The organism is Lysinibacillus sp. BPa_S21, from assembly GCF_023337795.1.
Lineage (GTDB): Bacteria > Bacillota > Bacilli > Bacillales_A > Planococcaceae > Lysinibacillus.
This window is the reverse complement of record NZ_JALIRS010000019.1, coordinates 1-51,545: the sequence shown is the minus strand read 5'-3', so window position 1 is coordinate 51,545 and position 51,545 is coordinate 1. Positions and strand designations below refer to the sequence as shown.

Genomic DNA, 51,545 nt, shown 5'->3' with positions numbered 1-51,545 from the left:
AGTGGAGACTGGGCGACTCCTTGGGGATCAGCGATAGGGGAACGAAGGCTAAGAACATCACATCCTGTGATAACGCCTTCGTGACCAACATCCTGCTGCTGCCGCTGCGTTAACACTACGCTTTCGCGCAAAAAACATCTTTTGCCCCGAGACCCTGCAGCGAAGCGAAGCGGCTCATCGGACGCCCCCAGGAAGCTCTGCTCTGCGCGAAAGCGAAGCGTCAGCGGCAAAGCGCCCAGTCGGAACGGAAATCACCCCTACGTTATAATGACCCTACTATTGTTTATTTCACTGGAACTTTTACCGCTCGATCTGGGGTACCATATAAGAAATATTCATTAGGTAATGGAGAGCCATACCAAACAATCGCTTCTTCTAACTCATTTTCACGCCATGTTATTGGCTTCCAATCAGGATCGAAAATTAGGTAACCTGAATCGCCAAATAATTCTACTCGGTTGCCACCAGGCTCCATCACGTACATGAAGTACGCTTGACTCACTCCATGCTTTCCTGGCCCAGCTTCTATTTGAATACCGTTTTCCACAAAAATATCTGCTGTATCCATTAGATGCTGTGGATAGCCGTACCAAAATGCAATATGATGGAAGCGGCCACTATTGCCAGTTTGATCGTTCATTAACGCTACCTCATGTACAAGTGGGCTAACACTCATCCATGCGCCAATTTCTTCATCATTGTTTAAAACGATTTGCTCACGTAATTTGAAGCCTAAATGCTCGGACATAAACTCACGGTTTTTCGCCACGTCCCTACACATTAAGTTGATATGATCTAAACGACGCGCTGGAACACCCATTAATGGACGCTTTTGTGGACGACTTTTTAACAATGTTTTTTGATCTTCAGCTGGTTGGAAATAATCTACTTCCCATAAAATTTCTTGATTGTGTCCATCTGGTGTGACGAATTGGTAGGCACGACCATGACCCAAATCACCATCAATCCAGCCTTTTCCGTAACCACTTTTTTCTAAAGATGCGACACGGCGCTCTAATGCTTCAGGTGAACTTGCTCGCCATGCAGAATGGCCAAGCCCAGCCTCTTTTCCTTCCGTAAGCTTTAATGTATGATGATAAAAATCTTCATAGCCTCGTAAATAAACTGATTGCCCCTCGCGTGCAGTAATTTGTAATCCCATATAATCCGTAAAGAACTTTAAAGATTCCTCTGGCTTTGGTGTAAAAAGCTCCACATGCGCTAATTGTGCTACATCAAAATTTGACATCCAACATTCCCCCTAATTGTTTTCAGTATTTATTTGCAAAATAATTCACATCATCTGGGTTAACCCACGTAGGGTCTGTCCACCCCGTTAAATCGTAATCTGCCATACATTGCTCAGCAAACGCGATAAATTCATCTATTTTACCGCTACCTTGTGCACCGAATAATGTTTGTAATCGAATATCTTCATGATTTCCAGCATAATTACGTTCATATAATTCACTACGGCCGCCAAATTCAGTACCAATCGCATCCCAAAGTAGCTTAATTGTTTTAATTTTTTCAAGTGCTTCAATACCATTTGAACCACGGTAAAGCTTATCTAATGTCGGACGGAATTCTTCATTTAAAAAATCCCTTGCACTAGATGGTTGGACGATTAAATTCCCCGCTACAATCTGCTGAATGATACCTTTAATCTTTGGCCAACCTTCCTGTAAAAATACACGGTAGGCTAATCCGCCATTTAAATTCGGAACAACAGTGCCATTTTCTTTTTTCTCAGGATTCAGTGCCATAGCATCACTTAATGACCAGAACATATGACGCCAAGCTATAATTTCACCAATATGCACCTGTACACCACGGAATTGATCAGTGCCCGCTGTTTTCAATGCTTTCAATAAGACACCAATAATAAAATCTAATTTCACCGCTAAGCGTGTGACACCTTGGAAAGTAAAACGATTAATGAAACCGCTTTCTACAAAGAATGAAGTTGTTTTTTGCATATCTTCATAAATTAAAATATTTTCCCACGGGATAAGTGCTTGCTCAAACACAAGGACCGCATCATTTTCATCGAAACGACTACTTAGCGGGTAATCGAATGGACTCCCCATAACTGCAGACGTCATTTCATACGAAGCACGACTAATAAGCTTCACACCGGGTGCATCCATTGGTGCAATAAAGACAACAGCAAATTTTTTATCTTTAATCGGTAATCCATACGTACCAACAAAATTGTAATTAGTAATAGCTGATCCTGTAGCCACCATCTTTGAGCCACTAATAATCAGGCCTTCGTCAGTTTCACGCTCTACTTGGATAAAAACATCTCCTACTTCATGGACATCTTTATGTCGATCAACAGGTGGATTCACAATTGCATGATTAAAGAACCAATTTCGTTCTTGCGATTCTTTATACCAACGCTTTGCATTTTCCTGGTAAGGTGAATAATATTCAGGATTCCCTCCAAGTGTTGCAAGGAATGAAGCTTTATAGTCTGGTGTCCGCCCCATCTGCCCATATGTAAGACGGGCCCAAGCAACAATAGCATCTCGTCCTTTAATTAAATCATCCGCGCTACGTGCTGCCCGGAAATAACTATGCGTATAACCTCCACTACCCGTATCCGTTTCACAAGTTAAAATATCTTTGTACTTTGGGTCATGCATGGCATCATATAAACGCGAAATCGATCGTGCCGAATTTCGAAAAGCCGGATGGGTCGTGACATCCTTCACACGTTCACCATGTAACCAAATTTCCCGGCTATCCTTTAAACTTTCTAAATATTCCTGCCCTGTCAATGGCTTCGTACCTTGCTTTACAACCATTCGCTTCCCTCCTACAATTATTTTTTCTTGTTTGACATGTCTATTTAACTGTATTACTTTTTCAATTTTTAGATAATTTACAAAAAGTATAGTATTCTGTTTCTTTTCTTTAAAATTTGAAAGGAATTTACGCAGAAAATAGAAAAAAGCCAGCAGATCCGCTGACTTTCCCTATTTTTTATTTTCTAGCGCTTTCATTACATAAAAGATTTTCAAGGCTAACTGGCATCGGAAACGTCCATCTCCTGTCCGCAAATCTTCTTGCAATAAAGATTCAATTTTTTCCATTCGATAACGAAAGCCAGGAATTGATAGATTCAAAGCCTTCGCTGTTTTATTGACATTCCCACTGTGGTTTAGAAATACCTCTAACGTATAGACAAGTGTTGCATTATTTTGCTCATCATAACTTAATAGATGGCCAAGTATCTCTTCATAAAACTGTAAAAGCTCCTTTGGGTTTGTCGTCTTTAAAAATAACATAATGTGCTGAAAGTTTTCGTAAATAGCCGATTGAGTCTGACCAGGAGCTGCATATCGTAAAAATTGACAAATCAGTCTTGCCTCGTTGTGACTGTTGCCAATTTCCTCTAACTTCTCAGCATTTTTCCCTACACCAATTTGAAATATAGATTGTTTGAATCTCTCTTTTAAACGTTTCGATAATACGCTAATAAAGTCCGACATAAATTCGGTATTTTTCTCACAATCCTCTAGAATAAGGAGGACATCTTGATTTTTAATAAAGCACTCCACATTTAAATACTCTGTCATTAAAAAGCTGTGCAAAATCTCTGGGTCCTCATGCTCAGTTGTTATGACAATTACCCGATTGTTTTTACTCGGATCAAAATGGAAAATACTACGAGCCTTTTTAATGAGTTCCTCTGTGGAAGATTGTCTATTCATGATTTCATCTAAAAAATCAGACTTTCGTTGCCACTGTGATTGAGCAATTTGCATCTGTGTATATAAATAAATGGAGAAGACTGTTACAGCGCGCTCAATAATCATTTCCTGCTCGCGCGTTAGCTTATTATGGCTAAGAATCACTAAAGCCCCCAATTGTTTTTTCATGGTCATAATCTCATACTCATGTCGAAACTCTTTTCTCTTACGACTTCCCTCTATATAAAGTTGCTCATCATCCTTATGCATAAAATAGTAGCCAATAGGCTTCATTAAATATCTACGTTCTATTGTGACACTGCATTGCAAAGCATCACTTAAAAGATGTAAAAGTTGATTCAACGTATAGCCTTCTAGCATAGCATGTGTCATTTGTTTATGGATGGTGTCAGAATGGAGGATAGAATTATTCAATGTTTTTAACTCATTATACGTAGCATCTAATTCGTCAGCTAAGGAAGTTTCTTGAAAATATCGTAATATATCTAATTGCTTTGCTGTAGCATGCTCCTTTGTTCGAACGACAAATTTACAATAGTCATCGCATTTGCCACGACATTTTTCTTCAAATACGACAAGCTCCTTTGGATAGGTTTTTGCTAGAAAACCTGCTACATAGCCGATCAATGTCCAACATACACTTTCGTCGCTAAAGCCAAAATGGCGGACATGCTCCTCCGCCTCGTATGAATTGAACCACCTGCCTTCCATTTCAAATTTATCATCGCTTATTTCCAATACATCAATTTCTACACTAACAACACCCTCTAATGTATGGATCGCCGCGCCAGCTCTTATTAACTCTTTTAACTCTTTCCAATGGTACATCTTCTCAATCGAGCCACCAGCACTATAACCGCATGCCCAACCATAACGTAATAAAAAGCCTTTAGCTCGCTCCATATTCAAAGTTTGAATGATGTCACGCCTAAAAAACCCAAGTGCCTCAGCTGATTTTAAAATCATTCGATTCCCATTGAACTTGATGATGCCCGAACGAGGATTAATATCAATTGAATTTTCAAACACTAAACGATTTGCTTTCATCATATACACCCCTTAACATAAAGTCCTATATATTTTTCTTACAATAGCAAGGCTTGTACATTTTCTTCAAATCGAACTCACTAGATTGAAAGTATTTACTTTTATATTCAATAATAGTATAAATTATATTTTCTGATAATTCACTCAATCGAATAACAAAATGTTTCGACATTTCCCTTCGATAAAAACAAAAAATGTACTGATTCTTTGATGAATCAGTACATTTCAGACTATAGACAGACACCCTATTTAGCATTTCACGAAGAGCAGTAAGCCTGTCTCATATAGTATTTTAATTATAACTATCAACCAGCCTGTCTTCTCATAACTAATGATGTTTATTGTTACGCATTAAAATTTATTTTAGCTTATAGCTTATTTACAAGTTCTAATAATGCCGTTAAAGAATCGACCTCGTATGATGGCGTGACAACACCATTTGGTACATTGTTTTCACGATTGATCCAAACGTTGCGCATACCAACACGGGATGAGCCTAAAATATCCGTGTTTAAGTTATCTCCAACCATGATTGCATCGTCTGCAGTAATACCGGCTTTCTCCATTACATGTTCGAAAATAGAGGCATCTGGTTTCCCTTTGCCAAAGTCCCCAGAGATAATAATATGGTCAAAATAAGGCGCGATTTCTGGTGTAATTTCTAGCTTTAAATTTTGTAAACTTGGTGCTCCATTTGTTAGTAATACAAGTTGATACTTTCCTTTCAGCTTATCTAGCACCTCAAAAGTATCTTCATATAAGAATGGAGATACTTTACGCTCTGCCACAAAGCGCTCCCCAAGCTCCGCCCCTAGCTGAGTATCATCAATACCTAAAGCTGCTAAGCCTTTTGTCCATGCTTCTGTACGATAACTCGGTACAATATTTTTCATTTTTTGAAAAGAATCTGTTGGATCATCGAATGTTCCCCAAAGTCCTTCGAATGGGTTAATGCCAATTAACACCGTGTAATCATATGTTTCATAGCCTTCGTAAAGTGCACGTGCTTCTTTACGTACCGCTTCCTCTAGCTCAGCAGGATTTACATTATGTATCGTTGCTGCATATTCACACGTTTTCTCAAATGCTGTTTTAACGGATTTTTTGTCCCATAATAGCGTATCATCTAAATCAAAAATAATGGTATTAATTGACATTTTGTCAGCTCCTAGCTTCCTATTAGTATAATTATTTTAGCATATATTCAAAATATTTAGCATAGCGTTTCAGATATTTTCGTGTTCAATTTGGCCAGTAAAAAAAGGCTCATCACCACAGCGTAGGGTTGATTTCCGTTACGGCTGGGTGCTTTGCCGCTGACGCTTCGCTTTCGCGCAGAGCAGAGCTTCCTGGGGGCGTCCGATGAGCCTCTTCACTCGCTTTGCTCGCTCCAGGGTCTCGGGCCAACAGATGTCTTTTGCGCGAAAGCGTGAGTGCAACGTAGCGGCAGCAGCAGGAGGTTGGTCACGAAGGCGTTATCACAGGATGTGATGCTCTTAGCCTTCGTTCCCCTATCGCTGATCCCCAAGGAGTCACCCAGCCTCCACTCCAATCAACCTATATATGGCATACACTTTAGCAAATTCCGTCTCCACCTTCTAGTGATGAGCCTCTCCTTCATTCTAAAGCTATTGATTTTTCCTACGCAATCTATCCATTAAACTTTGTATTTCGGCTTTTTTCTGCTCAGTTTCTTCTTTTAAAATTTCTATTTGGTAGATGCCATCAATTTCTTCAATTAGCACGCGATCGCCTACCTGTACTGGTTTATTCATGGCAGACTGTAAAATGATTAGCTGTTCCTCTTCCTCTGGGTACTTCAAGAAAACTGCATATCCATCTTCAATACGGTCTAAGGTGTATTTAGTCGAGCTCACTTACAATGTCCCCTTTCGTATTACGTAATTGCGCAGCATCCCCATCATTCAGCCAAATTTGCTTATTTGTCCACTTTAAATAATTTTGACCTTCTCGAGCATTGGAGCCGCTTGTGACATAAATCGTTTTTCCTGGCTGCAATGTCACATTCGGAAAGTTAAAAACTTGATCTCCTTCAATCGAAATAAGCTGCCAACCTTTTAAGGACACTGCTTCATTACCATTATTTTTAATACCTACAATTTCGTCTATTAAGTCCTTACTAACAATCTCAACATTTGCACTAGTTGTTTTTGGTTTTGCGATATTCGTACTAGTTACTTGTGATGTTGAGGCATTTGTTCCTGACATTTCTTTCGAATTCACGTCATAGTTTACCCCATCTGTTGATACGATAACAGTTCCCGCTTCTGCCGTAGCGTAAATTTTACTGCCAATTGCCTGCAAACGCTCCACTACTTCAGCATGCGGATGGCCGTACTTATTTCCCTCTCCATAGCTTAAAATTGCTACCTCCGGATGGACTGCTTGAACGAACTCTACAGAGCTACTCGTGTTAGAGCCATGATGTCCTGCCTTTAAAATCGTTGCTTTCACATCGTACTTCATCATTTCTTTTTCTAACGCTATTCCTGCGTCAGCTGTTAATAAAAATGATACATTTCCATAGGCAATTTTTAAGACAATGGAAGCATCATTATTATCTCTTGCATTTTCATTAGCGTTTAACACCTTCACTTTAATATCATCATCAAACGCTATACTGTCACCTGTTTTTGGAACATTATAAGGGATATTCTTCGTGTCAATAAGTGTCAGCATTTCTTCAAAAGTTTGAGATGTATGTACCTTCCCTGAATCATAAAATTGTCCAATATCTATCGAATTTAACACAGGAATCAAACCACCAATATGATCTGCATCTGGATGGGTGGCGACCACTATATCGAGCTTGTTCACACCAAGCTCTTTCAAATAGGAAACAACCTGTTGTCCAGCTCCTTTAACGCCTCCATCAACAAGCATTGTCTTGCCATTTGGCGATTCAATAAAAATCGAATCTCCTTGTCCTACATCAATAAAATGTACGCGCATTTCATGTCCTGCAGTGACGGATACCTTCTCTGAATTTAATGCCTCCGTACAGCCTACTAATAAAAAAATACAAAGGAGCACTACTATTATTTTTTTCATTTACTAACTTCCTTTCTATTTTTCTATTATACAAAAAAGAGAGCTAACCATGGGCTGCTCTCGTTCTCTAATCAATTATGTCTCAGTGCAAGTGAAATACTGCTTTGTACTTGCACATTAGGACACCTGCTGAAGATTCACCCCATACCTACAGAGATGAGAAACTTCTGAAACTGACGCTATGCTTTCGCTCATAAACATCTGCTGAAAGAAGTTAAACTAAAATCCACCATAAGATCATTGTTATGACAATAGTGACTAGCCCTTGTAGTAAAGTTGCTACTGTTTGCGCTTTGTAGGCTTGCGTCACTTCCATTCCACTATACTGTGTAATGACCCAGAAGAAACTATCATTGACATGGCTAACTGTCATTGCCCCAGCTCCTATCGCCATGACAACTAATGCTAACGGTATCGCTCCCCCAATTCCAAGTGTGGCTAGCATTGGTGCTACAAGTGTAGATGTAATAACAAGCGCTGTCGTTGAAGACCCTTGAGCTGTTTTCAGTGCTGCAGCTACGATAAATGGTACAATGAGAAATAGGCTTCCTGAAGCAAACATACCTAAATCCATTTCCTGTAGTATTTCCCCAACACCAGCATTTTTTATTACTGTACCAAATGAACCACCTGCTCCAGTAATTAATAAAATAGGAGCTGCTTCTTTTAAGCTTTCACCAATCCAACCAGTTAACGTATTTTCACCAATTTCCGGTAATAATAAAAACGCTGCTAAAACACCTAAAAATAAAGCAACTGTTGGAGATCCTAGAAATCTGAAAATCACATTTAATGTTGACTCTGGATCACCTACTAATGCAGCAATCGAACCAATGCCAATTAATACGATAGGTAGTACAATAGGTAAAAATGCTTTAAACGTTGATGGCATTTTACCAAAGGATTTTACGACTTCCTCATAATCTAATGCTTCTAATTCATCTTCTGGTACGCGAATTTTTGTCGCTACTTTAACCGACCATAAATACCCTACAAATGTTGCTGGGATTGCTACTATCAACCCGATAACAATAACTGTTCCTAAATAATCTGTCGCACCAATATTTCCAGCTGCAGCAATTGGCCCTGGTGTTGGAGGTACTAATACATGTGTAGCGAAAAGTCCTGTCGCTAAAGCTACAGCCATCGAAGCGATTGTTACATTAGCACGCTTAGCTAAAGATTTCTGTAAGCTCGATAAAATAATAAAGCCTGAATCACAAAAGACTGGGATTGAGACGATATAACCGATTAATGACATTGCTAGTTGAGGACGCTTTGGACCAACAACTCGTAATACCACTTCTGCCATTCGATAAGCTGCCCCTGATTTTTCTAATATTAAACCAATTATTGTACCTGCTATAATAACTAAACCAATACTTGTCATTAACCCACCAAAGCCGGTGTTAATGCTTTCAACCACTACTAATAAAGGCATCCCCGAAACAATTCCAACAAAGAATGCGCTTATTAATAATGCCAAAAACGGATGAAGCTTTAACTTCGCTGTTCCCAATACAACAAACAGTACCCCAATTAAAATAATGATGAACAACATTTACTCATCCCCCATTTGTACGTAATCCTCAAAAATCTTTTTTGTTTTTAGACGAATAAATTCATACGGCTTTAGCATTGCCTGCTGAACACTAATCTTCTCATCTACTAATGACTCAACAACAGTAAAGTAGTTAAGTAGCACAGGTTTATCAATTTCATCAATAGCACCCGATAATAAAATGGCCTGTGTGTTTGCTAATTTTGCTGCCTTCGCTACCCCTAATGGCGCCTTTCCATGCAATGTTTGTCGATCTGATTTGCCTTCACCCGTAATAACAAACCTAGCACTTTCTAAATGCTTTTTTAGCTGTACTGCATCTATCACAATATCAATACCCGCATGAAAGCTACCGTTTAAAAAGGCTACTAATGCACCTCCCATTCCCCCTGCCGCACCCGCCCCTTTGAAGTCATGTAGTCGAATGCTAAACTGTTTTTCAACAATATCCGCAAACTGCTTTAAGCAGCTATCAAAACAAGCTATTTGGTGCTCTTTTACACCTTTTTGAGGCCCAAAAATAGCGGTTGCCCCGCAATCTCCAATAAGTGGATTATCTACATCACATGCAATAATAAATTGCGTTTCATTCAATCTAGCGTCTAGCTGGCTAACATCAATGAAAGACAATTCTAATAATGATGACACCCCCTCAGAAATTAAAGTGCCGTCTTCTTTTTTTAATTGGAGTCCAAGTGCCTTTAACATACCTACACCAGCATCATTTGTAGCACTGCCTCCAATTCCAATAATAAACTTTCTAAATCCTGCATCGAGCGCAGCCTTGATTAGCTGTCCTGTTCCATACGTCGATGCAAGCTCAGGATTTTTTTCTTCATCCTGTAAGAGCATAACACCGGATGCCTTAGCCATTTCAATTACACATGTTACATTATCACCAAGTACACCATATCTCGCTTCAATTTCTCTCCCCAATGGGTCAAGTACATATTGTGAAATATATCGTCCATCTGTTGAGGTAACAAGTGATTCGAGTGTTCCTTCTCCACCGTCTGCAACAGGAAGAATAATTGTTTCAATCGATTGATCAACATCCATGATTCCTGCCTGCATTGCATTAGCCACCTCAATAGCCGACAAAGTGCCCTTATAGGAATCTGGACTAATAACAACTTTCATTTTATACCTCCATAATTCTTTCTATAACCCTATTAAGTTAAGCGCTTACATTTATTATAATGACAATAAATTCAGAAAACATTATAATAAATGTATAAATTAACTGTCGTATAACAGACATTTTTTTATGTGAGGTGTATAAACATATTAACGAAAAAACTAGCAGAAGATATCGTCCATCAAACAATGTTACGATTACGTCGCAACATTAATGTCATTAGTCCAACTGGCGTCATTTTAGCTTCTGGCGATAAAATGAGAGTTGAAAATATTCATGAAGGAGCACTCTATGTTGCCAAAAGCAAGGAGACACTTATTATTAATGAGAAAAATATAGATCAATATCCAAACACTTTGCCCGGCATTAATATGCCTATCATGTATCAGGATGATGTCATTGGTGTTATTGGGATTACAGGGGATTCTGAGGATATACTTGAAATCGCAAACCTTGTCCAATTAACGACAGAAATCATGGCATATCAAGCTATTATCGAATCAAAAAGTGAGTGGCAACGAAAAAATAATGACTATATATTTGAAGCACTAGTTCATGGTAGCAAGCTAGATTTAGCATTACAGGAACGAATCCATAAGCTACCCTTTCCACTAGTAGCACCTTTTCAAATCCTATTAGTAAGCTTAGATGAACCCTTATACACAGAGAATAGCATCCCATTCTTTTTAGAAGATCTATTTTATAAGCAGCCTATACTTTCAGGTTACAGTCAACTACATGAATACTATATTCTACTAACAAATTGCGAGGACAAGACTCTGCAGCAAATAATGAAAGCATTGCGGAAAAAGCAACAAAAGCTTTATTCCTTACAAATTGGAGTTGGTCCAACCGTCCAACATTTATCCCAGCTCCCCTATAGCTATAATGGTGCTAAAACGGCATTAAAGTTTGCCTTGATTAATAAAGAAATTACTTATTTTGAAGATATAGAGTTATTCTCTCTTTTTAAAAATCAAGATTCGGAGGAGGTTCAAGCATTCCATCAACGTGTTCTCAAAAGCTTGAATTCAAAGCAACTTGAAACATTACAAGCTTTTTTTGACTGTAATTTACAGCTTAAGCTCTGTGCTCAGCGGTTAAATATTCATCGTCATACGCTCACCTATAGACTAAATAAAATCAGAGAGCTAACAAGCTACGATCCTCAATATTTTGAAGATGCTTTTATATTAAAAATGGCGAGTGACTTAAGAAAATTATAACGAGATTTTATCGGAACATTATCGAGATTTATCGGAATAAAAGAGGCAATCTGAACATCACGTCAGATTGCCATCATTTTTATGCCTTATATAATTCATCTAAAAACTCAATTTTTTTACCGATTGCCTCTTCAAATGTCATGATGTAGGCAGCAGGATCTTTTGGATTATGGAACTGTGTAATCTTCCCTGTTTCAGGATGAACAAATTTAGAGGATGCACCACAGCCAATCCCTAAAATTGTTTGTACTTCCTCCATGATGACAATATTATAAATACTTTCTTCTCCAGCTTTACTGTAGCCAACATTTTCTAAATTACCTAAAATATTTTTTTGACGATATAAATAGTACGGTACATACTCATTTTCCTTCGTCCAAACTTGTGCCATATGCATCATTTGTGCAACAGTGTCACGGTCTGCTACCTTGTACTTATCTTTATTGCGCGTCATTTCTGATGCACGCTTAAATGATAATGTGTGGACCGTTAGCGATTCTGGCTGCATTTTTGCAGATTCCTTTAATGAGTTCTGGAACTCCTCAATTCCTTCATTCGGTAAACCAATAATTAAGTCCATATTTATATTATTCATGCCTGATTCACGGGCTAACCAAAACTTATCGATTGTTTCTTGTACCGTATGATGACGACCAATTGCTTTAAGGGTCTCGTCTGTATACGATTGTGGATTAACACTGATTCGGTCAATGCCCCATTTTTTTAATACCTCTAGTTTTTCAGGCGTAATCGTATCCGGTCTGCCCGCTTCGACAGTTACTTCACGGATTGTTTCAGGATGCGGGAAGGAATCATACATCGTCTGATACAATGCATCCATCTCATGTGCCTCAATAGACGTCGGTGTACCACCACCCCAATAAATGGACGTGATTTTCATATCATTTTCCTTTAGCCATTTCCCCATCTCACGTAATTCAATATGCAATCCATCTAAAAATGTAGCGACACGCCCTTGCTTTCGATTGCTGCCAATCGCATAAGCTGGGAACGTGCAATAAGCACATTTAGTCGGGCAAAAAGGGATGCCGATATAAATACTTATTTCTTTACCGATTTTATCAATATCCGGAATCGTCACTAACTGACGCGCAACGATTTCTTTTAGTAACGCTACCTTTTCCTCTGACAGACGGAAATCACGAATTAGAATATCAGCAATCTCTTCCTCACTTTTCCCAGCTTTTCGGAATTTATGGTACAGCTTCGTTGGACGCACACCCGTCAAAATCCCCCATTGCTGATGCATTCCAGTATGTTGCTCAAGCACATCTAAAAAAACGTGAGACAAAGCACGCTTAATACGAATATTTTGTTCACGTCCTTCAGCCTCAGATTCGTATTGAATACGGTAATCATTCGTATAACGCTTATCGTCTACTTCTAGAACAGCTTTTGTAGAAATGGAGAAATCATCCCCTGCGTTGTACTCGAATGACACTCTCATATCTGTTCCTTCAGGCTCTACTTTTAGCTTTGAATCCTCAAAAAATAAATTCGCAATATGATTTAATACGCGAATCCAATCCTCAGGATATTTTTGATCTATGTGAATAAATTTCATTGTCTTCGCTCTTTTCTCTCAAAAATAACAGCACCAATAGTTTAACAAATTTATATAACTTTAAGCAAAGCTACAATTAATAACAGAACATTCCGTAATATAAAAAAATCCATTTTGAAAAAATTTATCAAAATGGATTCTTATCTTTTATCTCTCAATATCCGCGTTTGTTTTGAAATTTTCTTCTTTTAGTTGAAGGATTTTTCTTAATTCCGTACTGACCTTCTCTAAGCTTTCCATATCAGGAATAAAATAAGAAGTTTTTCCGATATACTGATCTTCGCCTTTTATTTCTAACGTTTTCGTAGATATGTTTTTTGCATTCAAATATTGCTTTTGGAGTGCGTAGATTTCTTTAGGATTTAAATCTGTTTCTATGTTTTTCCCTAAAATATCTGCAATTTGACCAATTTTAAATATTGTATTCGTCGATTTTGCTTGGTTAATGGTTGCAGTCAAAAATTGTCTTTGTCTCTCTTCGCGTGAATAGGAAGCATTAATAGGTCTGTATCTCATTCGTACAAATGCAAGTGCCTCTTCCCCGTTTAAATGTGCCTCTCCTTTTTGAAATTCTATCCTTTGTTTTCTATTGTAAATATTATCTTCCCAGAAACCCTCTTTTACATCTATTGATACCCCACCTAAAGCATCGACAATATCTCTAAAGCCGTCAAAGTTTACTGCAATAAAGTTATCTATCGGTATATTAAGGAGTTTTTCAACGGTTTCCAATTGAAGTTTAATTGCCCCATAGCCTGTAATGGAACCGTAATTATAAGCGGCATTGATTTTATGTACACCTGTATATTCTCCAGCATTTTCTATTTTAACCCTTGCATCTCGAGGTACTGTAACTAAGCTAATTTCAGATGAATCAGGATCTAAAGTAATGACCATTTGAGTGTCTGCTCGACCATCCTTCGACTTACTAGAATAATTTTCAATACCTAATAATAGAATGGAGATCGGATCTTTTGTAAATGAAACATCCTCTTCCCTAAGATCCGATTTATTTCCATCTCTTTTTAAATCGACCTTTGAACTATCATAGGCATTTTTAAATTTAACAAATGTATAAGCTCCATAACTTGTTACGGTTACTAATGAAATTAAAATTACTAGTAATGTTATTTTCATTACTTTATTTTTAGGTTTCATTTTTTTAGATCTTCTTGATTTTCTTTCCACATTAGATCCTCCTTCATTTCTCTCCATTGAATAAGACGTTGACAGCTCTTTCAAGTTTCCTGTAATGAATATATTTGGAAGTGGAAAGATCCATCTTCAGAACATGTGGTTAATTCTAAATCCGACTGGGTGCTTTCCCCACAAGAAGTAATCTTCCCAAAAACGCAAAAATCCCTATAAAGGTAAATCTACCTTTACAGGGATTTTTACATTATTTTAAGTTGATTTCCCGCGCTTTTTAAAGTTTGACTAGCTCTGTCATGGCCTCTTCGATTTTGGAGTCTCAACCATCTACTCCTTTATAATTTCCTTTAATCCTGTAATATCGATACCGTTTAACGCCTGGGTTGCAAGACGATCGGCTTCAGAATTTTCTTTACGTGATATAAGCTTGTACTCTGGCTGGATACTGAGTTCCTCTAGCTTTGCTTCTATTTTATCAGCCCAGCTTGATAAGTTCTTTTCAAGTGCTGGCCATTCTCCACTCAATTGATTGATAACGACTTGAGAATCACCAGTGAAACAAACGGGCAAATGGTGAACATTCAAAAGCTCAAGCTCAACTATTCCCAAATATAGCGCTGCGTATTCTGCCTCATTGTTGGATTTAAGCTCTGACGAAAAAGAATTTTGTCTTAATCGATATGGCTTGCCATTTTGCTCATAATAAATCGCACAGCCTAGCCCCGATTGATTTGTTGCACGATCAAAGCCCCCATCAAAATAAACAGTAATATTATGTGGCTCAGTGTCAATTTCCTTTAAGTATGCCTTGAGTTCTTTTAAAGACCAATTTGTATCCTGTCGATCGACACAATGCAGTGATTTTACTCTTCCTGTTCGCTCCATGTCCTCTGCAAGTAGTAATGCTTGAGCTGCTGGCATTTCTTCTGAACGCAAAACCGTTTCTGCACCCTTTTGCGCTTTATAGGTCCATTCAATAATTACATGCATCGTATAACCTCCAATGATTTGAGCCATAAATTGAAAACGTGCTCCGGCTTGCGGAAGCACGTTTTTCTTCTTACTTGTTATATGTGCAACTATTCGTATTTTTATGCCTTAGAAAGCTGTTTGGTCAGATGCTTCACTGCTAAATCACGTTTTTCTGCCGTTAGATGCTTTGCTTCGCCGCTAAATCGTGCTTTTCCGCCGCTTAGACGCTCTACTTCGCCGCTAAATCATGCTTTTCCGCCACTTAGATGCTTTGCTTAGCTGCTAAATCATGCTTTTTCGCCGCTTAGATGCTTTGCTTAGCTGCTAAAATCTACTGTTAAAATTCTTCATATAATGTTTGAATAGGTTTAATTAAAATACGATTTACTTCTTCAATTATCTTACTTAGCTTCATTTCTGCCTCAAGCATTGCAGAAATTTTTGTATTTTGCTGTGCTAGCTGCGCCGCTTTTTGTGCGTATACAAGCTCATCTTCTAATATATCTTCGCCAGTTAATTGCTTTTTCTGTAAGTCAATTTGAATCTTACGGAAATTTTTGAATAGATTTAATGCCTCTTCATCTTCCTTAACAACTGTTACTGCTTCTGTTAACGCTACAAATTCAGGTGTTTTACGGAAAGTTCCTTCTAACGCATTAATTTCATTGTAAATATTAATCATAAACATAATTCTCCTTTTTAAATAAAGTAAACAATTAACCCTTGCACAATCCCAATCAATCCACCAAGAACTGCCCCAAGTACTGTAATCATTTTAAACTCTCGCTTTGAAATACCTAGTACAAGCTCCTCTAATTTCGCTACAGGGAAAGAATCAACCTGTTCGCGTACTACTTCTTGTAAATTTAAGCGTTTTAACACATCTTCTAATTTATCTTCAGCTTTTACAAAAGCTTTTTCGATAGCTTGCGGGATTACTGTTTCCTTCATCCATGCATTACCTTCTGGCCAGTAATGTGAAATAGGATAATTTAGTCGTTCTTCAACTGCTAATTGTTCTTTTACATATGTTTTTAATTTCAATAATATAGGCTCAAAACGAATATCCTGTAAGAAATCCATTGCTGGGCGATCTTTTAATTTCTCCCATTCCTGAGTAAAAATTTTCGTTAGTAATGATGAAGTTCCTGGTGCTTGTAAAAATTTCACAAGCTCACGCTGAACCTTTCCCACCAGTGACGAAGAATCACCTAAAAACATATTAATCATTCCACCAAGTGATCCCTTTGACGATAAGAAGTCATCAATCATCGCCTTAATGGTCATTTCGCCCTCAGGTGATAAAAAATAATCCTCACCCTTTTCTAAAATATGATCAACCGCTACTGGAATCTTTGCATCAATTGTTTGTTGAATATCTGCTGATAACAGTGTACGAATTGATTTCGTTGATAGTGTATTCTTAACTGACTCAAATTGTCCCTCAACAATTGCATCTACTTTCTGTTCAATTGTTGCTGGCATATTGGAAAATCCAGCTATTGATAGCCAATCCTGAATAGTTTTATCATTTGTAAAAACCGTTTCTTCTACCTTTGTTTGTACAAACTTTTCAACCTTTTCTTGAATATCCTTTGAGAAAAATTTCTTTCTAAAGGTTTCAGGTGTTAATAAATAATTCACAACCGTTAGCCCAAGTTGTTTAGCTAATTCGTCACGTCGTTTTGGAATAAGACCTGGCGTAAAGGGTACTCGCCAATTTTTAATATATATAGCTTCATGTGGTCGGAAAAGCATTTTAATAGCTAGGTGATTCGTTACACCACCGATTGCTGCACCGATAATTGCCATAAATATTAATGTCACTAGAAAATTATCCATTAGTATCCTCTCATTTCAATTGTATTCACTATTGGCGTATTTTGTCGCCTGCTGCACTCATTATAGCAGAGCAATGATTTTCTAAGAAAGAAATACCCTCAATTAAGTAGGATGATTAACTATTTTGATCCTTCTTTATTAATTTTATTTCTACTACGGTTTACACGTTTTTCCACCATTTTCAGCAACTAGCTATCAAAAATAGGAATCACTATGTTATTGCCGCCTGAACTGAAATCACCACACGTGCACCGTCAAATCAGAATACACCCATAAAGTGAATAGTTGCAAAATTACCATTATCCTTGAATAATATTAACTATATATATTAAGAAATGGGGTTTGGTTATGATTCAGCATTTTAGCTTTAAGCCTTTATTTGAAAATTCTCAGCTTCCAGGTTGGTCTATTTCGTTCTTTTATCAACGTGAACGGTATTCAGCGGAGTACTTAAAAGATGGCGTTATACAATGGAATGGACCTATCCCTCCAAACGAAGAGGAAGTAAAAAAAATGATCCATGAACTTATGTTGTACCATGTTTACGACTGATCAAATTCACTTGGCGAAAATGTAGCTGCTTGCAAACGAGTATAGAAGTAGTATTTTCCTGTACGTCACTGCATAAAAACACCTATTTTTTACTAATTTTTGCACTGCTATTATCTTATAATTATTTAAGTATATTGAAATTCCCTTATTTTTCTTATACATTTATGTTATTAATGATTAAAGGTTTTTTGATGCAGGAGGCTATTTCAATGAGTAAAGTCACTCTTTTTGATGACTTAAACAGTTATAATTCAAAAGCATTAATTCGTGCAAAAGTAAAAGAAGTTTTTTCCGAGTTTTCTGCTAAAATCTTCGATTTAGCAAATGAGGCTGAAGCTATTGATAGTAAAAAATTTGAGGCACTTTCTGGCTATAAAAGTGATTTCTACAATGAATATTGCAGTCAATTAAGAGGATTTTTCGAGTCATCTACTAGTACTTTCGGAAAAAGACCTGCAAAAAATATGTTTTTAACATATAAGGGCAATAATTATGTTTTGACAAAACAAGGTATAGCAGAAAAAGCACCTGTAACAATTTCACTTTACTCAGGTGACATACCAGGTAAAGAAACGCTACACGATGTGGAAAAAGCTTGCTTGAATTACGCTTTCAATAAAAAATAAAGAGCAGAAGGAGCCATCTCATACGAAAATGGCTCCTTTTTTGTTGAAAACTATATTGAAATTTAGGTGTCATAGTATTGCTCTTCGGCAAAGCAAGGGGTTGATTTCCGTTCCGACTGGGCGCTTTCCTGGGGGCGTCCGATGAGCCGCTTCACTCGCGTTGCTCGCTCCAGGGTCTCATCTGTGACGCTGATCCCCAAGGAGTCGCCCAGTCTCCACTCCAATCAACCTCTGCACTAAACATGTATTTTCAGGCATGGCACTCTAGTTTATAATTATAAAACGAAGCAGCAACAATGTTTTATCTGTGCCAAAGGCAGTACTATCGTAGCGGTGGCAACAACAAATGTACAACCTCGTCACTTTTAAAAGTCTATTTCGCATTAACATCCACATAGATTTCCTTGACTATTTTTATTTTTCTACAATACAAAGGAGCCACCTCATATGCATGAGATGGCTCCTTTGTTGTTGCTATTAAAAATAATTCATTTAAAAAAATCAGCAAGCACTCTTGAGATTTTTGACGTGTCGTTTTATATGAGATGTAATTGCTTCTTTCTCTAAACAAACTATCTTCTTTGCTACATTTAAACTTAGCATAACAAATTTCTATTTTCAATCTTTTGGTGTTTGAAATTATTTAATTTTTTCAATTACGGTGTGAAAATCACGTAAAAAAAAAATGTTGTCAATATTTGTGTTTTGCCTGTAAATATTTTATGATTAAATCATTCAACAATTTTTTAAATCATAGGAGGTGTACACTTTGTTTACCTCCCTCATTCGGGCGGGGACAAAGGAATTATTTGGACGGAGACATAATGGAAATAACCATAAGGTTGGTGGCATTTGCCCTACTAATAATAATGACAGGATTTTTCGTTGCAACCGAATTTGCAATCGTTAAAGTAAGATCGACACGTATTGATCAATTGCTTGCTGAAGGTAATAAAAAAGCAAAAAATGCAAAACGTGTAATTTCAGATTTAGATGAATACCTATCTGCGTGTCAATTAGGTATTACAATCACTGCTTTAGGTCTAGGTTGGCTAGGTGAACCTACATTCAAAATTATCTTGAATCCAGTGTTTGAATTTCTAAATTTGAGTGAAAATTTTACGACTATCCTTTCATTTATACTTGCATTCTCAATTGTAACGTTTATGCATGTAGTTATGGGGGAATTGGCACCAAAAACACTTGCCATCCAAAAAGCAGAATTTGTAACATTAAACCTTTCTGGCCCATTAATTTTATTCCACAACATTACGTATCCAATCATTAAGCTATTGAATGGATCTGCACGTGGCTTAACTGGTCTTTTCGGCTTGAAAATGATGTCAGAATCAGACGTAGCCCATACTGAAGAAGAGTTACGAATGATTTTGTCGGATAGTTTAAAAGGTGGAGAAATTAATACTTCAGAATATGAATATGTGAACAGTATTTTTGAGTTCTCTGATCGTCTTGCGAAAGAAATCATGGTCCCACGAACTGAAATCGTCGGTATTGATAAAGAGCTAACGATTAAAGAAGTATTCGATTTAATGGGCGTTGAGCAATATACCCGTTACCCAATTATAGATGGTGATAAAGACCATATTATCGGCTTAGTCAATATGAAGCATTTATTAACTGCTTACATTAAAGACCCGGCAAATGGTGATAAGCAAGTAATTGACTATATGCAGCCAATTATTCGCGTAATGGAAACAACGCAAATTAACGATTTGTTACTAAAAATACAGCGTGAGCGCATTCATATGGCTATTTTAATGGATGAATATGGCGGAACATCTGGTCTAGTTACGATTGAAGATATTATTGAGGAAATTGTCGGTGACATTCAAGATGAATTCGATGAAGATGAAATTCCAGAGGTTCAGGAAATTGCAGAAGATCACTTTATTTTAGATGCGAAGATGCTAGTAGAAAATGTTAATGATATGCTAGGTACTGACATAGATGATGATGATATTGATACAATCGGTGGTTGGTTCATGACAATGCGCTTTGATGCGGTTGAAGGAGACAGTATTGAAGAACAAGGTTATGAATTTATCGCAAAAGAATTAGATGGTCACCATATTTTATACTTAGAAGTTCTGAAATTACCTGAACGTGATTTATCAAATGACAACGATTAGTAACTGCCTAAAAATCAATTATGTCTCGGCATAATTGCACCGGATTCAGCTTTGTACTTACACAAGGACAAGCGCTGAAAGCTTCTACTTGAAAAAATAAATATATGAAAAAAACGACTCCCTTACACGAGAAGGGGGTCGTTTTATAATGCCCGAAAGTTTTGCTAGGAGGAAACAAAATGGAGCTCTATACAAATTTACGTCAAGGGGAAAAAGGTGCCTGGTTATCCATCGGCACATATTTAATACTGAGCTCAATAAAATTAACGATTGGCTATATCGGAACATCGGAAGCACTCAAAGCAGATGGACTTAACAATACTACTGATATTGTCGCATCTATTGCGGTATTAATTGGTTTACGGATTGCCCAAATACCACCTGACTCTAATCACCAATACGGACATTTACGTGCTGAAACTGTTGCTTCACTTGTTGCATCGTTCATTATGCTAATTGTTGGCTTACAGGTACTCATCATTTCGATAAAAAGTCTATGGGAGCCAACTGGCACTGCACCATCATTATTAACAGCCTTTGTGGCAATCGGCAGCGCAGTCGTGATGTATATCGTGTACCGCTATAATCTGGCATTATCCAAAAAAATAAAAAGTGCTGCCGTTAAAGCTGCAGCCTACGATAATCGCTCAGATGCCCTTGTCAGTATCGGTACAGCCATCGGGATTTTTGGCGCTATTTTTGGCTTCCCTATTATCGATACAATAACTGCTCTACTCGTCGCACTTCTGATTATTAAAACAGCTGTAGAAATCTTTTGGGAGGCCGTTCAAAGCCTCACAGATGCCTTTGATGTTGATGAAGTTGAAACATTATCCGTTTTAATCCGCAATGTTGATGGCGTGATCAACCTTATAGACTTTAAAGGCCGTGCGCATGGCAATATGCATTTTATAGACGTAACAGTAACCGTTGATCCTTATTTAAATGTCTTTGAAAGTCATCGCATTACAGAGGAGATTGAAAAAACCATTACTCGTGAAAATTCCTTCTGCCAGGTACTCGTCCATATTGAGCCAGAAATAGAGGTTCCTCCAGAAAATGACGACAAGTCTCCTACCGATTGATTGGTAAGAGACTTGTTTTTAATGTTTAGGTTTTGAACTTCAACAGCAAGCATAGACCAAAACGTATACATTTGTCATTAAACTATTTAACTGCAATATAAATATCGACCTGCGCTTCTTGAGGGTTGGCACATCGTTCATCATACATTTCAAAGTCACCTGTGTATGTTCGCTCTACACCTGAGCTTGCGAACCAAGCCCAGACATCCTGCCATGCTTTTACAACAACTTCTTCAAATGGACCTTTGTCAGAAGTAAACACTAAGTATTTAGCAGCTGGCACCGTTTTAACGACCATACCCTCAGGAATTTCGTCAGTAGCTAATACTTCTAATCCAAGTGTAATGGCATACTCTCCGTTAACATCTGTTTCATAATCAGAATACAAGCCATACGTTACTTGATTTACTGCATTAGCTACCTGTCCTACAACATTTTGCTGATAAAAATTCGACCATAATTGTGGGATTTTTGCTTGAGCAGTCATTTCATTCGCATTGCTTGTTCGCGCTGAAATTCCTACGATTTGAAATGATTCTTTATTCATCACAACAGGTTCTGGTATATCATGCTTTCTCCATCTCTTTAAGCTTGGTAAAAAAGACGTCAACATTTGGCGTGCTTCCTCTTCCGCCATGCCATCTTCCTTTAAATGTGGTACACAAAAATCGATCATTTCTTCAACTGTTAGATTTGGCTGTTTGAACTCTCCTACTTCATAACAATACGTGCAATAGTCCTCACTTTTGTATCCTTCTTTTTCTGTACCAAGTAATGCCTCATCCACTAATGGCATTCCACAGCTTTGACAATAACTTTGCATCATTAAATCCACCCTTCGTCCTATTTGTTATGACTATAACAAAGGAAACCTGACATCTGTATGTCATCAATTGAAAGAAGTTACATTTCTTTATACAACTCTACAATTTCCTGGGCTCGCTTTACTACAATCTCACGTATATGGAGAGGTTCTAAAACTTTTAAACGATGACCAAAGCTAAGAAGAAAACCATAAAGCCATTCATCCTCAGGTAATGCAATGTTAATAGTTAAATTCTCATTATCTACATGCTCGGCCCCAAATGATTCTTCTACTAATGTCGTGATGGCAGAATCGAAAGATAACATAAGGTTTACTACATTTTGAGGGTGATGCCACTCTTTATCCCATGGGAGTTCAGATAAGTTGACTTCCCTGCGCTGAAACGTCATCATCTCTTCTTGTATATCCTTCATTCTTGAAATTTTAAATAAGCGAAAATCTCCCCTCAATGTGCAAAAGCCATAAACATACCAAACTTTCCCCTTTTGTACTAAAGTATGCGGCTCTAATAATCGTCTTGTTATATGACCATGTGTAGTAGAATACGTAAAGCTTACACACTGCTCGCGTTCAATTGCCTTCTTTAATAAAGTAATTTGTTCCTTGAAAATAACATTTGGCCCCCAAGGACTAAGGTCAATAAACAGTTGGTCAATCGATTGTTTTACTTCCTCACCCGCAACACCTGTTAATTTTTCAAGTACCGCTTCAGCATGTGAATCCTCGTATGTTGTTAATGCACTTTTAATGGCAATAGAAAGTGACGTAAGCTCGTCCTTCGTTAGCACCTGCTTATCCACACGGTAGCCATCAATCAAACTAATCCCACCATGAACCCCCTGCTGGCTAATAACAGGAACCCCTGCACAGCTCAACGTTTCAATATCTCGATAAATAGTACGAACGGATACATTAAATAAATCGGCAAGCTCCTGGGCTGTCACCTTTTTACGATTTATTAAAATCATTGTCATCGTTAAAAGACGCTCTAATTTCATAATTGTACTCCTTTACGATAAATTCTATTTGTCCTATGCAAATTGCGTATTAATTAATTCTCTTTCTATTTTAAGTATTTTTTGAGTTTTATTTAAGTCAATATATGCTATAAAACAAAAACTTCTGTAGCTGACGCTCCGCTTTCGCTACAAAAAAATCGCTGCAAGAAGTTAAAATAAATGAAAATATCATTCATTAAAAAACGACGGGCTACTACAATTTGTAGGAACTCGCCGTTTTACTTATTTTTTATATTTATACACTGCTACCCTCTGTCAGCCCGTGCTTCACTGCATAAAGAGCCGCCTGTGTTCGATCCTGTACTTGTAGCTTGGTGAAAATATTAGAAATATGAGTTTTCACTGTTTTTTCTGTAACGAATAAAGAGGATGCAATCTCTCGATTACTTTTCCCTTTTGTAAGCTCCGCAAGCACATCCTGTTCACGAGGTGTTAGTGGATTTAACACATGAGGTGCATTTTCTGATTCTTGACGGTCCATTTCAAGAGTCGTTGTTGCTTCTGGATGTAATGTATTTTCGCCTCTCATAATACGACGAATGGACAATACCAGCTCATCAGGTTCAATATCTTTCAACTGATAGCCTGCAGCTCCTGCCTCCATTGCAGGCACTACATGATCACGGTCTGAGAAGCTTGTCAGCATTAGAATTTCTATTTGCGGAAACTTCGCTTTAATGCGCTTCGTTGCCTGAATCCCGTCCATTTCAGGCATTACCAAGTCCATGAGTATAATATCTGGCTGTATACTTTCTGCTAAAGCTACTGCCTCAAGTCCATTTTTCGCTTCTCCTACAACTTCAATATCTTTCTGTGTTTTTAAGAAAAATAATAATCCACGACGCACTACATGATGGTCATCTGCGATTAAAACACGTATCATACTCTTCCCCCCTAATACGGCAAGCGGATTAACAGCTCAGTTCCTTTGCCAATTTCACTAACCCAGTCAGCTTTGCCACCAACTGATTTTGCACGATCCTTTATGGATTGTAAGCCTATCGAAAGTAGCTTCGTGTTATGATCGATGACGAAGCCTCGTCCCTCATCACGAATAACAAGTAAAATATCTGTAGAAGTAACCGTAATATAAAGAGCAGCCTCCAGCACACCCGCATGACGACGAACATTATTAAGTGCTTCTTGGGCTACTCGAAATAATGTCTCTTCGATACGTGATGGGAATTGCAGTACACCAGAGACCGTTACATGAAGCTTTAAGCCAAGCATTTCAGCATATACTTTAATCGCCTCAAGTAAACCATTTTCTAATCCTTTGGGGCGTAGCTGCCAAATGAGAGCACGCATTTCTGTTAAAGCATCCTGCGTTAAGTGCTGAATCTCCTTAAACGTTTCCTTCACATCACTATCGTTTGTCATTTCAATGCCAGCTCTCGCCGTTAATGTAACCGAAAAAAGTAACTGATTCACGGAGTCATGTAAATCTCTTGCTAAGCGATTGCGCTCCTTCACAAGTGCCATTTCCTGCTCCTGCTTCGTCAGTAAAATACGCTTAATGGCTGATCCCATCTGAAATGCAACCGATTCAAGTAATGCTAGCTCTTCCTCGGAAAAACGCACTGTATCCTTCGATGCAACATTTAAGACACCAAAACGCTCTTGTCCAGATTGCAGAGGTACTGTCGCATGATGTGTAATACCTTCGTGATCGCCAACATTTGCTGCAATCGCACTTTCAATACGTTGACATTCAATAATATTTGAGGCTTTTTTTAATTCCTCATTACGATAGCGAGAAACACACCAGCAGCCTCCCTTTTTTAAATAATGGCAATTTTTATGCTCTAGTGCCTCAGGTAAATTGACATGGACAACAACCTCTGACCGCCCTTTTTCATCGATAAAAAAAATCCAGCCTGTTTCAAAATTTGTGCCATTTAAAAATTTCTCAAGTGCTCCCTGTAACATGGACACCATTTCAGTCTCTTCGTTTAATAACTCTGCAATCTCTTTTAAAATACCAATATTGGAATGATCATTCTCCCTCACAAAAACACCTCTTCTTTGGCATTACTAATTCAATGATAACATTTCAAAGTCTGGAACGTGTGCCTAAGCCATTCATACTTTCGACTGAAATTTTTCATAAAAACATACCCTATTTTGCTTCATCACCAAAAGTTGTGGATGACTTTTGTTAAAACGTTTACTATGTAATAAGTTGATTGGAGTGGAGACTGGGCGACTCCTTGGGGATTAGCGATAGGGGAACGAAGGCTAAAACCATCACATCCTGTGATAACGCCTTCGTGACCAACATCGGTGCTGCTGCCGCTACGTTGCACTACGCTTTCGCGCAAAAGACATCTGTTGGCCCGAGACCCTGGAGCGAGCAACGCGAGTGAAGCGGCTCATCGGACGCCCCCAGGAAGCTTTGCTCTGCGCGAAAGCGAAGCGTCAGCGGCAAATGTTTTCTGTGCGAAAGCGAAGCGGCAGCAACAAAGCGCCCAGTGAACGGAAATCAACCACACGTTTTGGTGATAACCCCTTATTTTGGGTAAGTTGATTTACATATAAAACTAGAACATCTATAATCGAACAAGTACATGGTTATACTAAGGAGAGAATTTATATGTCTAAAAAAGTAGAGAATGGCTTATTATTTATTTGGATTGTCTCTGCCGTTGCAACATTGGGTTCCTTATACTTTTCTGACATCCGTCATTATGAACCTTGTAAAATGTGTTGGTTCCAACGAATTTTCATGTATCCAATAGTCATTATGACAACGATTGCCTTTATTCAAAAAAATGCACGTATTGCTGTAACAACCGCTGTTTTTGCCATTATGGGAGGCAGTATATCACTTTACCATTATGGTATTCAAAAGCTTAGTTTTTTAGCTGATACTGCTCCTTCTTGTGGAATGGTTTCGTGTACTGGTCAATATATTAACTGGTTTGGTTTTATCACAATCCCATTTTTAGCGCTAACTGCATTTATTTTAATTGCAGGGGCAAGCTTTTATGTAATGAAGGCTGCTAAAACAGCAAATTAATTACGAGACCGTGTTCTACAAATGGAATACGGTCTTTTCTACGGAGGAAGAATTATGTTTCACTATGAAATAAATACGGATAATTTAACAGTCGAGGACCTATTACGCAATCAATGGCGACTCGGTAAAAAGTTAGTCCATGAATTACGAATGGCGAAGGCTATCACAACAATTGATGGAGAGCCTATCCAGTGGAATGATCCACTACAGGTTGGGACAGTAATAAAATTTACATTCCCGATACCGACATCTAATTATCAACCGACACCAGTTTGTGCAATTGATATCGTCTATGAGGATGATCATTGTTTAATCGCTTCTAAACCAAAAGGCATGTCGACGCATCCAAATGATGCACGTGATACCCACACTTGTATGAACCATGTTATGGCACATACTAAAGAGCAAGGCGGTACTTATGCGGAGCATGTCCATCGTTTAGATAAAGGGACACAGGGTTTGTTACTTGTAGCAAAACATCCTTTAGCAAAATCAATCTTTGACCGTATGATTGAGGAAAAAACCATTATTCGAACATACGCTGCAGAGGTCCAAGGGAATTTACATTCTTCCTCTGGTACAATTTCTGAAGCAATCGGTAAAGACCGACATCATGCAACAAGACGTGTCGTTTCAAAAACTGGTCAGCATGCAGTGACACACTATGAAGTTGTAGCTCGCTATAAAAGCTCTTGCGTTGTCCACCTAATTCTTGAAACAGGAAGAACACATCAAATCCGCGTACATTTAGCACATCTTGGGCATCCAATTATAGGTGATACAATGTATGGAGCAAGAGAAACAGCAAGTGGTGATTATGAGCTCCATGCTATTCAATTGGAATTCGAGCACCCATTTTTAAATAAACAAATCGTTGTAAAGGACGAGGAATAATTGTTACCCTGCACTTCCCATTGTTGAATATCTAACAATAGGAAGTGCAGTTTTTTTATATAAGTTGATTGAAGGAATGACTGGCGACATATCAGAAGCCCCAGTAAGCGAAGCGACAGCAACAATTGTTTTATCTGTGCGAAAGCGTAGCGTCAGCAACAAATCGTCCAGCCAGAACGGAAATCACCCCCACTTTATAGAGATGAGAGCAAATACTTTAATCTATTTACTTATTATTCTAAAAAAGTACAAATATATTATTTTACATTTCTTTCATTTATTTTTTACAGTAATTTTAATATACATTTCCATTATTGGTAATGACGATAGATTTCTTTCATGATAGAATTAGATTAAATTGTCAGTCATCTGACTAATATAAGGGGGAATTTATTGATGAAATGGGTTAAAAGTATTGCAGCAACAACTCTAGTTGCTAGTTTACTAGCTACACCTGGTTTTGCCGCACATGCAGCAGAAACGACACCAACAACTTCGAAAGATGGTTTCAAATTAACAGTTCTACACTCAAATGATACGCATTCACACCCTGAGGAAGCTACAAAACGTGCAACAAAAGTTAAAGAACTACGTGCTGCTAATAAAAATTCACTTCTTTTAGATGCAGGTGACGTTTTCTCTGGTACTTTATACTTTAACGAATTTGCTGGAGAAGCGGATATGAAGTTAATGAACTTAATGGGTTATGATGCCATGACTTTTGGAAACCATGAGTTCGATTTAGGATCACGCCCAGAAGGACATGCTGCACTTGCTAAATTCGTTAAGGGTGCAGAGTTTCCATTACTAGGAAGTAACTTAGATTTTTCAAAGGAATCTTTATTTGAAGGGTTACAATTCAAAACAGTCACGAAAGACTTCGAAAACGGTAAAATTTATGACGGTATCATTAAAGAAATCGATGGAGAACAAGTAGGTATTTTCAGCTTAACAACGGAAGAAACACCTTCGATTTCAAGTGTTGCTAACGTTCAATTTGCTAACTATATCGACTCTGCCAAAAAAGCAGTAGCAGAACTTGAAAAACAAGGTGTTAACAAAATTATCGCATTAACACACATCGGCTTCAATGACTCAAAAGAATGGGATAATGACCTATTACTAGCGCAGGCTGTAGAAGGCATTGATGTAATCGTTGGCGGTCATTCCCATACTAAATTAGACAAACCTGTGAAGGCTGAAACATCATTTAAGGACCCTACAATTGTCGTACAAACAGGTCAATATAGTGAAAATTTAGGTGAACTTGACTTAACATTCGACGATAACGGGGCCATTGTCGACTACATTGGTCAATTACATCCTTTAAAGTCTGTAGAAGCTGACGCTGAGGCCGAAGCTATTTTAGCACCATATAAAGAACAAGTTTCAAAAATCAAAAATCAATCAATAGGCAGCACAGCTGTTTCACGACTAAATGGTGATCGTGGCCTTTGGGGCGTGCGTGCTGGAGAAACAAATCTTGGTAACTTAATTACTGATGGTATGCTTGCTGGAGCAAAAAAAATTGATCCTGAAGTACAATTTGCCTTCCAAAATGGTGGAGGTATCCGCTCAAGTATTGACGCTGGAGATATTACTATGGGTGAAGTTTTAGAAGTAATGTCGTTCGGTAATGCACTTGGCATCGTAAAAGTAACAGGTGCTGAAATCTATGATATTGTTGAACAAAGTGTAAAAGAATTTCCGAAAGAAGCTGGCGGCTTCCTACACTTCTCAGGTTTACAAGTAGAATTTGATGGAAAGGCACCTGCTGGTAAACGTGTAAAATCTATTAAATTAAATGGTAAAGAGCTTGATAAAGCAGCCTATTATAAAGGTGCAACAAATACATTTGTTGCTCAAGGACAAGACGGCTATGATACACTGAAAAAAGTTTATGAGGATGGCCGTGTAAGTGAACCTGGTACGATTGACTATGAGATGTTTATCGATCACTTAGTTACACTGAAAAAAGTTGATGCAAAAGTAGAAGGACGTATTATCGCAACCATTCCATTTACTGATATCACAAAAGGTTCGGAAACAGAAGGTTATGTTCGTGACCTTTATTACCGTGATTTAACAAAAGGTACTACTGCAACAACATATTCACCAAACGCAAACTTAACGCGCGCGCAAGCTGCATCATTTATCGCACGTGCCTTGAAACTTGAAGCAAAAGGCCAAGCAACATTCTCTGATATTGCGAATGTAAATCCTGCAACTCAAAAAGAAATTACAGCACTTGCTGAAGCAGGAATTGTAAAAGGTGTGAATGGTAAATTCAATCCTAATACAAAAGTAACTCGTGCTCAACTTGCATTAATGTTTGCTCGTGCATACAATCTACAAAATGATGAGAAAACTGGTTTAAAAGCTGATTTCAGTGATATTTCTAAATACAACGCTGAAACTCAAAATGCTATTGCACTTATGAAAGACTTAAAGATTGTCAGCGGCGTAAACGGCAAATTCATGCCTGGTAACAACGCGACACGTGCACATATGGCAAAAATGCTTTCTAACTACATTCCTTTTGTAAAAGAATCTAAATAATTTATTTAAAAAATCCCGCTTCCTCAAATTTGAGAGCGGGATTTTATAGTGTTAATAAACAAAATGGTCATGAAAATCTTTGTGGACAATTTGGCGAGTGATTTCCGTTCCAAGCTACTCGCTTTTCTGTGGGCGGGCGTCGAGCCGCTTCCTTTGCTAACGGAACGAAGGCTAAGTGCGTCACGTCCTGTGACAATACCTTCGTGACCAACATCGTGTTGTCCTCAGGGTCTCGTCTGTCTCGCTTTCCCGCGGGAAGCTTTGCTCTGCGACGAAAGCGAAGCGTAAGGAGACTCGAGTAGCCTCCCACTCCAATCAATGGTAGCGAAGACCTTTTATAAATTAAATGCATGTCAAAAGTGAACGCTATGATTACTCACCTTAATTGAGCAGAATAGACCTAAACAGAGACGCGATTGTATAGAAGTTGTTACTATTGCGATAATTTAGCATTTAAAAGCATTTGTTGTTGCTGACGCTTTGCTTTCGCACTAAAAATATCTGTTGCTAAAATTTCCGTTTTTATCACTATAGATTAGAGCTATATGCAGAAGATATACACTAAGTGAAATCGTTGATTGGAGTGGAGGCTGGGCGACTCCTTGGGGATCAGCGTCACAGATGAGACCCTGGAGCGAGCAACGCGAGTGAAGCGGCTCATCGGACGCCCCCAGGAAAGCGCCCAGCCGGAACGGAAATCAACCCTCGCTTTGCTGAAAAGCCATACTTTATTTGATATCACACCTTAATTTAATTGACATAATAGTTTTTCAACAACATGAAATCTTGCTTCTCAAATTTGAGAGCGGGATTTCTATTAGAAATTAAATTTAAAGTTATCTGGGTCCTGCCCAAATCGTTGATTGCGATTTAATGCTGCTATTTTATCCATTTGAGCTAGTGTTAGTTCAAAATCAAAGATCTGTGCGTTTTCCTCAATACGACTTGGTATCACAGATTTAGGAATAATAATTGTATCATTTTGTAAATGCCAACGCAGCACTACCTGTGCAGCTGTCTTTCCTATTTCTTGACCAATTTCCGTAATTATTGGATCATCAAGTACTCCACCTCGACCTAATGGAGACCATGCAGTAACAGCAATTCCTTGCTCACTACAAAATGCTCGTAATGCGTCCTGCTGTAAATAAGGATGCACCTCTACTTGATTGACCATTGGTGCAATATTTGCTTTAGCTAATAGCTTTTGTAAATGATGCTCATGGTGATTTGAGACACCTGTTGCACGAATTAATTTTTCATCATATAAACGTTCAATTGCTTTATATGTTTCTTCAAATGTTTCTGGTACTGCCCAATGCGTTAAATATAAATCTAAATAGTCCATATTTAACTTTTTCAATGAAACTTCAAAAGCTCGTAATGTCTCATCATAGCCTTGGTCATTATTCCAAACCTTTGTCGTCACAAAAATATCCTCACGTTTTATGCCTGAGTGACGAATAGCTTCGCCAACTTCAGCCTCATTACCATATAGAGAAGCCGTATCAATTGCTCGGTAGCCAAACTTTAAAGCTTTATCAATAGCTTGCAATGTCTCATCACACTCTGTCATTTTATAAACACCTAAGCCAAAGCGAGGCATTTCCACACCATTTGCTAATGTTTTTGTTGATTGTAAATCCAAGAATAACAACCCCTTTCTTTTCCTAGTTCCATTATACAAAAAATTGGTTTTAAGAAAATAAGGAAAATTTCCAGGGTAATCTCTTACTGATCTTTTGCTTCTTCTTCATAATCATCTACTTGAATAGGGTCTGGAATTCGCTCATCTTCTACGAGCTCTAGACCATCACGCAAATGCTCCATCTGCTTTCCTAAATCCTTTAGATCTTTAAAATTTCTAGCCATTGTACCGTTTTCGATATTTGGAACCTTTTTTTCCATTTTTATCACCTCTCTTATAGTTTTCCCGAAATAGTTATTTCTGAACCATTTCTGACATATTTTATTCCTCTATATCGTTTCATTTTTATAATGGATAGGCTATACTAAAAAGAGATGTCTTTATAAACATGAGGAGGGTTCTTCCATGAGTTTATTATTAATTATTGGTGTAACTGTTGCGTTTTTAACTGCAATTTTCACTGCTGGTTACGAAGGCGACTACAGATCAGACAAATAATACCTCAAGAAAATCACTAAGCATAAATAGATGCTTAGTGATTTTTTTGTAGTAAAACTTGTACGGCAAAGTTGGATCTTTTGCAAAGCGAGTTGTTGATTTCCGTTACAGTTGGGCGCTTTGTTGCTGCCGCTACGCTTTCGCACAGAGCAAAGCTTCCTGGGGGCGTCCGATGAGCCGCTTCACTCGCGCTGCTCGCTCCAGGGTCTCATCTGTGACGCTGATCCCCAAGGAGTCACCCATCCTCCACTTCAATCAACATATTTGCATGACAAATGTTTTAACAAAATGTCGTCCCATATTTCAATGATAGACCAAAATTTATTGGAAATTCCAGCTCATCATTATAAAGTGGGATTGATTTCCGTTACAACTGAGTGCTTTTCTGGGGCGTCCGATTATCCGCTTCGGTTACTTCTCTTATTTTTTGGAACAATATATTTACTTGACAAACTGTACTTTATAAAATAAACTTACTTACATAAAGTAAGTTGATAATTAATGATAACTTAAATTCGGAGGTAATTACGATGCATTTTCATGAAAAACCTAACACATATGTCACAAATGTTGAAATTAAAGTGAGTGATTTACAACGTTCATTAACTTATTATCAGGAGGTAATTGGCTTTAAAGTTTTACAGCAGGAATCACATAGAGTCACTCTAACAGCTGATGGCAAAACAGCTTTACTGACTATCATCCAACCTGAAACAGTAGAAGAAAAAACGAGCTTAACTACTGGACTTTATCACTTTGCAATTTTATTACCTACTCGTCGTGATTTAGCAAATATTATTACTCATTTCCATAACAGTGGCGTGTACTTCGGAGCATCTGACCATGATGTAAGTGAAGCACTTTATTTAAATGATCCTGATAATAATGGTATAGAGGTTTATGCGGATCGCCCTGAAAATGAATGGACTTGGCATTTCGACCAAGTGCATATGGTGACTGAACCTCTTAAAATCCGTTCTATATTAGAGGAAGGCGATGGTAAATGGAATGGCCTACCAGCTAATACGGTTATGGGACATATTCATCTATCTGTTTCTAATTTAGCTGCCGCAGAGGAGTTTTATACAAAAGGGTTAGGATTTGACATTGTCACTCGCTATGGCACACAAGCTTTATTCATCTCAACTGGCCGCTATCATCATCATATCGGTTTAAACACCTGGCACTCTGAAAACGCACCAAAGCTTGGTGAACATCAGGTTGGCTTAAAAACATTTTCATTGCGTCTAGATAATGAAGAGCAAGCAGCAAAAATGAAAGAAAATCTACGTGCAATTGGTGCACCTGTTACTGAAATAGATGGAGGATTCCAAACAGAGGACCCATCTGGTATCGTTGTGTTATTGAAATTTTAAGCGTGATGTGACGTACTATCCGTCAGTTTGAGGATTGTATCCGGCACTTGATGGGTTTCGCGAGATTCTTTCCGGCGCTTGCAGAATTCCTTCACGCCTGACGAAAAAGCAAAAGCAGCTCTCCTCTACGGGAGAACTGCTTTTTTAATGTAATCCTGGATAGCCTTGTTGACGCAACGCTTCATAAATAACAATGGCTGCTGTATTCGATAAATTGAGTGAACGAACATGCTCACTCTGTGGAATTCGTAAACACATATCTCGTCGCTCATATGCAAAATCCTTTGGCAGGCCAGTCGTTTCCTTACCAAACATAAAGTAAATATCACGATCTTTATCACTAAAATCATGTGTCGTAAATGGCTCTTCACTATATGTCTCAATTAAATACACGTCACCATTTTTGGATGCCTCTAAAAAATCCTCTAACGAATCGTGATACACGACATTCACACTATGCCAATAATCTAAGCCTGCACGTTTTAGCATTTTATCGTCTGTGGAAAAGCCAAGAGGACGAATTAAATGTAGTGATGTATTTGTACCAGCACATGTGCGTGCAATATTTCCTGTATTTGCTGGAATTTCTGGTTGATATAAAACGATATGCAATGGCATAACGGTACACTTCCTTAACTAAAAAATTGTAAACCTTTATTAATCTCAACGAGTACTTCCTCGTCTTGCTCTTTTGCATTTGCCTCACGTAATGCAGATTGGGCCTGCTCCCCGCCTATCTTACCTAAAGCCCATGCGGCTGTTCCTCGAATTACAGGTCGTTCATCCTTTTCTAGAAGTGCGACTAAATCTGGTACCGCAGCTTCTTCATTAAAATGTGCAAGTGCCAAAATAGCATTGCGTTGAATTGGCTTTTTCCCCCGCCATGAACCAGAAACATGTCCAAACTTTTCTTTGAATTCACGATTTGAAATCGTTAAAAGTGGTACAAGTAATGGCTTTGCAAGCTCTGGATCAGGCTTAAATTCCTCATGTATCCAGTTAATCTTGCCTTTATTCTTTGGACATACGGTCTGGCATGTATCACAGCCATACAAACGATTACCAATATGGGTACGAAACTCATCAGGTAGCATTCCTTTAGTTTGCGTTAAAAAGGCTATACAACGTTGCGAGTCTAGTTGTCCTCCCTCGATTAACGCGCCTGTTGGACAAACATCTAAACATAAACGGCAATCCCCGCATTCATCCTCCATCGGCTTATCAGGTGCAAAAGGGATATTCGTAATAAGCTCTCCTAAATATACATAAGAACCGAACTCAGGCGTAATAATCGAGCAGTTTTTTCCGCTCCAGCCTATTCCTGCACGTTCTGCAACTGCTCTATCAACAAGTGCACCTGTATCTACCATTGATTCAATACGCGCTCCTTCTATGCGCTCCTCGAGCCAGGCTGATAATAATTTCAAGCGTTCACGTAATGCTTTATGATAATCGACACCCCAGGAAGCACGGCAAAAAATTCCGCGTCTTGCCCCCTTCTTGCCAACAGGTGCATTTTGCATGCGCGACGGATAGGCTACAGCGATTGCCACTATGCTCTCTGCTCCTTCTAACAATTGTAGTGGTTCGGTACGTTTTTCAACATCGCTTTCTTCAAAGCCAGACTGATAGCCAAGTTCTTGCTGACGGCGCAGTCTATTTTTTAATTCTGTAAATGGAGCTGCTGTTGTAAAGCCAATTTTGTCTACACCAATGGACATTGCATACGCCACAAATTCACGTTGTAGGTCATGTATGTTCATTTTATTTCCAACTCCTTACATGATACAATAATAGAAATAGATAAAGTAGGTGATGTTTTATGGAAATTTCAATTAATCAATCTCTATTGACACAACATCCCGAGCTAAAAATCGGCATTATTCATTATACCAAAATTGTCGTTGCAGAATCGCCTCAAATGATTAAAGGCCGTATGCAATTGTATCAGGAAAACCTCTTTTTAGAGATGCAAGATAGTCCTGTAACGCAACGAGAGGGTATCGCAGAGTGGCGACAACTTTGGAAAAAGCTTGGCGCAGATCCGAACCGCTATCGTCATTCGGCAGAAAGCTTAATGCGCCGAATTAGTAAACAAAATTATTTAACACCCCTTCACTCTGGTGTTGATTTAAATAATTTCTTCTCCCTTCAATATGAGATGCCAGTTGGCTTATATGATGTAGCTAAACTACAAGGCAATATAGACATTGCACTTGGCAACGAGGATACTGGCTATGAGGGCTTAAATGGTCGTTTTAATTCATTAAAGAATATCCTTTACAGCTATGATGCTGAAGGGGCATTTGGGTCACCGTTTGTCGATTCTTTACGTACGGCAGTTTCAGAGGAAACGATCGAGGCTCTACATATTTTCTACCTCCGCCCATCATTGTCAGACGAAAATGCACAAGAGCTCCTTGCATCTGCTGGTAAGATGTTTAACCAAGTTCATGGCGGCGATTATAAAATAGCCCTATTAACAAACGCAGTACCATCTACTACATTGTAAAGGACGTGTTTTAAATGATTAATCTTGCAGAAGCCGTTAAGCTAAAAAGTATTTTAGCAAAAAAGGTTCAAGAGCTTGTTAGCGAACTACATCGTAGCGCTTTTGTAACTGTCGAAAAAGGACAAGCGCCTAAAACTAGTAATCGTGCAATGAAAGTAATTGAAGCTGAATTAGCTCAAGTACGTCTCGATGTTCGTACATTAGATCGTTTAGTATATGAAGCCAATATAAAAAACACAGTAGACTTTAAAGGTGAAAAACTGGCATTAGTTGAAGCAATTGAGCTCGCTACACAACTCCGCGCAGATGTCGAGCTGTGCAAAGAGTTTAGCATGCATGAAAAAGAGAGTGTACGCATGGGTTATGGTGAAAATACAATGCTTTATGAAATTGCGATGTATGAGCCAGATGAGTACCGTGAGCGTGCGATTACACTAGAAAAAGATGCCCATAAATTATCGAATCTTATCAATGCAAAGAATTATAGTATTGAAATTAACTTCGATGATTCTCGTTATTTCTAATCTCGGGGCGGTGAGACTCCAAACCGAGTTGGATGTGCTGTTTTCAAAACTAGCTTTTGGAGCTAACTTACACGAAACCAATGACAAGTTACCTGTTATCGTATGACCCATGACTAATAACCAACTATAAGCAATGGCCATACTCAAACACTTGACAATTATTTGAAAACGCCATCCAATAGCTCTCTTACATCTTGTATGTAGGAGAGCTTTTTAGTGCATACGAAAATCCCTAAATTACAGCAACCATTCACTCTCTTCCACCTAGTGTGGAAGAGAGTTTTTCATGACTAGTTCTCTCCTAACATGGACAGAATGACTATATCCAAAGAAGGGGGTTAAACAATGACAAACCAACACGATTCCACAAACGAGCATGACATGACTTTGACAAATCGCCAAGGGCATCCAATTACTAACAATCAAAATATACGAACTGTCAGTAATCGAGGACCCGCAACCCTTGAAAACTATGATTTTATAGAAAAAATAAGTCACTTTGACCGTGAAAGAGTTCCTGAGCGTGTTGTTCATGCGCGGGGTGCAGGGGCACATGGCTATTTTGAGACATACGGTGTTGTCGGAGATGATCCTATTTCTAAGTATACAAGGGCAAAAGTATTTCAGGATAAGGGGAAGCAGACGCCTGTTTTTGTGCGCTTCTCAACAGTTATTCATGGTGGCCATTCACCAGAAACATTACGTGATCCACGAGGCTTTGCTGTTAAATTCTATACTGAGGATGGTAACTGGGATTTAGTTGGCAATAATTTAAAAATCTTCTTTATCCGCGATGCTATGAAATTCCCTGATATGATTCATGCCTTTAAACCTGATCCGATTACAAATATTCAGGACGTTGAACGCTTTTTTGATTTCTGTGCAAGCTCACCAGAATCCTTCCATATGGTGACATTCGTTTATTCGCCTTGGGGTATTCCCGCTAATTATCGAATGATGCAAGGCTCTGGTGTCAACACGTATAAATGGGTCAATAGTGAAGGCAAAGCCGTCCTTGTAAAGTATCATTGGGAACCTTTACAGGGTATTAAAAACTTAACCCAAAAAGAAGCAGAAGAAATCCAAAAGAAAAACTTCAATCATGCCACACAGGATTTATACGATGCCATTGAAAATGAGGATTACCCTGAGTGGGAGCTTAACGTTCAAATTATGGAGGATGGTCCACATCCCGAGCTCGATTTTGATCCATTAGATGATACGAAGCTTTGGCCTAATGATCAATTCCCGTGGTATCCAATTGGGAAGATGGTGTTAAATAAAAATCCAGAAGATTATTTTGCTGAGGTTGAACAGGCTACATTTGGAACAGGAGTGCTTGTGGACGGATTGGATTTCTCAGACGATAAAATGCTACAGGGGCGCACTTTCTCCTACTCTGACACACAGCGTCATCGTGTAGGTGCAAACTATTTACAACTTCCTATTAATGCTCCTAAAAAGCGAGTAGCTACCAATCAAAATGGTGGTCAAATGTTGTTTAAGCGAGATTTAGCTCCGGGGCAAAATCCTCATATTAACTATGAGCCTTCAATGTTAAATGGTTTAAAAGAGGCCACTCAGAAGGCTAAGGAACATACACCACATGTGGAAGGCAATCTCGTTCGTGAATCCATTGACCGCCAAAGCAATACGAAGCAAGCAGGCGAAACATATCGCAATTTTGAGCAATGGGAGCGTGAAGAACTGCTTGAAAATTTAATTCGTGATTTAGCTGTCTGTAATAAAGCCATTCAAGAAACAATGATTGCATTAGCAGAGGAAGCAGACGAGGAGTATGGTCGCTTGTTAAAAGAAGGATTACAAAAAGCTCAAAATAATTCGTCTTCATCAAAGCCACTTGGCAATATTGATGGTGATGAAGCCCCTAAAGATGCAGCAAATAAAGGGCATGATACAGAGCCTTATTAAAACCAAAAGAAAGCGCTCAGCACTATATAAAGTGCTAAGCGCTTCTTTCAATGCACACCAGGTAAAATCCTCAATGTCTTTTCCTGTGCATCTAATATAGCATCTACGCCTAATGGAATGGCTATATTCGTTGAATCATGACCAATTCTAAAGCCAGCTACAACCGGAACATCTAAATCCGCAAAATAATCCTTCATTAAAGTAAATAGAGCTGTTTCATCCGCTTCCGTTTGCGTAAAGGAACCGATCATAACACCAGCCAATTGCTCAAGCTTTCTCGCCTGTTTTAATTGCTGCAGCATCGCATCGATACTTGGAATAGTTTCTCCAAGCTCCTCAATCAATAAAATGCGCCCTTCCGTACGAACTTCAAATTTTGTCCCTAATGTGTTAACAAGGCGACGTAAATTCCCACCAATAATCTGACCGCGAGCAACACCAGGTGCAATCGTTGTTAATGGAGAAATATCCTCCGTATACTGTAATTCCATCGGTGAAAATAGCTGTAAAAACATTTTCTTTGATAAATCATCTATTCTTTTTACAGACATAAGTAACGGTCCATGAAAAGTCACCAAATTAGCATATTCGTTAATCGCGCAATGTAAATATGTAAGATCAGAGAAGCCCCAGAAGATTTTCGGATTTTCCTCAAGTAGTCCATAATCAATCTTCTCCGCAATTCGGGCAGAGCCATAGCCCCCCTTAACACAAAAAATAGCCTTCACCTCTGGATTTCTCACCATCTCATGAAAGTCGGCCAAACGCTCTTCATCACTACCTGCTAGGTAATCCTGCTTTGCCTGAATGGTATCCCCAATTATATAGTTTAGCCCCAGCTCTTCAAGAAAGGCTATAGCATCTCCTAGCTTTTCGGGCTGTGCTGGACTGGATAAAGCCACAAGACCAACTGTATCGCCCTTTTGTAAATGTGGTACGGTGCTTTTCACTCTAACCCCTCCTATAAAGTTTTTCTTATTCTAGCATATAGATTATATTGTAGCATTGATTATCTGAACTCAGGGTGAATGCTCCTCCCTTTTTACGTTCTATCCATAACTTTGACGGGGCTATCCACGATTTTGACGGTTCTATCCACGACTTAGACTGCTCCATCCGTCACCTTGGCTCTTTTTTCGCCTTTTCTTTCCACGATTTTGATTGCTCTATCCACGATTTTGTCTATTCTATCCGTCGCCCTCGCCTTTCCATCCGTCGCTTTGCCTCTTCTTTCCATCGCTCTCGCCTTTCCATCCGTCACTTCGGCTCTTCTTTCCGTCGCTCTAGTTTCCATCCGTCACTTCGGCCCTTCTTTCCGTCGCTCTCGCCTTTCTATCCGTCGCTTTGCCTCTTCTTTCCGCTTTGCCTTTTCTATCCATGATTTTGACGGTTCTATCCACGACTTAGACTGTTCTATCCGTCACTTCAACTCCTCTTTCCGTCGCTCTAGTTTCCATCCGTCGCCTTGGCTCTTCTTTCCGTTGTTCTGATGATTCTATCCGTCACCTTGGCTCCTTTTTCCGCTTTGCCTTTTCTTTCCACGCTTTCGATTGCTCTATCCAAGATTTTGTCTCTTCCATCCGTCGCTCTGATTTCTATCCACCGCTTGAGCTCTTCCATCCGTCACCTTGGCTCTACTATCCGTCACTTAATTTCAATATAAAAAAGCGTAGACTTCAAATAATAAAAAGTCTACGCTGAATTTCTATTTTGTTCCGCCGTAAATAATCGTTACATTTGGATGATTTAATAATTGGCTTGCCGGGAAATCTTCAGTGATGATACCACTTTTTAATTTTTCGATAGCCTCCAGTTTTTTTTCACCGAATGCAATTAGCACAATTTCCTTGGCATTCATGATAGATTGAATGCCCATTGTAATAGCATGTGTCGGTACATCCTTAAAATCATCAAAATAAATTGCATTTTCTGTGCGTGTAGATTCCGTTAACTCTACAATATTAGTTTTTGAATCGAAAGATGTGCCTGGTTCGTTAAAGCCAATATGTCCGTTCACGCCAATGCCTAGTAGCTGAAGATCAATGCCGCCCGCTTCTTTGATTCGAGCATCATAAGCTACACACTCTGCATCTAAATTCTCTGCCTTACCATTTGGTAAATGTATATTTTCTTCTTTAATATCTACATAATTGAATAGATTCTCATGCATAAATGTCCAATAACTAGCCGGACTCGATTGTTCAAGACCTACATATTCGTCTAAGTTAAAAGTAATCACGTCGTTAAAAGATATATTCCCAGCTTGTTGACGTTTCACTAATTCTTTATACATGCCTACGGGAGAACCACCCGTTGCTAATCCTAAAATACTTGTTGGTTTTGCTTGTAATTGTTTAGTGAAAATATCCGCTGCTACTTCGCTCATTTCATCGTATGAATTTACTTCTATCCATTTCATATCGCTTGTCATTCGTATACCTACCTTACAATCATTATTATTAACTATAATAACAGGAAATATTTCTCTTTATAATAGCTAATATTTTCATTTTACAAGTTATTTACCTACTTTTCTATTATTTTCTTTTTAATATTCACGTGTATTCTCAAGCCATTTCGGTTATGTTATTTAATAGAGGAAGTGAGGCGATTTTATGAATTCACAAATACAGCAATATTTAAAGCTAATTCAATTTCAAGGATCTTTAGAGCCATCTATTAAGCTACTTGGTCAGCTCCAAACAAGACATCTACATAGCATTCCTTATGAGAACCTAGATGTTGCCTTGAAACACGGCATCTCCTTCGCTATCCCTGACCTTTTTCAAAAAATTATTATTCAACAACGCGGAGGCAATTGCTTTGAGCTAAATATTTTATTTAGCTGGCTACTTCGCGAACTTGGCTTTTCTGTAACCAATCGCTATGCTCAGTTTTGGCGCAACAATGACGCAGATACGCCTATTGAGGATGTACCTATGCATCAGCTATTGCTTGTCAATTTCGATGGCCAATCATATATTTCAGATGTTGGCGTAGGCGCACTAGCTCCTTGTAAGCCAGTTCCACTTATAGCTGGGCATCAACATCGTGAAGGTAAAGAACTTTATAAAATTGAACGAGATGAAGCGAACGGCTGGATGCTGTACGAACTAACAAAGAATAATTGGCGTTTACTTTATAGTTTTTTTGATGATGCTAATGATGCAAAGTTTGCACCACGACTTTCTAAACAAGAAAATAAAATTGCTATGATTCGTACTCCTCGCGGTCGACATACAATGCTTAACAACGAATTTCGAATATACGAGGGGTACTCCTTAACAACTTATACTACTCATAGTGAAAAGGAATGGCGACAAGCACTTCATCGTTTTTTTCATATTTCACTAGACTAGTTCTCCATAACAAAAGCAAGTCTCCTCACTAATAGGAGACTTGCTTACATTTAAACGGCTGTACGATCAAGTAGCTCATAAACAACGACATCATTATAAAGCTCTTTGACTAAACCGATACCATCGACAAAGTAATATGTCCATACTCCACCACTGTAATAGTTCGTTTCTTCCAAAACAATAACATTATGATAATTGACACCACCTGCTTGAACAGTACCATTTGTTGCTTTTACAGTATTTCGGATTCCTGAAATTACCCCTCCTTCATCCTCATGCAAAATCACGCCAATCCTAAGAGGTAATCTTAAATATAAATCGTAATGTCCACTATACTCAGCGGCAAATCCTTGGCCATAAAACTCACCGTCGCTAAATAGCAGCTCATCTTTAAATACCTTATTTGATTTCAAATCTTTTACATTCCACACATCATTCTTTTCGTCATTGTGACTAAACTGATATTTTAATGTATATTGTTTTTTGTCATTTATTGAATAATACTTATACGTGTAGTCAAACGCCGTGTCTTTTAACAAATTCGCATTCGATAGCGTTAATGTACGGGCTAAAAATGCTGAAAAATGAGCTCGCGTTAAAGGTTTATTAGGCTTAAATGAACTATCATCATAGCCTCTTATTATATTATTATTGGCAATAGCAGAGATTTCCTTATAGCCCCTTGTCTTCTCTGTCACATCAGAAAAATAATAAGGTTCAGATCCCTTTAATTTAAATGCTCGTTGGAGTACAATCGCCATGTCCCCCCTTGAAAGAGTTGCACTCGGATTAAATTTCTGTGCCGAATCGAAAATGCCAGCATTTTGTACTGCCGCAATTTCTTTATAATAAGGATGTGTAGAAGGTACATCCTTATAGTTCGGATTTTTTACATTCGTTGTCTGTAACCCTAATGCACGTGTTAGCATAACAGCTACCTGTGATCTCGTTACATATGTATTCGGTTTAAATAGGTTATTCGGATAGCCATTAATAATTCTTTTTTCCACTAAGTAATCAATTTCCGTTATCAATGTATTATCCTTGGGTAAATCTTTGAAGCTTGCTGCATATGCGCCTTCAAGCGGTATTAACCAAACAGCTATTAATAGCGCACACACCATTTTCATCATTTGTTTCATGTCTTTCCCCCTCTTTCTCATTTATCATATACTTTTTAGATATTATTTCCAATCTAATTACAAAAAAAGCCTCCGCAATTGTTTGCAGAGACTTATTAAATAGATTATTTGTTTTGAATTAATCCGAAACCAAGCCCCGTTGGATCTACCATATAGGCAAGATAAAACTCATCGAACTCCATTTTGTCACGAACTATGATAGCACCATTTTGTTTAGCTTTGGAAATAGCTTCATCGATACAATCCACTTCAATTTGAATACGTGTTCCAAAAGGATAGTCATGTGGCCCCTTAGCAATACCACCGTTAATCCCTGCTTTACTATCATCCCGAGTTGTGACAGCCCAATATTGCCAATTAGGCGCAGCTACCTCCCAGCCAAAAACCTCGGCATAAAACTTAGCGGCTTTTTCAGGCTCCTGACTATTTAATTCAAACCCTATTACTCTCCCCATGTAATTCACCCTCCTAATTTTTGTATAATTTATAATTCAACAATTTGAGGATATTTCCTCCATTAGTTTCGTTCCATTAGGTTTAACAATTATCTGTACACAATTGTGAAAACTTAATGACTTAGGTATTTAACCATTAATTAAATAGTAAAATATTGTATAATAAGATTAGAACGACCGTTCAAATCATCGAAGGAGTAAATAAATGAATAAAAGACGTTATGATAGCGAGCAAGCAAAAGTTGAAATTATGGAACATGCGGTTAGTTTGTTTTCTCAAAAAGGCTATAATCAAACATCAGTAGGAGATATTTCAACCGCTTCTGGCTACAGCAAAGGACATATTTATTATCATTTTGAAAACAAAGAAAAGCTTTTTGTTCTTTTATCGCAACAAACAATGCAAGATTGGCACAACAAGTGGCTGCAAAAAGACTGTACCTACTCCACGGCAACAGAAAAATTATATGGCATGGCCATGCATGTTCTCTATCATTACCAAACACCTTTATTAAGATCGGGGCAAGAGCTAGCTTCCAATCCAAAATCGAGCCCAGAATCCGTGCAACAATTATACAATTTAGCGATTGTACCAATGAGTGCTTATCGCGCGATTCTTCAAGAAGGAATTGATAGAGGAGAATTTATTCATGGAAATATTGATGAATGGACAGTTCTACTAGGCACATGGCTAGGCGGGTTATGTCAGCTTACAAACACGCAGGAGCTGAAAGCACTTGAGCCACTCTTTAACCAAGCAATAACTATTTTTTTGAAGGAAATAAAAAAAGGTGGGATATAATTGAAAATTGCATGTATAGGAGACAGCTTAACGGAAGGTCGACCAGGGGTTTCATTTTTTAAACTACTAACAACAAGACATCCACATATCGAATTTGATAATCTCGGTAAACCAGGTGAAACAGTAAAAAGCTTACACAGTCGTTTAGAGAAATCGAAGCTAGCTACTAACTATGACCTCAGCTTTCTGTGGATTGGTGTCAACGATGTCTATGCTAAACTTTTAAAAGTGCAGGCACAGCCTGTTACAAAAGATCATCAAGAATTTAAAGATTACTATGTAAATTGTTTAGAAATGATTTTAGCAACCTCTAAACATGTAGTTTTAGTAACACCAGCTTTAATAGGAGAAACAATAAAAAACACTTCAAATAAGGAATTAAAAGAGCTGTCCTCCATTATTCAGTCCATTTCTTCTAAATATGCAAATGTTAGTTTTTTAAATATGCAAGAGGTATTTGAGCATCACTTGGAACAAGCTAATAGTTCGGATTATATGAACACCAATGTTATGCGTGTAATGCAAGATGTACTATTTTATAAAAATCCTTTGCGAATTGATCGATTGTCCAAAAAGAGAGGGCTACATTTAACGTTAGATGGCGTTCATTTAAATAGTAAAGGCGCAGAACTTGTCGTGGAAAAATACACAGATGTCATTGAACAGCTTCAATTGCAGGAAGCTACTGTCCATTCCGAGGGGTGATGAATATGAGAAAGGTTGCGATTGTTACTGGTGGTGTATCTGGTATCGGGAAGGCTATCTGCAAAGAGTTAGTAGGTCATAATGTATTTGTTATGATTGCAGATATCAACGAACGTGATGGACGTCTTTTAGAGGCAGAATTAAATAAAGACGCGTCAAATGCTCGATTTATTGAATTAAATGTAACCGATTACAAAAGTGTTGAACTTGTCATTTCCAATGTATATGAGGAATTTCAAAGATTAGATTACTTATTTAATAATGCTGGTATAGCTATGTATGGTGAAATTTATGATATGCCAATGGACGAATGGAAAAACATTGTGGATGTTAATTTATGGGGCGTTATATATGGTACTCAAGTTGGCTATCAAATCATGAAGGAACAAGGTTTTGGACATATCATCAATACATCCTCAGCAGCAGGGTTGGGGCCATCTCCTATGTCTGCGGCATATTCTACTACGAAGCATGCTGTTGTGGGCTTAACGACATCACTACATTATGAGGCTGAGGAATTTGGCATCAAGGTTAGTGCTCTATGTCCCACTTTTGTTGATACACCTATCTTTAAAAAAGCAACCGCTATTAATATCGATAAATCAGTGATGTCCAAACAATTGAAAACGCAAAAAATGATGTCTCCACAGCAACTAGCAAAAATCACTATTGCAGGCGTACACAAAAATAAGCCTATTATCTGTCCTATGCCAATGCGTAAAACAATGGATGTTATCTTTACAATTTTCCCTTCGTTGCACAGGGCATTAATGAGAATGGTCTGTAAAGTAAGTCGAAAAGCTCGATTAACCTAAACATTCTTCCAAATGGTAAAAAACCGCTATGCTTTTCTGCCGGCAAGGCACGAGCTGCATCAGGGCAAGAAATAGGATGGTGGACACGATGGCATATGTCTCCTCTGCTACATTTTCATTGACACTTCATCACAAAAGGAGTCTTGCGGTTTTTTACCTTTATATTAAGATAACTAAAACACTGAACCTGAATACCCCTTGTTAGAGACAAATAGCTCGTTATTTATACCCTCCATCATTTTTATAAATACCTAAAAGTAATATAATTAACCCTATAATAAAAATTAAAGGAGATAAATACATCATAGCCGATGTTGCCCAACTATTTTTAACTACTATTCCATACATAACGCCAATTACAAAAGATAAGAACGGTGCAAACGCTATCATTGTAATGATACCCCAAACGATGTAATTCCCTTTCTCAGACCTTCCTTCGGTGGTTAATTGGAATCCCGCTATTACACCAACTAATACGATCAATAAAGCAATGACAAACGCCATTTCAAATCACCTCCCTCTTTCCTTCTATAATATGCTTCATTAGTTTAGTGATTTGGTAACATAACACTAGGCTTATTAAAAATATCTATACATTGCGCCCGAACAGAGCGGAAATGGGATGACCCTGTTTCAATAAAAAACCACAACCATCAGTAACTATGGTTGTGGTTTTTACGATTCAATCTAAATGGCGTCTTATAAAATGACACCGTCGCTCATTTTAATAATACAATCTGTATAAGCAAGCATTTCTTCATCATGTGTCACCATTAAAGTAGTAATGTTTAACGTTTTAGTTAACTCTCTAATTAGTAACATAACTTCTTTTGATCTTTGTGAATCTAAGCTTGCTGTCGGTTCATCTGCGAATAGAACTTTCGGTTTATGAATGATTGCCCGGGCAATCGCAACACGTTGCTTCTCGCCGCCTGACAATGATTGAGGATATGCCATTTTTCGATGGTCCATTCCAACTAATTTTAGGATGCGATCAACTTCAATTTTTTGTTCCTGCTTCTTTAATTTTGATTCAGAAACATCTAGCATGAGCAGCAGTTGTTCCTCAACTGTAAGAAAAGGTACAAGGTGTGCGAACTGAAAAACAAACCCAAATTCACTTGCTCGTACTTTTCGAACTTCCTCAGAACTCATGCTGGACATATTTTTCCCCTCAAATATAACGTGCCCTTCTGACGCAGGCTGAAGCCCAGCAGCTATTGTCAGAAGTGTACTCTTACCAGATCCAGATGCACCAACCAGTGCTGTTATTTCCCCTTCATTTAAGGATAGATCTATCCCTTTAAGTATTTCTTCCTCTATCTCGCCATTCCTAAACGTTTTTCTAACTTCATCGATTTTAAATAAAGTCATATTAAGCCTCTCCTTGCTGTATCGCTTGTAATGGTTCAATTTTTCTAATTTGTAGTCCTGAAATTGTAGCCCCTATAAATCCAATGATTAAGAATACTATCGATAATTGCGTCGTTGTCACAATTGTTAAAGTGAAAGGCATCCCTTTTGGTGCTAGCAGATTAAATGCTTGGCTAAAGGTTACAGATAAAATAAGCGAAATGACTGTTATGATGGCCATTTGTGTCCATATCATTTTGAATAACTTACTTGTTTTCAAACCAATTGCTTTTAAAATTCCGTACAAACCAATTTTTTGAACGTTCATCATATAGAAGAAGATAGCAAACAGCATCCCACTAATGACTACTAAAAACCATACAATCATATTTAATGACATTTGTTCTGCGTTATAGCTTGGAATTGTATTTAGAAACGCTTTGTTTGAAAATGATTGTAATCCAGCAAATTGTGCTGAAGAATCGCCACCTGGTACGAAAATCATTTGCATTTCGTCAACACGGTAAATTTCTTTATAATCTTCTTCGTTAATATAAGCGACTGGCGCATGACTATATTTTTTTTGCTCAACAAATCCCTTTACTACAAACTTGCCACTAAATTGATTATTCGTTAATGTATCGCCTACTTTAATTCCCTTGTCTTTCAATGAGCTGTCTAATATGACTTCCTCATGTTTCACTTTTTCAAATAACTCTGAAGCGGTCGATGTAACAAAGGCAACGCTTTGCTGCTTATTGTCCGGATCATTTAAAAAGCCCATTTGTAGCGAAAAAGCTACTGCATCTTTTTCTTTGTTCAATATTTCATTTTGTGTACGGCTATCTATTTTTGACAGATTATAAGTTTGATCTGCATCTTCATTCATATAAAATTGCCCTTGCGGTAAATCCTTAATTAAAGCAGCATTATCTTGTGATAGCCCGTTCGCCAAACCAGAAATTATAAAAGTTAATAAACTAACTAGAAAAACAATTGAGCCTAATATTAAAAATCTTATTTTATTTTTCTTAATTTCTTTCCATGCAAGATTCATAGTGAACTCCTCCATTCCTTTTTACATCCTTAGCATAAAATCCTTAAATGAACGGAAGATGAACTAATCATTAAAAATGCGAGTTTTTAGTAAAAAAGCACATAAACCTTTTCTTTTTTAGGTTTATGTGCTGATTGAAGGATTATTGTCCATCTAAACGAATGACAGCTTTTTTATGATACTTCGGCGTTTCCTCTAACTTTGATTCGTACAAAATCACTTCTTCTACTAGAAACTTTGGAAGCTGAAAATTTTCTTCAAACAATGCTTCGAACGGAAACTTCCCGTATCCTTCATCCCATTTTCTTGCAACCGTTATATGTGGTTTAAAGGGCTTCTTATCTAATTCAAATCCAACCTTCATACAATCACGGTATACTATTTCTCTCACAAAATTTAATGGCTTCGATTCGAGCAAATCAACCCATAAAATTCTTGGATATTCTTTTCTTCCAAAAGTATTGAACCCGTAAATGTTCAATTCGAATGGTGAAACATTCATAAGATTTTTCCTCGTTTCATCCATTACAGCCTGTAATTGCTCTTCATCCGCATTACCTAAAAAAGCCAAAGTGATGTGATAATCTTCCTGATGAACCCAGCGTTTAAAATGGAAATCTGTCTTCATTTTTTCACATCTCTCTTTAAGAGCAGCTTTAATGTCTGAAGGAAGTGGCACTGCAATAAAAAAATGTCTGTTCATACTCATACCCTCTCTATTCATCGTAAATGCTACTTATCAGAAATTATGTCTTTTCCTTCTTTAATTTAATCACGTTAAAGCAGTAATAACCCATTTTGCTTTTTGACAAACAAAAAAAGACTCCAACATAATTGTTGAAATCTTATTATTTTAGGATACTAGTGGCGATGATCGGCTAAGTCTCTACATTTATACTTAATTAAAAAGCTCTTTGCACTGACCAGCCTTTGTACTTTCCGTTATACTTCTTTGCATACAAAGACATAAGTTCTGTCTGGTAATCAATAAGTGCCAAAGCTTCAGTTTTTATGGCTTCAAGAATACTGTAATCATTATATCTATGATCAACTTCAATGATAAATCCTGTTTGTTCTATCTCTTTCACACATTCTTCTATAGTTTTTTTTGGTATTTCAAGCTGATGCGTAATTTCACAAGTATTGTCTTCATATAAATTAATTCCTGTTTCCTTTACCCTCGATCTATTGATTTGTAGTCTATTTTCCATTTCTATCGATGTCTCAGAGTAATTAAATAATCCTTCTTCAAAAATATGATCTATTTTAATACGATTATAGTCTAAAATCCAATTTCTATATTTACGATATAAAGGCAATAGATTTTCTTTGTCTAAGCTATAAACATCACACCCACGGTCATCATACATGTGCAACAAAGTACTATTTGTTAAATTCAGTAAATAGATACTTCCTTCTATTCTTGGTTTTCTGCTACCAAAATCAGTATTACTTATCGCTTGAAAAAGATAACCTAAACGAATATCTTCCTTTTTTAGCTTTAAACTGTATTGAGTTGTTTTCATTTCAGTATCTTCTTCATCATACTCATAAAGTACTGTTTTACAATTTAATCCATATATTAATTTTTTATTTTTAAGAAAACGTTGTATATTAACTAACTCATTTCCTCTATATTTAATAGGCGTATGAATTGAAGCAATTAATTGAATGGTATCATTCTTATGAAAAAGAAAGTCAAAAATAGATAATACACGATTATAAATTTCTTTAAAATATTTCTCTCCTTTTAATTCGATAAGTCCTAATTCAAAACGAATCCAATACTTTGGATTTTTTCTCAATTGATTAAATAGTTCCATCTTTAAGCTCCTCTATTTATGCTTGAAATCAATCTCCTTATACAGACCCTTCTCTACTTTAGCGAAATACCAACTTACTTTTAAAAGAGCATCAATCTCTTTTTGATCAGTGACCTTATTTAGTTGAAGAATTATTTCAATATGTAGCTAAGTTTGATTAGCCTTTCTTTTATCTTCTTTTCGCTTTTTTGATTCTTTTACATAATTAATATAGTTCCCTGTTCCTTCTATTACTGAAACTGCAATGATGGCCCATTCTAGTAGATTAACATCTCTTAGCGATTCCTTTCCATAGAATAATGTAACACTAGCAATAAACCCATAGAGAAGGGCTTTAGAAAAATACTCCCAAATAGGTGAATAATTATCCATATCAATTTTCCCGTATATTTTGTCTATTAAGAATGCAATTCCTAAAATTATAATTACGGTTATAATAATTGCCGTCATAGTCCGCCTCCCCAAAAATTATTTTAAAAATGCTTCATTATATAATTTCTTCGAAAATATCTTTAATCCTTTATGCAAAGAAAAAGAACGAATCCACTACTGGAAATCAGTTCTTTTATCATTCATACGTTGAAAAGCACGCTTAATTTAAGATTAGTCAGCTAGTTCAAGCTACGCACAGCATTCACAAATGTGTAGAGTGTGATTGACAACATATGAGATGTTAGTAGTTTACAATTCTTGGGCATCTCTCGTCACCCATCATTTATTCGACAATCTCATCGGCAGTTAGTGCTGTAGCTCCTTCATCTGTAGTTACATATGAAGTTTTGTAGCGATTTTTAATTCTTCTTCTGACAGCACTGTTCTCCTTTTGCTCATTGCACACTATTTGAATTGATTTTGTAGTGTAAAGGAAAACAAAAAAGACTCCACACAATTAAGTGTGAAGCCTTTATATGTAGCATGCTATTGCTAGTTTTAGATACCGGTGGTCGGGGTCGAACCGACACTCCAAAGGAACACGATTTTGAGTCGTGCGCGTCTGCCAATTCCGCCACACCGGCACAATGGAGATAAAAAAAATCGGAAAATCCGATTAAGAAATAAATTATGGAGGCGGCAACCGGATTTGAACCGGTGATAAAGGTGTTGCAGACCTGTGCCTTACCACTTGGCTATGCCGCCATAATATTTGAAGCGGAAGACGAGGTTCGAACTCGCGACCCCCACCTTGGCAAGGTGGTGTTCTACCACTGAACTACTTCCGCAAAAAATGGCTGGGGTACTAGGATTCGAACCTAGGCATGACGGAATCAAAATCCGTTGCCTTACCGCTTGGCTATACCCCAACTATAAAATGGGGCGACTGATGGGAATCGAACCCACGAATGCCGGAACCACAATCCGGTGCGTTAACCACTTCGCCACAATCGCCATTGTATTATTGTATTTATTAATTTTAATGTAGATGGGGCGACTGATGGGAATCGAACCCACGAATGCCGGAACCACAATCCGGTGCGTTAACCACTTCGCCACAATCGC

At 37.8% G+C, this 51,545-nt stretch carries 48 protein-coding genes and 6 tRNA genes; 16 read left to right on the top strand and 38 right to left on the bottom strand.

Going from position 1 to position 51,545, the window contains the following annotated elements:
• Positions 1-283: 283 nt before the first annotated feature.
• From MOK21_RS22215 to MOK21_RS22180, 8 genes are all read right to left on the bottom strand, one after another.
• Positions 284-1,249 (bottom strand): catechol 2,3-dioxygenase, encoded by a 966-nt coding sequence (locus MOK21_RS22215; RefSeq protein ID WP_249076122.1) that lies wholly within the window; start codon positions 1,247-1,249, stop codon positions 284-286.
• Positions 1,250-1,271: 22 nt separating this feature from the next.
• Positions 1,272-2,813: a 4-hydroxyphenylacetate 3-hydroxylase N-terminal domain-containing protein gene (locus MOK21_RS22210; protein ID WP_249076121.1), complete on the bottom strand. Its 1,542-nt coding sequence runs from the start codon at positions 2,811-2,813 to the stop codon at positions 1,272-1,274.
• Positions 2,814-2,984: 171 nt separating this feature from the next.
• Positions 2,985-4,769 carry a XylR N-terminal domain-containing protein gene (locus tag MOK21_RS22205; RefSeq protein ID WP_249076120.1) on the bottom strand — a complete coding sequence of 595 codons (1,785 nt, stop codon included), beginning with the start codon at positions 4,767-4,769 and terminating at the stop codon, positions 2,985-2,987.
• A 368-nt stretch (positions 4,770-5,137) separates the two neighbouring features.
• The gene (locus tag MOK21_RS22200; protein ID WP_249076119.1) at positions 5,138-5,926 is read right to left on the bottom strand and encodes an HAD family hydrolase; all 789 of its coding nucleotides are present in this window, start codon (positions 5,924-5,926) and stop codon (positions 5,138-5,140) included.
• 471 nt (positions 5,927-6,397) lie between these two features.
• Positions 6,398-6,646, bottom strand: coding sequence for a DUF3006 domain-containing protein (locus tag MOK21_RS22195; protein ID WP_249076118.1), 249 nt, complete (start codon positions 6,644-6,646; stop codon positions 6,398-6,400).
• The gene (locus MOK21_RS22190; protein ID WP_249076117.1) at positions 6,633-7,841 is read right to left on the bottom strand and encodes an MBL fold metallo-hydrolase; all 1,209 of its coding nucleotides are present in this window, start codon (positions 7,839-7,841) and stop codon (positions 6,633-6,635) included. The genes MOK21_RS22195 and MOK21_RS22190 overlap by 14 nt, the downstream gene beginning before the upstream one ends.
• A gap of 214 nt (positions 7,842-8,055) precedes the next feature.
• Positions 8,056-9,402 (bottom strand): GntP family permease, encoded by a 1,347-nt coding sequence (locus MOK21_RS22185; protein ID WP_249076116.1) that lies wholly within the window; start codon positions 9,400-9,402, stop codon positions 8,056-8,058.
• Complete coding sequence (locus MOK21_RS22180; protein ID WP_249076115.1) at positions 9,403-10,542, bottom strand: glycerate kinase; 1,140 nt, start codon at positions 10,540-10,542, stop codon at positions 9,403-9,405. It lies immediately after the preceding gene.
• A gap of 129 nt (positions 10,543-10,671) precedes the next feature.
• Here MOK21_RS22180 and MOK21_RS23950 point away from each other — a divergent pair, with 129 nt between their 5' ends.
• On the top strand, positions 10,672-11,766 hold the full coding sequence (locus MOK21_RS23950) for a CdaR family transcriptional regulator (protein ID WP_249076114.1): 1,095 nt from the start codon (positions 10,672-10,674) through the stop codon (positions 11,764-11,766).
• A gap of 79 nt (positions 11,767-11,845) precedes the next feature.
• Here the strand turns inward: MOK21_RS23950 and MOK21_RS22170 are convergent, their stop codons facing one another.
• The 5 genes from MOK21_RS22170 to MOK21_RS22150 form a co-directional block, all read right to left on the bottom strand.
• Complete coding sequence (locus tag MOK21_RS22170; protein WP_249076113.1) at positions 11,846-13,351, bottom strand: coproporphyrinogen III oxidase; 1,506 nt, start codon at positions 13,349-13,351, stop codon at positions 11,846-11,848.
• Positions 13,352-13,498: 147 nt separating this feature from the next.
• A complete protein-coding gene (locus MOK21_RS22165) occupies positions 13,499-14,539 on the bottom strand; it encodes an LCP family protein (RefSeq protein WP_249076112.1) in 1,041 nt (346 codons plus the stop codon).
• 291 nt (positions 14,540-14,830) lie between these two features.
• The gene (locus MOK21_RS22160; protein WP_249076111.1) at positions 14,831-15,493 is read right to left on the bottom strand and encodes a ribonuclease H family protein; all 663 of its coding nucleotides are present in this window, start codon (positions 15,491-15,493) and stop codon (positions 14,831-14,833) included.
• A gap of 319 nt (positions 15,494-15,812) precedes the next feature.
• Positions 15,813-16,157: a YlbF family regulator gene (locus MOK21_RS22155; RefSeq protein WP_249076110.1), complete on the bottom strand. Its 345-nt coding sequence runs from the start codon at positions 16,155-16,157 to the stop codon at positions 15,813-15,815.
• A gap of 17 nt (positions 16,158-16,174) precedes the next feature.
• On the bottom strand, positions 16,175-17,317 hold the full coding sequence (locus MOK21_RS22150) for a DUF445 domain-containing protein (RefSeq protein WP_249076109.1): 1,143 nt from the start codon (positions 17,315-17,317) through the stop codon (positions 16,175-16,177).
• A gap of 348 nt (positions 17,318-17,665) precedes the next feature.
• Here MOK21_RS22150 and MOK21_RS22145 point away from each other — a divergent pair, with 348 nt between their 5' ends.
• The 4 genes from MOK21_RS22145 (at position 17,666) to MOK21_RS22130 (ending at position 21,730) form a co-directional block, all read left to right on the top strand.
• Positions 17,666-17,869, top strand: coding sequence for a YheE family protein (locus tag MOK21_RS22145; protein WP_249076108.1), 204 nt, complete (start codon positions 17,666-17,668; stop codon positions 17,867-17,869).
• A 209-nt stretch (positions 17,870-18,078) separates the two neighbouring features.
• Entirely contained in the window at positions 18,079-18,495 is a 417-nt protein-coding gene (locus MOK21_RS22140; RefSeq protein ID WP_249076107.1) for a hypothetical protein, read from the top strand.
• Between the two features lie 824 nt (positions 18,496-19,319).
• Positions 19,320-20,645, top strand: coding sequence for a hemolysin family protein (locus MOK21_RS22135; RefSeq protein WP_249076106.1), 1,326 nt, complete (start codon positions 19,320-19,322; stop codon positions 20,643-20,645).
• Between the two features lie 179 nt (positions 20,646-20,824).
• Positions 20,825-21,730, top strand: coding sequence for a cation diffusion facilitator family transporter (locus MOK21_RS22130; RefSeq protein WP_249076105.1), 906 nt, complete (start codon positions 20,825-20,827; stop codon positions 21,728-21,730).
• Between the two features lie 82 nt (positions 21,731-21,812).
• Here the strand turns inward: MOK21_RS22130 and MOK21_RS22125 are convergent, their stop codons facing one another.
• From MOK21_RS22125 to MOK21_RS22110, 4 genes are all read right to left on the bottom strand, one after another.
• Entirely contained in the window at positions 21,813-22,556 is a 744-nt protein-coding gene (locus MOK21_RS22125; protein ID WP_308221954.1) for an effector binding domain-containing protein, read from the bottom strand.
• A gap of 77 nt (positions 22,557-22,633) precedes the next feature.
• Positions 22,634-23,554, bottom strand: coding sequence for a helix-turn-helix transcriptional regulator (locus tag MOK21_RS22120; protein ID WP_249076104.1), 921 nt, complete (start codon positions 23,552-23,554; stop codon positions 22,634-22,636).
• Positions 23,555-23,810: 256 nt separating this feature from the next.
• Positions 23,811-24,458: a response regulator gene (locus tag MOK21_RS22115; protein WP_249076103.1), complete on the bottom strand. Its 648-nt coding sequence runs from the start codon at positions 24,456-24,458 to the stop codon at positions 23,811-23,813.
• Between the two features lie 11 nt (positions 24,459-24,469).
• Positions 24,470-25,585 carry a GAF domain-containing sensor histidine kinase gene (locus tag MOK21_RS22110; RefSeq protein WP_249076102.1) on the bottom strand — a complete coding sequence of 372 codons (1,116 nt, stop codon included), beginning with the start codon at positions 25,583-25,585 and terminating at the stop codon, positions 24,470-24,472.
• Positions 25,586-26,168: 583 nt separating this feature from the next.
• Here MOK21_RS22110 and MOK21_RS22105 point away from each other — a divergent pair.
• From MOK21_RS22105 to MOK21_RS22095, 3 genes are all read left to right on the top strand, one after another.
• Positions 26,169-26,594: a disulfide oxidoreductase gene (locus MOK21_RS22105; RefSeq protein ID WP_249076101.1), complete on the top strand. Its 426-nt coding sequence runs from the start codon at positions 26,169-26,171 to the stop codon at positions 26,592-26,594.
• 54 nt (positions 26,595-26,648) lie between these two features.
• Positions 26,649-27,488, top strand: a complete 840-nt coding sequence (locus tag MOK21_RS22100) for an RluA family pseudouridine synthase (protein WP_249076100.1) — start codon at positions 26,649-26,651, stop codon at positions 27,486-27,488.
• Positions 27,489-27,884: 396 nt separating this feature from the next.
• A complete protein-coding gene (locus tag MOK21_RS22095; RefSeq protein ID WP_249076099.1) occupies positions 27,885-30,047 on the top strand; it encodes a 5'-nucleotidase C-terminal domain-containing protein in 2,163 nt (720 codons plus the stop codon).
• An 817-nt stretch (positions 30,048-30,864) separates the two neighbouring features.
• On the opposite strand, the gene MOK21_RS22090 is transcribed toward MOK21_RS22095, so the two are convergent.
• Entirely contained in the window at positions 30,865-31,695 is an 831-nt protein-coding gene (locus tag MOK21_RS22090; RefSeq protein WP_283164859.1) for an aldo/keto reductase, read from the bottom strand.
• An 83-nt stretch (positions 31,696-31,778) separates the two neighbouring features.
• On the bottom strand, positions 31,779-31,955 hold the full coding sequence (locus MOK21_RS22085) for a hypothetical protein (RefSeq protein ID WP_249076098.1): 177 nt from the start codon (positions 31,953-31,955) through the stop codon (positions 31,779-31,781).
• 768 nt (positions 31,956-32,723) lie between these two features.
• On the opposite strand from MOK21_RS22085, the gene MOK21_RS22080 reads away from it, so the two are divergent.
• Positions 32,724-33,569, top strand: a complete 846-nt coding sequence (locus tag MOK21_RS22080; RefSeq protein WP_249076097.1) for a VOC family protein — start codon at positions 32,724-32,726, stop codon at positions 33,567-33,569.
• A gap of 144 nt (positions 33,570-33,713) precedes the next feature.
• Here the strand turns inward: MOK21_RS22080 and trmL are convergent, their stop codons facing one another.
• Both trmL and queG read right to left on the bottom strand, forming a co-directional pair.
• Positions 33,714-34,187, bottom strand: coding sequence for a tRNA (uridine(34)/cytosine(34)/5-carboxymethylaminomethyluridine(34)-2'-O)-methyltransferase TrmL (gene trmL, locus MOK21_RS22075; RefSeq protein ID WP_053485736.1), 474 nt, complete (start codon positions 34,185-34,187; stop codon positions 33,714-33,716).
• A gap of 14 nt (positions 34,188-34,201) precedes the next feature.
• A complete protein-coding gene (queG, locus tag MOK21_RS22070) occupies positions 34,202-35,332 on the bottom strand; it encodes a tRNA epoxyqueuosine(34) reductase QueG (protein WP_249076096.1) in 1,131 nt (376 codons plus the stop codon).
• Positions 35,333-35,391: 59 nt separating this feature from the next.
• Here queG and MOK21_RS22065 point away from each other — a divergent pair, with 59 nt between their 5' ends.
• The 3 genes from MOK21_RS22065 to MOK21_RS22055 all read left to right on the top strand — a co-directional run bounded on the left by MOK21_RS22065 (position 35,392) and on the right by MOK21_RS22055 (position 38,537).
• The gene (locus MOK21_RS22065; RefSeq protein ID WP_249076095.1) at positions 35,392-36,081 is read left to right on the top strand and encodes a B3/B4 domain-containing protein; all 690 of its coding nucleotides are present in this window, start codon (positions 35,392-35,394) and stop codon (positions 36,079-36,081) included.
• Positions 36,082-36,095: 14 nt separating this feature from the next.
• Positions 36,096-36,605 carry a hypothetical protein gene (locus tag MOK21_RS22060; protein WP_249076094.1) on the top strand — a complete coding sequence of 170 codons (510 nt, stop codon included), beginning with the start codon at positions 36,096-36,098 and terminating at the stop codon, positions 36,603-36,605.
• A gap of 345 nt (positions 36,606-36,950) precedes the next feature.
• A complete protein-coding gene (locus MOK21_RS22055) occupies positions 36,951-38,537 on the top strand; it encodes a catalase (RefSeq protein WP_249076093.1) in 1,587 nt (528 codons plus the stop codon).
• 47 nt (positions 38,538-38,584) lie between these two features.
• Here the strand turns inward: MOK21_RS22055 and MOK21_RS22050 are convergent, their stop codons facing one another.
• The 3 genes from MOK21_RS22050 to nagB all read right to left on the bottom strand — a co-directional run bounded on the left by MOK21_RS22050 (position 38,585) and on the right by nagB (position 40,956).
• The gene (locus MOK21_RS22050; protein ID WP_249076092.1) at positions 38,585-39,487 is read right to left on the bottom strand and encodes a S66 peptidase family protein; all 903 of its coding nucleotides are present in this window, start codon (positions 39,485-39,487) and stop codon (positions 38,585-38,587) included.
• 152 nt (positions 39,488-39,639) lie between these two features.
• On the bottom strand, positions 39,640-39,831 hold the full coding sequence (locus MOK21_RS22045) for a hypothetical protein (protein WP_249076091.1): 192 nt from the start codon (positions 39,829-39,831) through the stop codon (positions 39,640-39,642).
• Between the two features lie 411 nt (positions 39,832-40,242).
• On the bottom strand, positions 40,243-40,956 hold the full coding sequence (nagB, locus tag MOK21_RS22040) for a glucosamine-6-phosphate deaminase (RefSeq protein WP_249076123.1): 714 nt from the start codon (positions 40,954-40,956) through the stop codon (positions 40,243-40,245).
• A gap of 196 nt (positions 40,957-41,152) precedes the next feature.
• Between nagB and MOK21_RS22035 the strand changes: the two genes are divergently transcribed.
• Entirely contained in the window at positions 41,153-41,896 is a 744-nt protein-coding gene (locus MOK21_RS22035) for an arylamine N-acetyltransferase family protein (protein ID WP_249076090.1), read from the top strand.
• A 50-nt stretch (positions 41,897-41,946) separates the two neighbouring features.
• Here the strand turns inward: MOK21_RS22035 and MOK21_RS22030 are convergent, their stop codons facing one another.
• Entirely contained in the window at positions 41,947-43,038 is a 1,092-nt protein-coding gene (locus tag MOK21_RS22030) for an S-layer homology domain-containing protein (RefSeq protein ID WP_249076089.1), read from the bottom strand.
• Positions 43,039-43,142: 104 nt separating this feature from the next.
• Positions 43,143-43,493 carry a VOC family protein gene (locus MOK21_RS22025; RefSeq protein ID WP_249076088.1) on the bottom strand — a complete coding sequence of 117 codons (351 nt, stop codon included), beginning with the start codon at positions 43,491-43,493 and terminating at the stop codon, positions 43,143-43,145.
• 205 nt (positions 43,494-43,698) lie between these two features.
• Between MOK21_RS22025 and MOK21_RS22020 the strand changes: the two genes are divergently transcribed.
• Genes MOK21_RS22020 through MOK21_RS22010 form a run of 3 tightly spaced genes read left to right on the top strand, consistent with a single transcriptional unit; the run spans position 43,699 to position 45,815 of the window.
• Complete coding sequence (locus MOK21_RS22020; protein ID WP_249076087.1) at positions 43,699-44,295, top strand: TetR/AcrR family transcriptional regulator; 597 nt, start codon at positions 43,699-43,701, stop codon at positions 44,293-44,295.
• Positions 44,296-45,000 carry an SGNH/GDSL hydrolase family protein gene (locus MOK21_RS22015; RefSeq protein ID WP_249076086.1) on the top strand — a complete coding sequence of 235 codons (705 nt, stop codon included), beginning with the start codon at positions 44,296-44,298 and terminating at the stop codon, positions 44,998-45,000.
• A complete protein-coding gene (locus tag MOK21_RS22010; protein ID WP_249076085.1) occupies positions 45,000-45,815 on the top strand; it encodes an SDR family NAD(P)-dependent oxidoreductase in 816 nt (271 codons plus the stop codon). The genes MOK21_RS22015 and MOK21_RS22010 overlap by 1 nt, the downstream gene beginning before the upstream one ends.
• Positions 45,816-46,034: 219 nt before the next feature.
• On the opposite strand, the gene MOK21_RS22005 is transcribed toward MOK21_RS22010, so the two are convergent.
• The 12 genes from MOK21_RS22005 to MOK21_RS21950 all read right to left on the bottom strand — a co-directional run bounded on the left by MOK21_RS22005 (position 46,035) and on the right by MOK21_RS21950 (position 51,545).
• On the bottom strand, positions 46,035-46,319 hold the full coding sequence (locus MOK21_RS22005; protein WP_249076084.1) for a hypothetical protein: 285 nt from the start codon (positions 46,317-46,319) through the stop codon (positions 46,035-46,037).
• Between the two features lie 195 nt (positions 46,320-46,514).
• On the bottom strand, positions 46,515-47,189 hold the full coding sequence (locus MOK21_RS22000) for an ABC transporter ATP-binding protein (protein ID WP_249076083.1): 675 nt from the start codon (positions 47,187-47,189) through the stop codon (positions 46,515-46,517).
• A gap of 1 nt (position 47,190) precedes the next feature.
• Entirely contained in the window at positions 47,191-48,225 is a 1,035-nt protein-coding gene (locus MOK21_RS21995; protein WP_249076082.1) for an ABC transporter permease, read from the bottom strand.
• Between the two features lie 142 nt (positions 48,226-48,367).
• Complete coding sequence (thpR, locus tag MOK21_RS21990) at positions 48,368-48,928, bottom strand: RNA 2',3'-cyclic phosphodiesterase (protein ID WP_249076081.1); 561 nt, start codon at positions 48,926-48,928, stop codon at positions 48,368-48,370.
• A gap of 199 nt (positions 48,929-49,127) precedes the next feature.
• Positions 49,128-50,048 carry a DUF3885 domain-containing protein gene (locus tag MOK21_RS21985; RefSeq protein WP_249076080.1) on the bottom strand — a complete coding sequence of 307 codons (921 nt, stop codon included), beginning with the start codon at positions 50,046-50,048 and terminating at the stop codon, positions 49,128-49,130.
• Between the two features lie 147 nt (positions 50,049-50,195).
• Positions 50,196-50,498, bottom strand: a complete 303-nt coding sequence (locus MOK21_RS21980; protein ID WP_249076079.1) for a hypothetical protein — start codon at positions 50,496-50,498, stop codon at positions 50,196-50,198.
• A 485-nt stretch (positions 50,499-50,983) separates the two neighbouring features.
• Positions 50,984-51,064 (bottom strand) — tRNA-Leu (locus tag MOK21_RS21975).
• Positions 51,065-51,111: 47 nt separating this feature from the next.
• Positions 51,112-51,185 (bottom strand) — tRNA-Cys (locus MOK21_RS21970).
• Positions 51,186-51,196: 11 nt separating this feature from the next.
• A tRNA-Gly gene (locus MOK21_RS21965) sits at positions 51,197-51,268 on the bottom strand.
• Positions 51,269-51,274: 6 nt separating this feature from the next.
• Positions 51,275-51,349, bottom strand: a tRNA-Gln gene (locus tag MOK21_RS21960).
• A gap of 9 nt (positions 51,350-51,358) precedes the next feature.
• Positions 51,359-51,434 (bottom strand) — tRNA-His (locus MOK21_RS21955).
• A 35-nt stretch (positions 51,435-51,469) separates the two neighbouring features.
• Positions 51,470-51,545, bottom strand: a tRNA-His gene (locus tag MOK21_RS21950).

Excerpts from the sequence above, each read along its gene's own strand:
- MOK21_RS22215 (WP_249076122.1), bottom strand. The coding sequence starts at position 1,249 with ATGTCAAATTTTGATGTAGCACAATTAGCGCATGTGGAGCTTTTTACA.
- MOK21_RS22210 (WP_249076121.1), bottom strand. The coding sequence starts at position 2,813 with ATGGTTGTAAAGCAAGGTACGAAGCCATTGACAGGGCAGGAATATTTA.
- MOK21_RS22205 (WP_249076120.1), bottom strand. The coding sequence starts at position 4,769 with ATGAAAGCAAATCGTTTAGTGTTTGAAAATTCAATTGATATTAATCCT.
- MOK21_RS22200 (WP_249076119.1), bottom strand. The coding sequence starts at position 5,926 with ATGTCAATTAATACCATTATTTTTGATTTAGATGATACGCTATTATGG.
- MOK21_RS22190 (WP_249076117.1), bottom strand. The coding sequence starts at position 7,841 with ATGAAAAAAATAATAGTAGTGCTCCTTTGTATTTTTTTATTAGTAGGC.
- MOK21_RS22185 (WP_249076116.1), bottom strand. The coding sequence starts at position 9,402 with ATGTTGTTCATCATTATTTTAATTGGGGTACTGTTTGTTGTATTGGGA.
- MOK21_RS22180 (WP_249076115.1), bottom strand. The coding sequence starts at position 10,542 with ATGAAAGTTGTTATTAGTCCAGATTCCTATAAGGGCACTTTGTCGGCT.
- MOK21_RS22170 (WP_249076113.1), bottom strand. The coding sequence starts at position 13,351 with ATGAAATTTATTCACATAGATCAAAAATATCCTGAGGATTGGATTCGC.
- MOK21_RS22160 (WP_249076111.1), bottom strand. The coding sequence starts at position 15,493 with ATGCATGTAATTATTGAATGGACCTATAAAGCGCAAAAGGGTGCAGAA.
- MOK21_RS22155 (WP_249076110.1), bottom strand. The coding sequence starts at position 16,157 with ATGATTAATATTTACAATGAAATTAATGCGTTAGAAGGAACTTTCCGT.
- MOK21_RS22150 (WP_249076109.1), bottom strand. The coding sequence starts at position 17,317 with ATGGATAATTTTCTAGTGACATTAATATTTATGGCAATTATCGGTGCA.
- MOK21_RS22145 (WP_249076108.1), top strand. The coding sequence starts at position 17,666 with ATGATTCAGCATTTTAGCTTTAAGCCTTTATTTGAAAATTCTCAGCTT.
- MOK21_RS22140 (WP_249076107.1), top strand. The coding sequence starts at position 18,079 with ATGAGTAAAGTCACTCTTTTTGATGACTTAAACAGTTATAATTCAAAA.
- MOK21_RS22135 (WP_249076106.1), top strand. The coding sequence starts at position 19,320 with ATGGAAATAACCATAAGGTTGGTGGCATTTGCCCTACTAATAATAATG.
- MOK21_RS22130 (WP_249076105.1), top strand. The coding sequence starts at position 20,825 with ATGGAGCTCTATACAAATTTACGTCAAGGGGAAAAAGGTGCCTGGTTA.
- MOK21_RS22125 (WP_308221954.1), bottom strand. The coding sequence starts at position 22,556 with ATGATGCAAAGTTATTGTCAAAGCTGTGGAATGCCATTAGTGGATGAG.
- MOK21_RS22120 (WP_249076104.1), bottom strand. The coding sequence starts at position 23,554 with ATGAAATTAGAGCGTCTTTTAACGATGACAATGATTTTAATAAATCGT.
- MOK21_RS22115 (WP_249076103.1), bottom strand. The coding sequence starts at position 24,458 with ATGATACGTGTTTTAATCGCAGATGACCATCATGTAGTGCGTCGTGGA.
- MOK21_RS22105 (WP_249076101.1), top strand. The coding sequence starts at position 26,169 with ATGTCTAAAAAAGTAGAGAATGGCTTATTATTTATTTGGATTGTCTCT.
- MOK21_RS22100 (WP_249076100.1), top strand. The coding sequence starts at position 26,649 with ATGTTTCACTATGAAATAAATACGGATAATTTAACAGTCGAGGACCTA.
- MOK21_RS22095 (WP_249076099.1), top strand. The coding sequence starts at position 27,885 with ATGAAATGGGTTAAAAGTATTGCAGCAACAACTCTAGTTGCTAGTTTA.
- MOK21_RS22085 (WP_249076098.1), bottom strand. The coding sequence starts at position 31,955 with ATGGAAAAAAAGGTTCCAAATATCGAAAACGGTACAATGGCTAGAAAT.
- MOK21_RS22080 (WP_249076097.1), top strand. The coding sequence starts at position 32,724 with ATGCATTTTCATGAAAAACCTAACACATATGTCACAAATGTTGAAATT.
- trmL (WP_053485736.1), bottom strand. The coding sequence starts at position 34,187 with ATGCCATTGCATATCGTTTTATATCAACCAGAAATTCCAGCAAATACA.
- queG (WP_249076096.1), bottom strand. The coding sequence starts at position 35,332 with ATGAACATACATGACCTACAACGTGAATTTGTGGCGTATGCAATGTCC.
- MOK21_RS22065 (WP_249076095.1), top strand. The coding sequence starts at position 35,392 with ATGGAAATTTCAATTAATCAATCTCTATTGACACAACATCCCGAGCTA.
- MOK21_RS22060 (WP_249076094.1), top strand. The coding sequence starts at position 36,096 with ATGATTAATCTTGCAGAAGCCGTTAAGCTAAAAAGTATTTTAGCAAAA.
- MOK21_RS22055 (WP_249076093.1), top strand. The coding sequence starts at position 36,951 with ATGACAAACCAACACGATTCCACAAACGAGCATGACATGACTTTGACA.
- MOK21_RS22045 (WP_249076091.1), bottom strand. The coding sequence starts at position 39,831 with ATGGAAACTAGAGCGACGGAAAGAAGAGCCGAAGTGACGGATGGAAAG.
- nagB (WP_249076123.1), bottom strand. The coding sequence starts at position 40,956 with ATGAAATGGATAGAAGTAAATTCATACGATGAAATGAGCGAAGTAGCA.
- MOK21_RS22035 (WP_249076090.1), top strand. The coding sequence starts at position 41,153 with ATGAATTCACAAATACAGCAATATTTAAAGCTAATTCAATTTCAAGGA.
- MOK21_RS22030 (WP_249076089.1), bottom strand. The coding sequence starts at position 43,038 with ATGAAACAAATGATGAAAATGGTGTGTGCGCTATTAATAGCTGTTTGG.
- MOK21_RS22025 (WP_249076088.1), bottom strand. The coding sequence starts at position 43,493 with ATGGGGAGAGTAATAGGGTTTGAATTAAATAGTCAGGAGCCTGAAAAA.
- MOK21_RS22020 (WP_249076087.1), top strand. The coding sequence starts at position 43,699 with ATGAATAAAAGACGTTATGATAGCGAGCAAGCAAAAGTTGAAATTATG.
- MOK21_RS22010 (WP_249076085.1), top strand. The coding sequence starts at position 45,000 with ATGAATATGAGAAAGGTTGCGATTGTTACTGGTGGTGTATCTGGTATC.
- MOK21_RS22005 (WP_249076084.1), bottom strand. The coding sequence starts at position 46,319 with ATGGCGTTTGTCATTGCTTTATTGATCGTATTAGTTGGTGTAATAGCG.
- MOK21_RS22000 (WP_249076083.1), bottom strand. The coding sequence starts at position 47,189 with ATGACTTTATTTAAAATCGATGAAGTTAGAAAAACGTTTAGGAATGGC.
- MOK21_RS21995 (WP_249076082.1), bottom strand. The coding sequence starts at position 48,225 with ATGAATCTTGCATGGAAAGAAATTAAGAAAAATAAAATAAGATTTTTA.
- thpR (WP_249076081.1), bottom strand. The coding sequence starts at position 48,928 with ATGAACAGACATTTTTTTATTGCAGTGCCACTTCCTTCAGACATTAAA.
- MOK21_RS21985 (WP_249076080.1), bottom strand. The coding sequence starts at position 50,048 with ATGGAACTATTTAATCAATTGAGAAAAAATCCAAAGTATTGGATTCGT.
- MOK21_RS21980 (WP_249076079.1), bottom strand. The coding sequence starts at position 50,498 with ATGACGGCAATTATTATAACCGTAATTATAATTTTAGGAATTGCATTC.